The sequence below is a fragment of the Flavobacterium sp. TAB 87 genome, from assembly GCF_001529295.1.
Classification (GTDB): Bacteria; Bacteroidota; Bacteroidia; order Flavobacteriales; family Flavobacteriaceae; genus Flavobacterium.
Map to the genome: position 1 here is coordinate 1 of NZ_LLWK01000026.1, position 57,671 is coordinate 57,671.

At 36.2% G+C, this 57,671-nt stretch carries 60 protein-coding genes (1 of these 60 running past the window's edge); 33 read left to right on the forward strand and 27 right to left on the reverse strand.

Annotation, left to right across the window (positions count from 1 at the left end; all coding sequences use genetic code 11):
- The first annotated feature begins 99 nt into the window (after positions 1-99).
- From AP058_RS16800 to AP058_RS01400, 10 genes are all read left to right on the forward strand, one after another.
- Complete coding sequence (locus AP058_RS16800; protein WP_157492565.1) at positions 100-243, forward strand: hypothetical protein; 144 nt, start codon at positions 100-102, stop codon at positions 241-243.
- Positions 237-569 (forward strand): DUF4406 domain-containing protein, encoded by a 333-nt coding sequence (locus tag AP058_RS01365; RefSeq protein WP_066305964.1) that lies wholly within the window; start codon positions 237-239, stop codon positions 567-569. The genes AP058_RS16800 and AP058_RS01365 overlap by 7 nt, the downstream gene beginning before the upstream one ends.
- Entirely contained in the window at positions 542-970 is a 429-nt protein-coding gene (locus AP058_RS01370) for a hypothetical protein (RefSeq protein ID WP_066305966.1), read from the forward strand. Before AP058_RS01365 ends, AP058_RS01370 begins: the two co-directional genes overlap by 28 nt.
- 168 nt (positions 971-1,138) lie before the next feature.
- Positions 1,139-1,432: a hypothetical protein gene (locus AP058_RS01375; protein ID WP_066305967.1), complete on the forward strand. Its 294-nt coding sequence runs from the start codon at positions 1,139-1,141 to the stop codon at positions 1,430-1,432.
- Between the two features lie 89 nt (positions 1,433-1,521).
- The gene (locus tag AP058_RS16805; RefSeq protein ID WP_157492567.1) at positions 1,522-1,659 is read left to right on the forward strand and encodes a hypothetical protein; all 138 of its coding nucleotides are present in this window, start codon (positions 1,522-1,524) and stop codon (positions 1,657-1,659) included.
- On the forward strand, positions 1,656-2,192 hold the full coding sequence (locus tag AP058_RS01380; protein WP_066305969.1) for a hypothetical protein: 537 nt from the start codon (positions 1,656-1,658) through the stop codon (positions 2,190-2,192). Before AP058_RS16805 ends, AP058_RS01380 begins: the two co-directional genes overlap by 4 nt.
- An 89-nt stretch (positions 2,193-2,281) precedes the next feature.
- Entirely contained in the window at positions 2,282-2,566 is a 285-nt protein-coding gene (locus AP058_RS01385; protein WP_066305971.1) for a hypothetical protein, read from the forward strand.
- A gap of 48 nt (positions 2,567-2,614) precedes the next feature.
- Positions 2,615-2,839 carry a hypothetical protein gene (locus AP058_RS01390; protein ID WP_066305973.1) on the forward strand — a complete coding sequence of 75 codons (225 nt, stop codon included), beginning with the start codon at positions 2,615-2,617 and terminating at the stop codon, positions 2,837-2,839.
- Between the two features lie 36 nt (positions 2,840-2,875).
- A complete protein-coding gene (locus AP058_RS01395) occupies positions 2,876-3,250 on the forward strand; it encodes a hypothetical protein (protein WP_066305975.1) in 375 nt (124 codons plus the stop codon).
- Positions 3,251-3,316: 66 nt separating this feature from the next.
- Positions 3,317-3,535 (forward strand): hypothetical protein, encoded by a 219-nt coding sequence (locus AP058_RS01400; RefSeq protein WP_066305977.1) that lies wholly within the window; start codon positions 3,317-3,319, stop codon positions 3,533-3,535.
- An 18-nt stretch (positions 3,536-3,553) separates the two neighbouring features.
- Here the strand turns inward: AP058_RS01400 and AP058_RS01405 are convergent, their stop codons facing one another.
- Genes AP058_RS01405 through AP058_RS01440 form a run of 8 tightly spaced genes read right to left on the reverse strand, consistent with a single transcriptional unit; the run spans position 3,554 to position 9,338 of the window.
- On the reverse strand, positions 3,554-4,342 hold the full coding sequence (locus AP058_RS01405) for a phage minor head protein (RefSeq protein WP_197413366.1): 789 nt from the start codon (positions 4,340-4,342) through the stop codon (positions 3,554-3,556).
- An 11-nt stretch (positions 4,343-4,353) separates the two neighbouring features.
- A complete protein-coding gene (locus AP058_RS01410; RefSeq protein ID WP_066305981.1) occupies positions 4,354-5,625 on the reverse strand; it encodes a DUF935 family protein in 1,272 nt (423 codons plus the stop codon).
- A 1-nt stretch (position 5,626) separates the two neighbouring features.
- Positions 5,627-6,124, reverse strand: a complete 498-nt coding sequence (locus AP058_RS01415) for a hypothetical protein (protein WP_066305983.1) — start codon at positions 6,122-6,124, stop codon at positions 5,627-5,629.
- Positions 6,114-6,545 carry a phage protein Gp36 family protein gene (locus tag AP058_RS01420; RefSeq protein WP_066305986.1) on the reverse strand — a complete coding sequence of 144 codons (432 nt, stop codon included), beginning with the start codon at positions 6,543-6,545 and terminating at the stop codon, positions 6,114-6,116. The genes AP058_RS01415 and AP058_RS01420 overlap by 11 nt, the downstream gene beginning before the upstream one ends.
- A gap of 2 nt (positions 6,546-6,547) precedes the next feature.
- Positions 6,548-7,033: a hypothetical protein gene (locus AP058_RS01425; RefSeq protein ID WP_066305989.1), complete on the reverse strand. Its 486-nt coding sequence runs from the start codon at positions 7,031-7,033 to the stop codon at positions 6,548-6,550.
- Positions 7,030-8,586: a hypothetical protein gene (locus tag AP058_RS01430; RefSeq protein ID WP_066305996.1), complete on the reverse strand. Its 1,557-nt coding sequence runs from the start codon at positions 8,584-8,586 to the stop codon at positions 7,030-7,032. The genes AP058_RS01425 and AP058_RS01430 overlap by 4 nt, the downstream gene beginning before the upstream one ends.
- Positions 8,579-9,067, reverse strand: coding sequence for a hypothetical protein (locus tag AP058_RS01435; protein ID WP_231739466.1), 489 nt, complete (start codon positions 9,065-9,067; stop codon positions 8,579-8,581). The genes AP058_RS01430 and AP058_RS01435 overlap by 8 nt, the downstream gene beginning before the upstream one ends.
- The gene (locus AP058_RS01440) at positions 9,051-9,338 is read right to left on the reverse strand and encodes an oxidase (protein WP_066305999.1); all 288 of its coding nucleotides are present in this window, start codon (positions 9,336-9,338) and stop codon (positions 9,051-9,053) included. The genes AP058_RS01435 and AP058_RS01440 overlap by 17 nt, the downstream gene beginning before the upstream one ends.
- 175 nt (positions 9,339-9,513) lie before the next feature.
- Between AP058_RS01440 and AP058_RS01445 the strand changes: the two genes are divergently transcribed.
- From AP058_RS01445 to AP058_RS01545, 21 genes are all read left to right on the forward strand, one after another.
- On the forward strand, positions 9,514-10,500 hold the full coding sequence (locus AP058_RS01445) for an HK97 family phage prohead protease (protein WP_066306003.1): 987 nt from the start codon (positions 9,514-9,516) through the stop codon (positions 10,498-10,500).
- Between the two features lie 29 nt (positions 10,501-10,529).
- Positions 10,530-11,372, forward strand: a complete 843-nt coding sequence (locus AP058_RS01450) for a hypothetical protein (RefSeq protein ID WP_066306006.1) — start codon at positions 10,530-10,532, stop codon at positions 11,370-11,372.
- A gap of 1 nt (position 11,373) precedes the next feature.
- On the forward strand, positions 11,374-11,775 hold the full coding sequence (locus tag AP058_RS01455; protein WP_066306008.1) for a hypothetical protein: 402 nt from the start codon (positions 11,374-11,376) through the stop codon (positions 11,773-11,775).
- 3 nt (positions 11,776-11,778) lie between these two features.
- Entirely contained in the window at positions 11,779-12,213 is a 435-nt protein-coding gene (locus AP058_RS01460) for an N-acetylmuramoyl-L-alanine amidase (protein ID WP_066306011.1), read from the forward strand.
- Positions 12,206-12,706: a hypothetical protein gene (locus AP058_RS01465; RefSeq protein ID WP_066306013.1), complete on the forward strand. Its 501-nt coding sequence runs from the start codon at positions 12,206-12,208 to the stop codon at positions 12,704-12,706. The genes AP058_RS01460 and AP058_RS01465 overlap by 8 nt, the downstream gene beginning before the upstream one ends.
- Entirely contained in the window at positions 12,703-13,875 is a 1,173-nt protein-coding gene (locus AP058_RS01470; protein ID WP_066306016.1) for a DUF2586 family protein, read from the forward strand. The genes AP058_RS01465 and AP058_RS01470 overlap by 4 nt, the downstream gene beginning before the upstream one ends.
- Position 13,876: 1 nt before the next feature.
- Positions 13,877-14,290 (forward strand): hypothetical protein, encoded by a 414-nt coding sequence (locus AP058_RS01475; RefSeq protein ID WP_066306017.1) that lies wholly within the window; start codon positions 13,877-13,879, stop codon positions 14,288-14,290.
- Between the two features lie 5 nt (positions 14,291-14,295).
- On the forward strand, positions 14,296-14,679 hold the full coding sequence (locus AP058_RS01480) for a hypothetical protein (RefSeq protein ID WP_157492569.1): 384 nt from the start codon (positions 14,296-14,298) through the stop codon (positions 14,677-14,679).
- A gap of 77 nt (positions 14,680-14,756) precedes the next feature.
- Positions 14,757-15,302, forward strand: coding sequence for a hypothetical protein (locus AP058_RS01485; protein WP_066306019.1), 546 nt, complete (start codon positions 14,757-14,759; stop codon positions 15,300-15,302).
- Between the two features lie 219 nt (positions 15,303-15,521).
- The gene (locus AP058_RS01490) at positions 15,522-17,276 is read left to right on the forward strand and encodes a tape measure protein (RefSeq protein ID WP_082706540.1); all 1,755 of its coding nucleotides are present in this window, start codon (positions 15,522-15,524) and stop codon (positions 17,274-17,276) included.
- A complete protein-coding gene (locus AP058_RS01495; RefSeq protein WP_066306024.1) occupies positions 17,276-17,875 on the forward strand; it encodes a DUF6046 domain-containing protein in 600 nt (199 codons plus the stop codon). The genes AP058_RS01490 and AP058_RS01495 overlap by 1 nt, the downstream gene beginning before the upstream one ends.
- Complete coding sequence (locus AP058_RS01500; RefSeq protein ID WP_066306026.1) at positions 17,875-18,849, forward strand: late control protein; 975 nt, start codon at positions 17,875-17,877, stop codon at positions 18,847-18,849. Before AP058_RS01495 ends, AP058_RS01500 begins: the two co-directional genes overlap by 1 nt.
- A 60-nt stretch (positions 18,850-18,909) precedes the next feature.
- Entirely contained in the window at positions 18,910-19,413 is a 504-nt protein-coding gene (locus tag AP058_RS01505; RefSeq protein WP_066306028.1) for a hypothetical protein, read from the forward strand.
- Between the two features lie 2 nt (positions 19,414-19,415).
- Complete coding sequence (locus AP058_RS01510; RefSeq protein WP_066306030.1) at positions 19,416-19,802, forward strand: hypothetical protein; 387 nt, start codon at positions 19,416-19,418, stop codon at positions 19,800-19,802.
- Positions 19,780-20,079, forward strand: a complete 300-nt coding sequence (locus AP058_RS01515; RefSeq protein WP_066306033.1) for a hypothetical protein — start codon at positions 19,780-19,782, stop codon at positions 20,077-20,079. Before AP058_RS01510 ends, AP058_RS01515 begins: the two co-directional genes overlap by 23 nt.
- 50 nt (positions 20,080-20,129) lie before the next feature.
- Positions 20,130-20,963, forward strand: coding sequence for a nucleotidyltransferase (locus AP058_RS01520; RefSeq protein ID WP_066306035.1), 834 nt, complete (start codon positions 20,130-20,132; stop codon positions 20,961-20,963).
- 38 nt (positions 20,964-21,001) lie between these two features.
- Positions 21,002-21,466, forward strand: coding sequence for a hypothetical protein (locus tag AP058_RS01525; RefSeq protein WP_066306042.1), 465 nt, complete (start codon positions 21,002-21,004; stop codon positions 21,464-21,466).
- Positions 21,463-22,272 (forward strand): hypothetical protein, encoded by an 810-nt coding sequence (locus AP058_RS01530; protein ID WP_066306044.1) that lies wholly within the window; start codon positions 21,463-21,465, stop codon positions 22,270-22,272. The genes AP058_RS01525 and AP058_RS01530 overlap by 4 nt, the downstream gene beginning before the upstream one ends.
- A complete protein-coding gene (locus AP058_RS01535; RefSeq protein WP_066306047.1) occupies positions 22,272-25,082 on the forward strand; it encodes a hypothetical protein in 2,811 nt (936 codons plus the stop codon). The genes AP058_RS01530 and AP058_RS01535 overlap by 1 nt, the downstream gene beginning before the upstream one ends.
- A gap of 319 nt (positions 25,083-25,401) precedes the next feature.
- Positions 25,402-26,685, forward strand: a complete 1,284-nt coding sequence (locus AP058_RS01540) for a sigma-54 dependent transcriptional regulator (protein WP_082706541.1) — start codon at positions 25,402-25,404, stop codon at positions 26,683-26,685.
- A gap of 70 nt (positions 26,686-26,755) precedes the next feature.
- Complete coding sequence (locus AP058_RS01545) at positions 26,756-28,021, forward strand: PAS domain-containing sensor histidine kinase (protein ID WP_369815124.1); 1,266 nt, start codon at positions 26,756-26,758, stop codon at positions 28,019-28,021.
- A 63-nt stretch (positions 28,022-28,084) separates the two neighbouring features.
- Here the strand turns inward: AP058_RS01545 and AP058_RS01550 are convergent, their stop codons facing one another.
- Entirely contained in the window at positions 28,085-28,831 is a 747-nt protein-coding gene (locus tag AP058_RS01550; protein ID WP_157492571.1) for an AsmA-like C-terminal region-containing protein, read from the reverse strand.
- An 11-nt stretch (positions 28,832-28,842) separates the two neighbouring features.
- Positions 28,843-31,098: an AsmA family protein gene (locus tag AP058_RS01555; RefSeq protein ID WP_157492572.1), complete on the reverse strand. Its 2,256-nt coding sequence runs from the start codon at positions 31,096-31,098 to the stop codon at positions 28,843-28,845.
- A 421-nt stretch (positions 31,099-31,519) separates the two neighbouring features.
- Here AP058_RS01555 and AP058_RS01560 point away from each other — a divergent pair, with 421 nt between their 5' ends.
- Entirely contained in the window at positions 31,520-32,929 is a 1,410-nt protein-coding gene (locus tag AP058_RS01560) for a glycosyltransferase family 2 protein (protein ID WP_066306056.1), read from the forward strand.
- Between the two features lie 171 nt (positions 32,930-33,100).
- Here AP058_RS01560 and AP058_RS01565 read toward each other — a convergent pair whose 3' ends face one another.
- From AP058_RS01565 to AP058_RS01600, 8 genes are all read right to left on the reverse strand, one after another.
- Positions 33,101-34,288 (reverse strand): AGE family epimerase/isomerase, encoded by a 1,188-nt coding sequence (locus AP058_RS01565; protein WP_066306059.1) that lies wholly within the window; start codon positions 34,286-34,288, stop codon positions 33,101-33,103.
- Positions 34,289-34,592: 304 nt separating this feature from the next.
- Positions 34,593-35,837: an MFS transporter gene (locus AP058_RS01570; protein WP_066306061.1), complete on the reverse strand. Its 1,245-nt coding sequence runs from the start codon at positions 35,835-35,837 to the stop codon at positions 34,593-34,595.
- Between the two features lie 62 nt (positions 35,838-35,899).
- Positions 35,900-37,075 carry a galactose oxidase gene (locus tag AP058_RS01575; protein WP_066306062.1) on the reverse strand — a complete coding sequence of 392 codons (1,176 nt, stop codon included), beginning with the start codon at positions 37,073-37,075 and terminating at the stop codon, positions 35,900-35,902.
- A 33-nt stretch (positions 37,076-37,108) separates the two neighbouring features.
- Positions 37,109-38,029 (reverse strand): dihydrodipicolinate synthase family protein, encoded by a 921-nt coding sequence (locus AP058_RS01580; RefSeq protein WP_066306067.1) that lies wholly within the window; start codon positions 38,027-38,029, stop codon positions 37,109-37,111.
- 73 nt (positions 38,030-38,102) lie between these two features.
- Entirely contained in the window at positions 38,103-39,554 is a 1,452-nt protein-coding gene (locus tag AP058_RS01585; RefSeq protein ID WP_066306075.1) for a RagB/SusD family nutrient uptake outer membrane protein, read from the reverse strand.
- 18 nt (positions 39,555-39,572) lie between these two features.
- A complete protein-coding gene (locus AP058_RS01590) occupies positions 39,573-43,007 on the reverse strand; it encodes a TonB-dependent receptor (protein ID WP_197413367.1) in 3,435 nt (1,144 codons plus the stop codon).
- Between the two features lie 451 nt (positions 43,008-43,458).
- Entirely contained in the window at positions 43,459-44,691 is a 1,233-nt protein-coding gene (locus tag AP058_RS01595; protein ID WP_066306077.1) for an ROK family protein, read from the reverse strand.
- Between the two features lie 280 nt (positions 44,692-44,971).
- Positions 44,972-45,166 carry a hypothetical protein gene (locus AP058_RS01600; protein WP_066306079.1) on the reverse strand — a complete coding sequence of 65 codons (195 nt, stop codon included), beginning with the start codon at positions 45,164-45,166 and terminating at the stop codon, positions 44,972-44,974.
- Positions 45,167-45,473: 307 nt separating this feature from the next.
- Between AP058_RS01600 and AP058_RS01605 the strand changes: the two genes are divergently transcribed.
- On the forward strand, positions 45,474-46,916 hold the full coding sequence (locus tag AP058_RS01605) for an NAD(P)/FAD-dependent oxidoreductase (protein ID WP_157492574.1): 1,443 nt from the start codon (positions 45,474-45,476) through the stop codon (positions 46,914-46,916).
- 93 nt (positions 46,917-47,009) lie between these two features.
- Here AP058_RS01605 and AP058_RS01610 read toward each other — a convergent pair whose 3' ends face one another.
- The 9 genes from AP058_RS01610 to pnuC form a co-directional block, all read right to left on the reverse strand.
- Positions 47,010-47,930 carry a bestrophin family protein gene (locus AP058_RS01610; protein WP_066306083.1) on the reverse strand — a complete coding sequence of 307 codons (921 nt, stop codon included), beginning with the start codon at positions 47,928-47,930 and terminating at the stop codon, positions 47,010-47,012.
- A gap of 211 nt (positions 47,931-48,141) precedes the next feature.
- Positions 48,142-50,061 carry a bilirubin reductase, long form gene (gene bilR, locus AP058_RS01615; protein ID WP_066306085.1) on the reverse strand — a complete coding sequence of 640 codons (1,920 nt, stop codon included), beginning with the start codon at positions 50,059-50,061 and terminating at the stop codon, positions 48,142-48,144.
- Between the two features lie 209 nt (positions 50,062-50,270).
- Complete coding sequence (locus AP058_RS01620; RefSeq protein WP_197413368.1) at positions 50,271-51,647, reverse strand: AMP-binding protein; 1,377 nt, start codon at positions 51,645-51,647, stop codon at positions 50,271-50,273.
- Complete coding sequence (locus AP058_RS01625; protein WP_066306090.1) at positions 51,616-52,197, reverse strand: hypothetical protein; 582 nt, start codon at positions 52,195-52,197, stop codon at positions 51,616-51,618. Before AP058_RS01625 ends, AP058_RS01620 begins: the two co-directional genes overlap by 32 nt.
- Positions 52,190-53,938 (reverse strand): hypothetical protein, encoded by a 1,749-nt coding sequence (locus AP058_RS01630; RefSeq protein ID WP_066306092.1) that lies wholly within the window; start codon positions 53,936-53,938, stop codon positions 52,190-52,192. The genes AP058_RS01625 and AP058_RS01630 overlap by 8 nt, the downstream gene beginning before the upstream one ends.
- Positions 53,931-54,899, reverse strand: a complete 969-nt coding sequence (locus AP058_RS01635; RefSeq protein ID WP_157492576.1) for a hypothetical protein — start codon at positions 54,897-54,899, stop codon at positions 53,931-53,933. Before AP058_RS01635 ends, AP058_RS01630 begins: the two co-directional genes overlap by 8 nt.
- Complete coding sequence (locus AP058_RS01640; protein ID WP_197413369.1) at positions 54,887-56,479, reverse strand: AAA family ATPase; 1,593 nt, start codon at positions 56,477-56,479, stop codon at positions 54,887-54,889. Before AP058_RS01640 ends, AP058_RS01635 begins: the two co-directional genes overlap by 13 nt.
- Before the next feature lie 90 nt (positions 56,480-56,569).
- Positions 56,570-57,583 carry an AAA family ATPase gene (locus AP058_RS01645; RefSeq protein WP_066306097.1) on the reverse strand — a complete coding sequence of 338 codons (1,014 nt, stop codon included), beginning with the start codon at positions 57,581-57,583 and terminating at the stop codon, positions 56,570-56,572.
- Positions 57,552-57,671, reverse strand: partial view of a nicotinamide riboside transporter PnuC gene (gene pnuC / locus AP058_RS01650; RefSeq protein WP_066306099.1) — the end only. The gene runs 459 nt beyond the window's last position; 120 of the gene's 579 nt are visible here — the last part of the coding sequence; the start codon falls outside the window, past its right edge; the stop codon is at positions 57,552-57,554. Before pnuC ends, AP058_RS01645 begins: the two co-directional genes overlap by 32 nt.

Below are 57,671 nucleotides of genomic sequence, written 5' to 3' on the forward strand. Positions count from 1 at the left end.
GCAGTTTTTAATAGTTGTCAGCCATCACCCACTAAACGAATACGATCGCAATGTGGTACGACACATTCAATCCACTTTAAATCAACAACTTGCTTAATTATGACACTCAATAAAAAAAAGCCAAAGCCACCTGAACTCTCAGAAACTTTAGCCGAAATGAACTACCGCCAAAAACAAGAAGCCAAAGAGCTCGCAGCAAAATTTAAAAACATCAAACCCACTAAATATCTTTTAAAATGCTAAAAATATATATCGCAGGCAAAGTAACAGGATTACCAGAAAATGAAGTTTTCTCAAAATTCCACAACACCGAAATCCTTTTGGCTTTAGCCGACTTTAAAGGAGTCAATCCAATTAAGGTAGTGAACAATGTCAAATGCGAATGGAGCGTCGCAATGCGCCTTTGTATTGTCGCATTAATGCAATGTGATGCCGTTTTGTTGCTGCCGTGTTTTATTGGCAGTAACGGCGCACTAATCGAGTCAGAATTGGCACACCATATTAAAATGCCTGTATTCTATAACCTTAAAGATTTAAAAGAATGGAGAAACACGTTAGCTACAAAGTAACCTTCAAGGAAACAGCCGACGAATGGCTTTTCCAGTACCGCGAATGCGATCGAGTAATTCACGCCTTTTTTAACATCAAAGGAAAACGAGTTTTAAAGCTGTTGCAAGCCGTTCAGTTTCCCGGTACCATCGATGACATGGAAAAATGGTCGCAGTATAAAAAAGTAGTCACTATAGAATTGGTCATAAACGACTATTCGTTCGAAACCTTTTGGACAAAGTACAATTTGAAAGTCAAAAAAGAAGCTTCGCAAAAAGTGTACGACAAATTAAATCTGGTCGAAAAAATTAAGTGTTTCAACGCTCTCAAAAAGTACGATGAATTTTTAGCCAAAACAGGTCAAGCCAAAGCGCACTTAGTAACGTGGCTCAATCAAAAACGATTTAATGATGAGTATTAACCGATTATAACGTTTCGCAGTTACACGAACGGTTGGGATAAAAATTCCCAATCTTTCGATTTGTTACCCAAACATTCGGATAGTCCAAATGTTTAAATTAATCACGAATCCCCAACTGGCGTGTAACTGCTGTTATGTGAGGTTGTGGGTTTCAAAACTAAATTTATTATGAAACAATTATTTAAAAGTGAAGTAAAATTAAGAAATGAAATTTTTGATAGAACTCCTATTGCTGTTATCGAAAAGGAGTTTATAATTTCTTTTTTCAAAGAGTTACCAATTGAAGATTTAAAAAGACTTGTAAATTATGAAATTTTAAATCCGACACAAGAAAATATTAGAACAGAACCAAGAGTAAAAGAAAAATTTAGGCAATTAGCTTATGAAAATTGTATTGAATTACGATGTGAGTTATGGTTAGATAATAGCATTAACGATTTGTCTTTAGGGCAGATTTCGTAACAATCTCACATAACTCAAGGCTTGGCGATCGTTTTAATGTCGCCAAACCAAAGTTATAATCGATTTATGAAATTTAAAAAACAGTACAAATGAAAGATAAAAATTTAGCAGAACTAGAACGTGAAGCGGAATATTTTCAAGAATTAGCCAAGAAAGTAAAATTGAGCTGGCAAAAGAGTCGAAACAAACAAACTCATTTAACACCCAAAAAGAAGAAACGAAAATGATACTAGGATTTAGCACACACATCAATCGAAAGCCAACGCTTTTTACCAATAAAATTGTTAAAGCTATTTGGCAACTTTTTCCAAACCAAATGAATGAATTAGCCCATTCACAAGCCTTTCCAGATTTTTACGTTTACGAAGAGATTTCAATATTTGAACAGGAAAAATTAAACCCCAAACTCCACACCATACGTGAAGACAAAACCAACCGATGGAAAGCAGGAATGAAGATTGATTTCTTTATCAATTGCCGTCAAAAAAATATGTTCCGGTTTGCTCCGGTTCTGCCAGTGGTCGGCATTCAAAAAGTAGAGATAAAGTGGTTCGAGCTTTTCGGAAAGAAGTTGGTAAGAATATTTATTAATGACCACAGTTTTGGATCAGTCAAATTTGACGACTCCAATTTAATAGTTACGGGCGAAGTACTAGCACTCGCCCACAATGATGGCTTCAATACCATAACCGAATTCTTTGATTACTTCAACGAAGATTTTAAAGGAAAACTTATCCACTGGACGGATATGAGTTATTAATAATAAGTTTCAGTAATTATTATATACAAAGTAACCAAATTTTAGAACAGCATTAGAATCTCTAAATTTGTAGATTAAACAACATAAATATGAAATTAGAGATTAGAAAAGAGGATTATTTCAAGAGATTTGAAAATGAATTGCAAAACATTATTGAGGAAAAATTAAAGGAAATTCTTGAAGAAAGGTATTTGAAAAATGCACTTATTATATTAAATATTTTAAAGCCAGAAGACAGCATTGGTTATTTGGATGACACTGTTCTTGTTTATGGTTATGATTTACGGATACACGTTAATTTTACAGAAGACTCAAGCTTAAAATTAATTACACAAAAAATAACCACATTTATGAACAGGGTTAATAAACGATAGTTTCTATAAAAATTATTACATTTGAAATTAACTTAATAAAGAATTGTAATGAAAAATATTTACGAATTAAAATTGATGGAAGAGACGTTCCAAGACAGAGAGCAGTACAGTCAAAGTGCATTGTCCGTGAGAAGAGTTCCTGGTGGTTGGATTTTTACAGACTTTGAAGATAGTCCAGAAGACAATGCGACACAGGCAAGACTTAGCTCTGTTTTCGTTCCGTATAATGAAGAGTTTCATCCGTCAACCGACAAAAGAGATGAAGGATTTTAAAAACTTAAAACTATAAATTTAAAGACATAAAAAAAAATGAAGAAAGCACTATTATTTTTATCACTATTTATTATGCTATCCTGTAGCAAAGAAAGTAAGGTCAAGGAGGTAGCCGCATTCGAGTTTAATAACACATGGTATTGGGTTATTCAATATGAAAATGGCGCATCAAAGCAAGATGTAGAACATTACGTTAGTAAGTGGGCAAACCCAAATCAAACAAGTCATTTCTTTATATATGATAAATCAATTGACCTATCCGTTTTTAAAGACAAGGCATTTAATTTTAATACGTTTGCACAAACGGTTTTGGCTAACAAACCACAATACGGATATTACAAAATGCCTCCTGATACTAAACTTAACAATGACGCTATTTGGCTTTTAGAACAATCCCAAAAACAAAACTAATACCACGAAAAAGCCCACCTAAAAAGTGGGCTTTTTTATTGTTAAAAAGTTTTCTATTTTTGTCTTATGACTCGCAAAGAACGCCTTACTGAAAGAAACAACCAAGTACGTAAAATGTTCTACGAATTGCACGGCAAACATAAAGAATGGCGTGTAGATGCTATCATTGATAAAGTAGGCGAAAAAATGTTTTTAGCCTCCCGCACGGTAGAAGCTATCCTTAATTACGAAGGAATCTATGGCGATGCACCCGCACCAAAATCACAGCTTCAGTTGTCGCTTTAAAATACTTTTAAAACATATTTAAACGGGGAAGTTTTTAGCATTCGTTTCCGCTTCTTTTACCTGCTCAGTAGTCATTGTGCTTTCATAAGGCATTTCTCCAAACACTTTTCCGCTCAAGGCGGCATTATCTTTAAAAACTCCCTTTATAGCAATTTCAGGCACTAAGGCTGCTGGTTCCTCATCCGTTTGCTCAAGGCTGCAACGACAACCCCAATCAAGTGGTACATTGTGCGTTTTCCAAAATGCGTGGTTCATAGGCAATATCAAGCCGTCAAGCTCTTTGTGCTTTTCTCGTGTACGGGCATCGTTAACCGCATTGTATCTTAGGTTTGGGTATAAGTCCGCATCAGCTTCAAAACCTTTCCATTGCTCCACACTATTAGCAGTGGCTACCGTATGGTGGTATTCGGTTTTTAACCAGCGTTGGTTATACTCAACATTCAGTTCCGCTGCCTTTTTATTAAATTCTGACCAGGGCACAACAGCACCATCTAGCGTAAGTGCTTCTTCGAGTTGTGTTCTAAAACTCGTTTCCTTAAATGCCGAAAAAGTAGCGATATCGTCTTTTAATGCTTTCGCTAAGTCAGCGTCGTAAAATTCAGATTCGCCATTGTAGCCTAATTCAAAACCCTCTGAAAAATACGTGTTGTAATAACCCCACAATGCTTTTTTGTTTGCTTCAGAAACGTTCCTATCATCAAATAATTGTCTAAAATAAACTTCTAAAAGCCTGCTTAAAATATCGTCTTGTTTGTCCAGTTGTATCACATTGTGATCAACATCACAACATTGGGAACGATAATACAATTTAAGCAGGCTTAAGGCTTTTTTCCGTTGTCGGGTTTTTTAGTTCCGTCTTCGGTGGTTTGGGCTATTGGCATCGACTCGATTTCTACACCGTACACTTCCTCCACATACTGCTGTTTCAAAACGTAACCATTGCTCATCAATTGGCTATCGATTTTAATTTGCTTTTCAGGGTCTTTGGTTTTTTCAATCGTGATTTTGGCATTGTCAGGAATCGAATAACCCAACTTGCGCATAGCTGGAACCAATCGCTTATTCAAGAATGAAAGCATTTTCTTTTTATCACTTTTAACAACTTCTTCTAGCGTGTTTTCGTGTACGTTTCCTTGCGCTTTGCTTGCTCCATTCTCAGTAGTCATGGTTTGGTGCAAAATCAGTTTAGACAACTCTTTGTCTAGGGCTTGAATTTTCATGTAGAAAACGTTAAACGAATCTGCTTTGCTGTTTTCTTTAATATCAATTTCAGTACCTATAGGGAATACTCCATACGGTGCGCTTCCCATTTCTTCCAGCCAACCCGCCACTTCGTTTTTAACCGTTTCGCTCTGACTCGCTACTTTGGCGATGCGAATAGGCACACCAAACAATTCTTCAAACTCATCCCAAGAGCCCCAAGAGTGGCGTTTTAGAATCGTGTAAACCGCTGCCTTTTCTAATATTCCTATGTTGCTGTAGAATTTAGCATAAAGCAATATATCGTCAACCTCAGACACGTCCAGACCTTTGTTCCCGTTAATGTCATACAATAATATCTTTTGTCCTGGTACTAGCAAACCGCGGTCAATCAATTCGACTTCCTTGATGTTTCCTTTCTCAAAATCCTTAATCCATAAATAGGCTTCGCCTTTAAAGGTGGTTTTATGTGCTTCTTCTAAAACATAGTCAAACCATTCCTGATCTTCAATAAAATTAGTAAGATTGTCATCCTTAATCCCGTCAATAGAAAATATAAAATCTTCGTTAATCGTTCTCAATGTTCTATCTTCAGTAACCGCGGTCAAGTGTCCGTCAAGCAATATATCGTCATAGACTTCTTGCATCGGCCAAAAGCGAGGAATATCACTTTGATAATACGCATAACGTGCCGCCTGCCAGTCGTTAATTTCCTTACGCCATAACCTACGTTGACGGCGAATTACATCGACCATCAAATTAGTTATTTTAGTAATGTCTCCAGCATCGGCACTCGATAGGTTTACCTTTTTTGCTATGGCGTTACCGGATAGGCTTACGGTGCTCACGCGCTTTTGTGCGCTTGCAATGTTTTTATTTCTTGAGCTCATTTTATCGTAATATTAAGTCTAATTCTCTTTTTATTTTGTCGGCAATTTGCCTGTTCAAATACGCTGATTTACCAATAAATTGACGTTTGGGCATATCATCAAGTCCTTCATTATGGCGTTTTGCATAGCCTTTATAAGTTCTAAAAACCACTCTATTACTGCCTTTGCTCACCTGATATTTAAAGGAGTTTTTTAGTTTGTCGCCACCCGTATTAAAGCCTACTAAAACGGCTCTATCTGCGGTTCTGCTCCCAAAACGGTTTAAGCTTCCTGATCTTCCCACGCGGTTGGTTCTGTAGCGGGTCGAGTCTATTCCCATTTTGTCAACGGTTTTACGTTCCTGCCATTTTTCAAGGCCAGTATCAGTAAAGCCCTGGTCTCTAAAGTTTTTTGTAATAAACTTTTTGCCCTCAACACCTATCACTCGCAAAGCTTTATCTGGTATCTCCTTTGAAGCTCGAATAAGCAATTTTTGCAAATCGCTTAAGCTACCAGCCATTAGTATATGTTTTTCGGCTGCCTAGTTTCATAAATGGAACTTCGCTATCCGGTATTCCGTCGCCATCGCTATCCATAAGCTTAGGAGGTAAGTCAGGTTTAATTTTGCCGCTTGACACTTTCTCAAGCCATAGCATTGCTTCGTCATAGCGTAGCTTTGCCATTTCGTTAATTTGCTTCGTTCTGCGGGCGTAAATTTCAAAAAGCACAATTCCCTTCAGGTGCTTTAATACCGTTAAATTGCGGTCGGTTGCAGTGGCGTTAAAAATGGCAAGCGTATCAAAGTATTGAAATAGATAGCCTTTCATTACATCAATACTTTCGGCAATAATATCTGTAACAATAGCGTCATCATTGTTAATGATTTTATTAATTATTTCGTCTAACCCTACGGTTTTTAATTCTGATTTTTCTAAAAACATGTTTATGGTATTTGTGTTTGAAAGCCTATTTTTTGTTTGCTATACTTTGGATTAACGAGTCTGTAAATACTCGTTGAAAATGATATTTTATAACTCATCATTTCGCCTTCCATATCTAAAGCTTCCTCATCTGTTAAATCAAGTGGCTTAAACGAAATTCCTCGGAGCTCCTGCAACTTTTCAACGATAGAATCTATAACGTCAATTTCAATTAGTCCGTCCTGCTCATCTGTTGTGCCGTTAAACTGATTCATCCAGCCGTCCTTACAACAAAAAACAATGTCCACCGTTGCACGTCCTTCTTGCTTTTGTTCCACCATCATTCCCCAGCGTATCGATTTTATTTCAATTAAAGCCGCAGTAAAATAAGAAGGGAAATTTTCTTTAGGATTAGCAAATTGCCTGCGCTGTAAATCGACCAATTCTAAAGTGGGCAAAGTGGATAAAGCTTCTTTAATTGTTATAAATAGTTCTTTGCGTGGTGTCATACTCTACGTGTTTTTTTGCGTTGTCCTATAATAGGCGTCTGGTTGCTTTCCTCTTTTTGGCTGTAGCCAAATAGCACTCTACCTTTACGAACACATTGTTCTAAAACGTCTAGAATGTCATCTGGAGTTCTACAACCTTTTTCAAAAGCTACAATGTGCTCAATGGCCTTGTCCATATCGGGAGTATCTTTTAACCTTTCGTCAAATGTGATTAAACCCCGCATAAACGTACTGGTCAATGTGGCATCAATACGGTCGTGTTTGTCTCCTGAAGCGTGGTCAGGGAATGGAATATCTGCCGCATTGTTTTCCTCACACGCAATAAGCCAATCCGTTTCGTAGACGATTTCTTGCGCTGCCGTTGCATCATAATAAGAGATAATCGACATCCCTTTGATATTGTATTTTTTCTGCCACTCATAGTGCACATTCATTGCCGTAGGCCTGTCAATTTGTTGGTTAAAAATTTCTAAAACGTGAGCTCTTCCTTTCTCGATGGAAACAACTCCACCCGCTTTATAATCCCCACCATCCTTATAGGACAAATCCCAAAATTCAATTAATCCATTAAAGATTTGATTGCCGTGAGTTTTCTTAAATCGGATCCATTCCGCTTTAATACGTTTCCCTTCCTCAACAGGGTTATTAAAATCCTCTCTTTGGCTGGTGTGGTAATCCGTATCGTTTACAATGTCCTTACAATCCTGCACACTATACCGTTCTGGCCAACTTGGTTTGAATTTATCATCGCATAAATTGACGGTGCTAATTTTGAAGTTTGGCGATTTCTTGTTTTTTTCGGCATAGCCGTCAACAATTCCGTTTTTTACGATATAGTTGTTCGCCATGACCTGACGAAACCGTCCTTTTTGTCCTGCCTTACCTAAATCGCCCGTTAATTTCTGAACGTTCTCTTTAGTAATATCAATATTTTTGGCTTGCTTGCGGTCTTCTAAATCGTCCATAGATGCAAAGTCAGGACGGTTAGCATTGTTACGCAGTCCTCTAAAAGGCTGGTTTAGTCCTAAAGCCTTAAACATCTTTTTATCGTTGGTCTCAAACTGACCATCTGCCCAGGACCCGTATTGCATTTGCATACCAAAATCCTTAATATATCTTTCGTTACTCTCTAGATGCAATTGCACATCAGATAGTAATAATTTACCGGCATCAAGTGTTCGGCCAATGATTAAACCAAAATTAACCTCGTTGTTTTCCTTCAGGTGGCACAAGTTCCCCACATTAGTATGTATCGACTTTGCAGCACCACGAAACCAACGGCGTTGTTGCTTGATTAAAGGGTTTTTAAATAGTTCTATATAACTGGTTAAATGAAATTTAGCGCATGGAGCATCGGCAAGGGCTAATCCTGAATTCACGCCATAGTAATACTCAAAGAACTCTAAATAGTTCTCAGGCTTTAATAGTCGTTTAATACGTGCTTCCTGTTCAGCAGTTGTTTCCTTAAATAAGGACGCGCCAGAAAGCAATTGGATTCTTTTGGATTCCAAGTTGTATTTTTCAAGAGCTTGTTTTAGTTCTGTCTTAGTCATTACTCACGAGTTCATTTACATATTTATCAAAATGCACCCTAATGGCTTGTAGTTGTTCTAAGATGTCATCACGCTTTTTACCTGTGTTGTTTCCAGCCTGAACGACCATAAACTGACTAAAAGCGTCAAAGCTTTCCATAGTGTGAACTGCTTTTTTTCGATCGTCATCCATACGATCAAAAGCGGCTGAAATCTTAGCTAAATCATCCGCTTTATGCGTTGGCTTTTTACCGTCACGAATGTCTAGAACATACTGAAGGATTAGCTTTTTAATCTCGGTTGGCCGTATTGCAAAAAGTTCTTTTTCATTTTCCCAAGAATGAAGCTCGCGCCAGTTCCCTAGCGTTTTAACTCCCACACCTAAAATTTCAGATATATTGGTCAAGGAAAATCCTTTTACAAATAGATCCTTTGCCTGACTCTTCTTATAGTCACTTTGCGCAGCGGTCATTCTGCCTTTGCCCTTACTTGTAGTTTCCATCGATGTTCAGGTTTCCGTTTTCCTCAAACTTTATGTTATTAATTTTCATACCATCGTACTCAAGGTTTTTCTTAGCGTCAATTAAAAACGGCATATAATCGTCATCACTTAACATTTTGCTGAGTCCAACGCCTAGCTCTGGAAATTCCTTGAATTCGCCTTTTGTAGCGATCAATATATGTTCCTGGTGCGTGTTGTCAGAATAGCCTAAAACAAAGTCGCCATTAGCCATCTTTAAATCTCCTATTTTGTCTAAAAGTATATCAGTCATAGGGCAAAGTTCAGCATATAATAGGCTTGTAAAAATTGCAATATCAACGCTTGTATCTAATTGATACAATGCTTGTATTGATTAAGTCCAAGCCTTGAAACTGCGTTTTTTTTTACTTTAAAACCGCCCCAATTTTGTCCTCACAATCATCACGAATCCAAATTATAATAAGCCAATGACACACGATTTCATTATTAATACAGAAAACGTAAACGAGTATAAATACCGAATTCTAACAGGCGGTATTGACTTCGAACAATACCTGCGTAATCCTGTAGTGTTGTATTTGCACGAGCGTGACTCATATAAAAACAAGGGCACGGAAGTCATAGGCCGTTGTATTAAACTCTTTGTCCAGGATAAGAAACTAATAGCGACAATTGAGTTTGACGAAAACGAGCCATTTTCTAAAAAAATAGCTGACAAAGTAGCGGGCGGATTTATTCGAATGGCATCAATGTATGCCGATGTTATTGCGGCTTCATCAGAACCCGAACTGGTAATAGAAGGTCAATTATATGAAACGGTTACTAAATGTAAACTGGTCGAGATTTCTATTGTACCAATAGGAGGTAATGATGACGCATTAAAATTGTCTAAAAATGATGGACAAGTGAAATTGAATAAACTAAATGTTAAAAATGAAGATATGGCAGATTTAAAAACAATTGCCCTTGCATTGGGTAAAGCGGCGGATGCGTCAGAAAGTGTGATCCTTGACACCATTACAGGGGTGAAATTAGCGGCTGAAACTGCTGAAAAGAAAGTGATTGAGCTACAAGCGCAAATTCAAGGAATCAACACTACAAGCGCAACAACATTAGTTGAAAAAGCGGTCAAACTAGGACTGATCCCTGAAACGTTGAAAGCTTCTCAAATCAAAGCATTTGATGGCGACTTTGAAGGACAAACAGTGATTCTTACCAAATTGATTGCTGATAAAGAAGCGGCCAATACTCAAGCTGGAAACGTTGACAAAATCAAAGAGGTGGTTTTGAACGGTAAAGCGACAGTTCCAGCCGGAACAACTGACGGCCAAGAAACATTTGATTATTTACAAAAGCACGATGCAGTGAAGCTGTCAAAAATCAGAGAGGATGAACCTGCAAAGTATGCAGAATTAGCCAAAGCCTATCAGGCAGGTGTGAGACACAAAGCGTAATTAATTAATCCCATTTATAAAAAAAAGATATGGCAGGTTTACAAAAAGAAGTATGGATTGCGGGTATTCAAGAAAACCCAATCCCAGATAACAGCTTTGTTTTTGCATCTCAGGACAAGTCCGAGTATGTAGAGAACAACAAACTGCACCTTGCTGAGGCAGGTATCGAACCAGATGTTCACGAGGACTACTTTGCAGGTAGTGAAACTGATTTGCCATTGGCTACAATCAATGACATTCCGAATGAAGTAATCTTAAAAACGTATTCTACAGATAGAACACGTCACAGAGATTTGCAAGAAGTAGAATTGCAGTACAACAAACGTGCTTCAATTACTAATCGTCATAAAACTTCATTGGCGAAAAACCTTGGTAAAAGAGCGGCTTTTGCTTGGGCACCAGCGTTGGATAATACAAATAATAAAATTATTACTGTAGGTGCTGGGAAGTTTATTAGTGCAATCATTAAAATGAAAGCATTTTACAACGGCCTAGACATGTACGATAATTTGAACATTTGTTTGACAGCCGAACACATGGGGATTATTGAAGAAGAAGATACTGTTTTGTACAAGAAAATATTGGACACAAACAAGATGTACGGCTTTAAAGTGTACAACTACAATCAAACGGCATTATACACTGCGGCTGGAGCTAAAAAACCATACGGAACGGTAAAAGCTGCCGATGATAAAAACTGCTCTTTTACTTGGTCTTCTGACGAAACATTTAGATGTTTTGGAGATACTGAGATGTATGAAACTATCCGTTCAGCGGCTTCACAAGCTGACGAAATCTCATTCGCTCAAAGAGCTCTTGTAGGTAACATTCGTGCAACCAATCCTAAATATTTAGGAGCAATCTTAAGCTAGTATGGCAAAAGCACAAGAAAAAGCAACGGCATCTGTAGCAGATGCCATTGCTAAAACAGTATCTGAGTACTTTGGAACAGTTGGTTCAAAGGACGAACTGTTTTCGACGGCTGACGGCAATGTTTTTGAAAACCAAGGTTTTGCAAAAAATCATGCTACCACGCTAGAGGATAAAAATGTAACGCCACATAATAAGGCTAAGGCCATAGAAGTGGTAGCTGAAGAAGAAGTTGGAGGCGCAATTACGCTAAATGAGGATCAATTAGAATTATTAACTAATGGTTTGACCAAAGAGAATTACATCCCTTTGAAACAATTGGCTGATTTTCTAAAATTAGAAACTCCCGACAAAAAATCAGAAACAATCATTGCGGCTTTAACGGCATATAGAGAATCATTGTAAAAAATGAGAAATATAACTCATATAGTTGTTCACTGCACTGGTGCGGCACAAAGCCAAACTATTGACTCTATAAAAAACTTTTGGAAAAATGTTAATAAATGGAGAAACGTAGGGTACCATAAAATTATTGAGGCTAACGGAACTGTCTCTGAATTAGCAAAACCTTCTGAAATAACCAACGGTGTCGCTGGCCATAACAGCAAGTCATACCACATCTGCTATATAGGCGGTAAAGATGGTAAAGACAATAGAACGGAATTTCAGAAGGCCACGCTTTTACTTGAGCTTAAAAAAGCAAAAAAAATGTTTCCAAATGCGATCATATTAGGTCATCGGGATTTGTCTCCTGACTTGAACAATGACGGGATTATTCAATCTAATGAGTGGACTAAGCTTTGCCCAAGTTTTGACGCTAAAAAAGAATACAAAGATGTATAAGAAACTAGTTTTAGTATTTGTTTGTTTATGTTGTTTTTTGACTTCCTGTCGTACATCACGACAGGAAACTCAAAAAAGCAGTTCTACATCAGAGCATTATATTGAGAACAAAGAAACGTATCGCGATACGCTTATTTATGCTCCAAAGGCTGAAACAAGCCTAAAGATTGCAATTGCTGAGTTGGCCTTTAAACCTGGTTTAAACGCTATTTCAAAACCCAAAACATTCACCCAGAAAAACGGGAACGCGACGGCAAAAATAAGGATTGAACATGATACCGTTTTTGTCACTGCAACCTGCGACAGCCTAACGATTGTTGCTAAAATTAAAGAACAATTAAGAACAGAAGTAACCGCTACAGCTCGTAGCGATGTCGAGAATTCTAAATCTAAAACGGGGTTCAACGTCTTTGATGTTTTAGGCTCATTTTTAATAGGTATAATTCTAGGTGTTGGCGTTACGCTCATCTTTAAAACAATTTCAAAAGTATGATACCAAATATTTCATTCAACATCTCTAGTAATGGTCTAGGGTTGCCACAGGCCGAAATTCAAAAGATACCGGGCTTTGTTCTAACAGGTGTAACCGTTGTAGGTGCTAATAAAGTAACTGCGGGCACATCTTACCAAATTTTCTCGCTTGAAGAAGCGGTTAATTTAGGCATTGCTGAAGGCGGAACAAACGATTTTGCGTACAAGCAAATAGCGGCTTTTTATGCTCAAGCTAAAAAAGGCGCTGAACTGTGGTTTATGCTTGTATTAGGAGCCGTAGCCATGGAAGATCAAGCAGATATTACCAAAGATTACGCCCGCAAATTGTTGAGTGATGCCAAAGGTAAGATTCGTGTTTTAGGCTTATTGAAAAAGTCTGGAACAACAGAAACCATCACCGATGGATTAGATGCTGATGTGCATTTGGCAGTAGTCAAAGCTCAGGCTTTGGCACAAGACTTTGCCGATCGTTACTATCCAGTGCGAGTATTGATCTCGGGGAATAAGTTTAGCGGTGTAGTAGCTGATTTAAAAGATTATGCAACGACTAACTACAACAAAGTAGCCATTCTGTTGGCAAATACTGACGGATCAAAAGAGGCGGCCATTGGCTTAACTCTTGGACGTTTAGCCAGTACTCCAACTCAAAGAAAATTGAGCCGTGTTAAAGATGGAGCAATTGAGCCTTTTGCGGCTTACTTCACCAATGGTGCTACAGTAGCGACACTTGATACTGCTTGGGATGCCATCGACAACAAGAACTACACCTTTATGCGAAGCTTTGCGAACATGTCGGGCTTCTACTTTACAGGTGACAAAACCTTGACGGTAGCGACAGACGACTTTAATAGTTTGGCTCGTGGTCTAGTGATGGATGAAGCTGTTTTGACTGCTTATACCACATTGGTTCAAGAACTGTCAGACGAAGTGCCGGTCACTACAAGCGGAACCATTCACCCTGCGATTATTAAGAGCTGGCAAAACTCGGTTGAAAGAGACTTGAAGGCGAACATGGTCGAAGACGGTAAACTATCAGGTGTAAAGTGCTTTATTGACGAAAATCAAAACGTGCTTCAAACCAACAATGTAGATGTAAGCTTGCAACTATTACCAGTGGGCTACTCAGATTTCATAACGGTAAACATTGGCTTTACCACAACATTAGACTAGTATGCTGTATAGTAGTAAACAATATTCTTGGAATGATATCTCGATCGTAATTGGTGGTCGTATCATTGAAGGCGTGGAAGATATAGAGTACACATCCAAACAGGACAAAGCAGTATTAAGAGGTAAAGGTCCTAAAGGTCACGCCATCACGAGAGGAAATAAAGATTTTGAAGGTAAAATTACCCTTTGGCAATCTGAGATCGAATCAATGATTTCTGAAGCGCCAAACAAAGACCTATTGTCTTTGAGTTTTGATGTTATTTGGGCTTTTGTACCAGATGATGGCGGGGCAACCGTTACTGATGTCTTGACGACTTGCGAAATCACCGAATACAAAAAAGGAATGAAACAAGGCGATAAGAATATGCTTATCGAATTGCCATTCATCTTTTTAGATGTTAAGCCTCAACAATAAAAAAAATGCGTTCAACAACTGGACTCTTTATGATGCTGATCGGGATGATCAGTTTCACGATGTCGGCAACTACACCGACTTTGGAGCAAAAACAAGAACCTAGTTTCACACAGGGGATTATCCCTTACGAAATTGGAAACGTAGCTTTAGTAACTGATTTTTCATTTCATACTGAAGTATTTTATTTTGACCAGGGTCAAAGCTATTTGTATCGCTCGCTAGACTTAAAAAACAACACTTTTGCCACCGTTTTAGACGTAGGTTGGTGTCAGGAATGGCGACCAATTTTTAGTACTACATATAAAGAAAAGTTGCAATCTAACTTTAGTATTGGTCACAAGTTGCGAATATCTAAGATAGGAATAAAGCAAAATAGGGACAACTGCTAGGTGCAAATTAATAATATGTAAAAAGCCATTCGCCTTGGCGGGTGGCTTTTTTTATAAACAAAAAAACAACAAACAAAATGAAAATTGAAGACACACAAATCCAAGAATGGAAAGATAAATACGGCAGCGTTTACGCTTTGCCTGTAGAAGACAAAACAGCTTATTTGCGTGAGCCGAAAATGAAAGATTTCAAGCGCGCTTTTACTGCTATGCAGGATAGTGGCGATTTAGCTTTTGGCGAACAAATGATCAACTTACTTTTTATTGGTGGTGATGAAGAAATCAAAACCAATGATGAGTATTTCCTTCCAGCGCGTAAGGAGATCAAAGAGTTTTTCAATTTTGATGAAGCCGAAATTACTAAAGAAAAAAACAACCATATCATTACTATTGGCGATGCTACTTGCAAAGTGCGCATGATCACTAGGGATGATTTGAAACTAGCTGAAAAGAAAAACCCGGGCAATAAACCATTTGTTACTCAAGAAAAATTATTCGAAGCGGTCTGTACTTCAAAAGATGCAGCCTTTGACGATAGAGATAATGCAAATGTGCGTTTCCCGTTGTACCAAGCTATTGAGAAGCTACAAAACATGAAAGTGGCGATTATAAAAAAGCTTTAGAAGAGGCGGTTATTGACAACAATGACCCCTCATCTTTTGATTACGTGACAGAATCAGGAGCAAAACTACATATCAATTTTAGGTTGTTAGATGCCTACTTACGGTATTATATGCACATTAAAAACCCTCAAAAATTGAGCGATCTTGAATGGTGCGAAGAGGTGCAAAACTTGCATTTCATAAGAACAAAAGAAAAAGAATCATCCCAAAGCTAATACTATGAGTGCTTACGAATTTATTATTCAAATGAAAAACTACGCTAGTTCATCCTTGAACCAAATAGCGGCTAGTGTTGGTATGACTAATAATCGTGTAGGCGAATTGAACAACAATTTTAGAACTACTGAAAGAACTTCTAGTTCATTTACCAACACAATGGGAAGCGGCTTTAAAAGTTTGATTGGTTTAGTAGGTGCACTTGGAATAGGACTTGGCGTTATAGGCAGTATAAAAGCTGTTTTCAATATGGGTGTCGAGATGGAACAAACCAACATTAAGTTTGAAGTCCTCCTTGGTTCCGTGGATAAAGCCACCGTGATGCTCAAAAACTTGAATGATTACGCTAACGCGACACCTTATAGTAATGAAGGTATTATAAAAGGTGCTGAAACGATGCTTGGTTTTGGTATTGCTAATGAAAAAATCATGGGTAATATGAAAATGCTGGGTGATGTTGCCATGGGGAATCAGGAAAAGCTAGGCGGTTTATCATTAGTATATTCTCAAATTATGGCTACTGGCCGATTAATGGGTCAGGATTTATTGCAATTAATTAACCAGGGCTTTAACCCGCTGCAAGTGATATCCGAAAACACAGGAATCTCTATGGGTGATTTAAAGAAGAAAATGGAAGATGGTGCAATAAGCGCGAACATGATTGAGGAAGCGTTTAGGTTGGCTACAACCGAAGGTGGAAGATATTACGATATGTCGAATAAAATGGCAGAAACTGCGGGAGGTAAATGGAGTACTATGATGGGAACATTGCAAAATGTTATTTCTAAAGTAGGAATGGCATTTGCCACTTGGGTTTCTCCTTTAATTGATATAGGAATTACTGTTACTAATAACATTATTCCTTTTGGCCATGCAGTTGCAGGTGTCATTAAATGGATAACAGACGCAAAACCGCTGCTGTTTTTCTTTGCCGCTTTGATTACAGGATTAGGAATAAGCTTTGTCGCTACGAATGCAAGTTTTTGGCTTTTCTCAATTCAGTTTGCAATTTTTGAAGCTCAATTGTGGTTAGCAACGGCTGCGCAAACTGCTCTTAACTTTGTTATGAGTATGAATCCAATAGGATTGGTTGTAATTGCTATAGCCGCATTAATAGCTATTGTCTGGACGCTTTGGACTCGATTTGAAGGATTTAGAGGAATTGTAATGGGGACTTGGGAAGTTTTAAAAGGTTTTGGAACTGCGATTAAAGAATATGTAATCAATAGAATTCAAGACTTGCTTTCAGGTATTACTGGAATTGGAAGTGCTCTTAAGGCATTTTTTAGCGGTGATTTTAAAAGTGCATTCGAGATAGGTAAGAAAGCAGTAGGTGATCTTATGGGCGTTGACTCTAAAAAGAAATTGTTTGATGACGGCTTAAAAGCCGCCAAAACATTTTCTAAAGGATATAACGATGGTGTAAACATGAAAGCTAAGGAAGCGGGAGTTGAACCAGCCGCTAAAAAGGCAGTTGTCCCTGATTACTTGAAAAAGGAAAAATCTGAAGCTTTCGCTGATTTGATGAATGATACCGGAAAAGGTGGAAAAGGTAAAAAAGTTAAGGGTGATAAATCGGATAATATAGTTTCGGGTGGTTCTAGAATGACTACAATAAATATCACTATTTCAAAACTTCAAGACGACACTAAAATATTTGTAGAATCGACTGAAAAAGGAATTGAGCAATTAGGCGAAAAAGTACAAGAGTTATTATTGCGCGCTGTAAATAGCGTGAACCAAATGCAAACCAACTAATGGCTGAATTTAATATAAAAGAAATACTAGTACGTGCTACACTCGATTATATAGGTCCTGCTTTCCCAATGTGGTGGAAAAAGAACCAGTCAAGATATAAGCTACCGGACTTGTTAGGCATAAACGCCAAACAGTTAATGGGTGCTAAGTATTTTATGACATTAAAAGTGTCGTATAAAGGTGAACAATTTCTTTTTCCAAATGAGCCTATTATTTCGATAGGGATGTCTAAAACTATTGTAAAAACGGCAACCGTAGGGAAGAAAAAGAAACGTTCCGTAAAGGAGTATATTACTACAGACGATGAAGTGATTACAATAAAAGGTGTGTGTATCAATTTGAATGATCCGGAAGCTTATCCAGCGGACCAGGTTAAATTACTAAATGATCTGTTTGAAGTTAACGATGCTGTTGACATTGAGGACAACGCTTTTTTTGAACTGTTTGGTATTCGAAAAATAGTTCTTGAAAGTTTGGATTGGGATGAAATGATTGGAGAAAGCGGATTGCAAAAATACACGATTAGAGCACTAGGTGACGATGATTTTTTTGCTGATTTAAATGATAAAAACAAAAACAAAACCAACCTATTGAGCTAATGTATATACTGGATGGAAAAGTAGAGATAGGCGAATATGTGTTTAATGCTGTTCACGGTATTGAAATTACAAAGTCGGTCGATGATTTGAGCGATACAGCACTTATTAAACTGCCTAGCCGTTTTAAAATTCGTCAAAATGGAGTGCAAAAATATACTGAAGAAGCTATAAAAGTGGGTGATAAAGTCATCATTACTTTGGCCTATGAGGGTATTTACGAAGGTGTGGAGTTTACGGGTTTTGTTAAAAAAATAAGCCCCAAAACCCCAGTTGAAATTCAATGTGAGGATGCGATGTGGCTGTTAAGGCGAAACAATATCAATATAAGTTGGGCTAAAACGAGTATTAAAGAAATTGTTCAGGAAGTAATAAAGGGAACTCCAATAGAGATGTCACGCTTTATGAAAGGTCAAGATATTCCACTTAATAAATGGACTGTTAGAAACGCAAACGGCGCGCAAGTGCTGGAAAGCTTAAGAAAGGATTTAGCGCAAACGGTATTTATTGACGATGAAGGAAAATTGTATGTAGGCTTACAGCAGTTGACAAATATAGGTGAAACGGTTGTTTATGATTTGAATTACAATCTGGTTGAAAACAACTTAGAGTTTAAAAGTGCAAACGAAAGGCGCATTAAGATCAAGTATAATTATATAGACCCTAAAACAAACAAAAAGGAAAGTGTTGAGTTTGGGGACATGGATGGGGAACAACGAGAGTACACCACTTCAGTAGTTTCAGATAAAAAGCAACTGGAGAAGATGGCAAATGCTGAACTGGCAAAAATGAAGTATGACGGTTTTGACGGTGATGTGGTTAGTTTTTTAGTTCCATTCGCCACCAGGGGAATGAAAGCTAAATTAATTGATGAAGAGCACCCTAACCGTGAGGGAAATTATTTTATAAAAAAGGTTGTCACGAGTTTTGATACTGGAGGCGCAAGGCGAAAAGTAACTTTAGGCAGTAGGTTATAGAACTAATAGGGATGAGATTGCTTTGCTTCGTGCCTCGCAACTCATCGTAATGACAAAAAAATGAGCGAATTAACAGAGGCATTTAGAAGATTAAAAAAAAGAGATGTAGATACGTTTCCCGCCGTTGTTGTTTCAGTAGATAAGGACAAAGGAACTTGTGTTGTTGAGGCAGATGGCTTGAAGCTTTTAGATGTTCAGCTATCAGCAATATTGGATGGGAACAATCAAAAATTTTACTTGTTTCCAAAGGTGGAAAGCTCTGTTTTGATTAGTCCGATAAATGAAGATATAAACAGGTTGTATGTTGAGGCTTACTCAGAAATTGAAAGTTTGGATTTGAATATCGAGCAAGTTCAGTTTCAAGTGGATAAGGAAGGTTTTCTTTTTCAAAAGGAAAATGAAACACTCAAGAGATTAATGATCGATTTGATTGCAGCAATTAAGGGGATGAGTTTTACACTGACCACTCCTGATACTATTAACGGTGCGACGACATTATTAAATAACACGGCACAATTTGAAGCCGTTGAAAATAGATTTAATCAGTTTTTAAAAGGGAATTAAGTATGAATGATTTATTAGTTGCCTTTATAGGTATTGTTTCAACTGGAGCCACAAGTTACTTGACTTTTTTGTTTGCTAGGAGTAAATACAAGCAAGAAGTAGAAAAAATAAAAGTCGAAGTTTTACAGGCTAGGGAATCAGCCGACACTATCGCCATTGATAATGACATTAAATTGTCTGGACATTATAAAGAGATTCTGGATGATTTAAAAAACCGCTATGAAGATCGCTATAAGGAATTTGAGGCGATGATGAATAGAAAATTCAGTCTACTGGAAGAGGAAATAAAATTGAAAGATAGAAAAATAAAGCTTCAGCAGGTAGAGATTATCGAACTAAAGCGAGAAAACCGAACACTTAAAGCTCATGCAAAAGCAAATATTACATAATCAAAGCTTACTTGATATTGCAGTTCAAAGCAATGGTACGGCTTTAAGTGTTTTTGAAATTGCTATTAAAAATGGAATTTCGATAACAACTGAAATGGTGCCAGGACAAAACATTGAACTTTTTGAAAGTCCAATTATTGATAGAGAAATTGTTGACTATTTCGCCGCCAAGGAAATGATAGTAGCTACTGGCTTTAATGGCTTACAAGAAGAAAACATTATACCACAGCTTGGCATAGGCTCAATGGCGATAGGCTCAACATTTATAGTAGGGTAAAAAAGATTGCAGATTTTTGATTAACGATTTTTGATTTCAGATTTAACAACATGGCTAGAACGATACAGGTAATACAACAAGAAATGTTTGACGCTATTGCGGCAGACGAAAACTTAACAGAATTAAATTCTTCCAGCAAAACGGCTATTTATAGACTCTTTGTGTTTGTAGTTGCATTTTCAATTTGGATTTTAGAAACTTTATTTGACACCCATAAAAAAGAAGTCGAAGACATTATCGAACAAAAATTTCCGCACCGTCCGAGTTGGTACCGCAGTAAAGCGTTGGCATTTCAGTATGGATTTAATTTGATTGCGGATTCGGATAAATACAACAACAATGGCTTTACGGTTGAACAAATCGAAAATTCAAAAATTATAAAATACAGCGCTGTTACGCAAAACGGCGGACAGTTATTAGTTAAAATCGCCTCGGAAAATGCGGGAGTTTTAGCGCCAATCACACCCACGCAAAAAGAAGCTTTTGAAGCTTACATTAAAGAAATAGCCGATTGTGGCGTGAAGTATATCGTGGTGAATAATTTGCCTGATATTTTGCTTTTGAATATGCAAATATTTCGTGATCCCTTGGTTTTGGATGATACAGGTATGAGCCGTTCAAACGGAAACAAACCCGTTGAAGATGCCATTTTAGAATACATGAAAGAATTGCCCTTTAATGGCGAACTGGTTCTGGCGCATCTCGTGGATAAGTTACAGCTGGTAGAAGGTGTTAAGATTCCGCATATTGTAATTGCCGAAAGTCGAGTGATTGATTTAAGTATTAGCGATTATGGATCACCGCAACCAATCACGGTTAAAACAGTTCCCGAAAGCGGCTATTTTACCGTGCCTAATTTTGATAACGTTAGCTATGTGGTATAACCCTTCGACTCCGCTCAGGATGATAAAAAAACAGGAATATGTGGTATAAAATAGATTGGGATCGTTTGATATTATTGCTCTTGCCGACCTTCTTGCGAAAGCCTGTTTTGTTTGGGTACATCAAAGCTTTGATTGCGCCCATTGCGAGCTTGCATTATAAGTGGGAACAACTGCGTGTGGCGAATTTAAAAAAGCTGTCGTACAACTCGCAACGGTGTTATTTGCGCGGCGCATTAAATGACATTGCTGATCCCGACCAAAGGCGAATTTACATCGACGAAGTACCCGAGTTGAATGCGAGCTATTTGTACCAACCCGAAGAGAATTTGGATTATTACCTGGACACAATGTTTTTGGACTTGGATTATACGGCAACAGGCGAAACGGTTGACTTTATAGTCTATGTGCCCGAACAAATTTTGACAGACAAAAAAAACGAAATCATTGCAACGCTTGAATTTTACAAGCTGGCTGGAAAAGCATATAAAATACTGACGATATGAATACAATTAATTTTAATTTACTCAACGGCTTACCGATGAACCAAGCCGTTTTGGATCGGCTTCAAAAGGCGTATTCGATGTTTAATGCACTTGGGAATATTGTTGGCGAAAAAACAATTATTTCGGGTTGTACCGTGTCAGGCTCAACCGTGAGCGATGGTGTTGTTTTTGTGAATGGCGAAGTTTTTAATTTTAAAGGCGGTATTGTGTCGCCTACGGTTAGGATTAAAGAAGACGTCACCAATCTTACCTTTAAAGACGATAATGCGTACCCAGTCGTAAAAACCCGCTACCTAGAATTTGGTTCTGGCGTTGGTGCGATTGATTGGGCTGACTTTAAAAGAGGTTTTGCGACCAAAGATATTGTTGCCGGACTTTTGGGTAAAGCCGATCAAAGTTCGTTTGATGCGCTTTCTGCAGCCTTTGTACTGGTTTATGAAAAGATGTTGACAATTGATGTTGGAGCAGAAAAAAACGTGCAGCCAAATTGGACGCAAGCAGACGACACCAAAGATGACTTTATTAAAAATAAACCATCAACAATTAGTGTTTTGAAGAAAGGCGTTTTTGCTGTGGCAGATTTTGCCGCTGATAGTTTGCAAACAGTAACTTTTCCGACCGTAGGAACGAACAATTATATGGTTGTTGGCTCTATGGTTTCAATTGGCACCAACTACGATAATGACAATGATGTTATATGGATGGTCAGAGAAAAAACCAACAGTTCGTTTAAGCTAACACTTAGAGAACTTGGCGGTGCCATCCAAAATTTAAGTTTCGAATACATGCTAATACCACTAACATAATGGCAACTAAAAATACAGTTAAAAATTGGTTTCTTACAGGCTTAAAACCAACACAGGCACAATTTCATGCGTTCTTTGATTCCATTTTTTGGAAAGGCGAAAAAATACCCGTTGCAGACATTGAAGGAATTGAAAATATATTGAACGCTAAAGCCGAAGCGGCGGTGTTGGATGCGCACTTGATTGATTCTGGGGCTCATGCTGATTTGTTTGGTGATTTTGTTACTGTTGATGACTTGGATAATTATACCTTGAAAGGTGGTTCTGACTTAACAGCAAAAGGCCTAAGCGATAAAATCGACGATGTCTACCAACCAAACGTATTAATCTCTTCGGTACAGCCAACACGAGCAGCTAACAAATTCACCTATCCCGCATTGAGCTATGATGTACTGATTAATAAAGTACGCTACAAAAACTCGTTAAAATTTGAAACTACGATTCTTGCAGCAGCAGAAAATTTCAAGCGAACAGATTTAGTCTATATCACGATCGATGGCGTGATGGGAATAAAAGTTGGCGCAGAAAACACGACTGTTTCAGTTCGTCCTGAATTAACAGCCAATGAGGTTGCTGTTTCTTTTATCAATGTATTTGGAAATGATGTGGAAGCGCCAGTAGCCGTTGACAATAAAGTTTCAATTCAGAATTCTATTGGACAGCACCAATTTTACATGGAAGATTTTCTACGTGTAAGAGGTGTTGATTTTGATGATTCAACCAAACAAATAATCATATCTCCATTGTCTCCAAATACAGCATTTGTTGACAATTTGAATGGAAATGACGCTACGGCTGAAATAGAAAATTCAAAAAAACCATTTAAAACGATTGATGGCGTATTTGCTAGATATACAGCAGATCAATCAGTTACAGCATTTGTTAGGTTGTATTTAGTGAATGCCTCAGTCTATCCTTGGAATAACAAAATATACAACATATCATTTGAAATATATTCGGACAAAGCAGCTACGGTGGATATGAGTGGGGCATCTTCAGGTAGCATCTTTATAAATTTTAACGTTTCGTTAAGATATACAATGTATTTAAATATACCATTAGGTACTTTAAGAAATAACAAATTAACAACGGGATGTAGTTTTAGTAATGAAGATTTTTCCACGGTAGTTAATTTAAAATCAATAAATTGGACTTGTGACTCAACTGTTTTTGGAACACTGGAAGGGGTAATTTTTCTAACGTTATCTGAATTGACTTTGGTTGGTAACCTTATGGTTTATTCAGGAATAGTAAAAACTCCTTTAAGTTTAGCTAAATTAAGTATAGTAGGTAAAATAAATAATCCGTTAGGTATAATAGTCAAGGAACTTACAATACCATCAGGGGATGCTCCATTTGCAAACGGTGAAGAGTGGACAATAGGGAATATTTTTGGAAAACTTAATTTCTCGTACACGCATAACAGCACTATCAAAATAAAGTTCAACGACTCAATTATAACCGAGGGAATAAATTTTGCTGGTAATGATCAAGGGAATATCGTTTTTTCAGGAAATATTAAAAGCACGATTATAACAGGTTCAATTCTTGCAAATAGAGCGGATAGAATCGGAACAATGACGTGGACTGACTTAACGATTCAAGACTTGAAAAGTAATGGAATATTTTTCCATGGTGGATATATAACTCTGAAGGTAATAAACTGTTACATAAATCAGACTGTAGGGACCTGGTTGTTTAGAAATACTGGAAAGACATTAGGCAACTGTTCTTATCGAGTTGAGAAAACTACACTGCGTCAGGCTACGCCAGGAGTATTGTTGAGTTTAGATAACAATAACCTAATCACAACCATAGATATTGGCGGATTTGAAAGTAATTGTCTGTCTATTACAGACGTAAAAAATAGCCCTATAACTTTTGATTTACTTTCGTTTAAAGATAAAAAGAGGGAAATTGTAATTAGGTCAAAAATTGATCTAGTTGACAGGGTACTGGATTCAGAAATGAATTATATGATTGATGGTGTGATAAATTTGTTACCAACCGAAAGAATCATCGTTCCAGTTGGGGGACTAAGTATTTCAGGATATGGATTCGATGTATCAGCGATTAGAGCAACGCAACCAAATTCAATTATTTACCAAAGCCCAACTGGTGGTTGTGGTAATTTATTTATTCAAAACTTGAGTCACGAGGCTTCTGGTGGTGGCAGTAAGGTATTTGATTTAACAAATGCGGGAGCGCCAACTGGAGGCGCAGATGCAATTGAATTAGGAGTTGTGAATTTTGATAACTGTGATTCATTAGGAATTCTTAAAAACTTTAGACAAGGTCTTTGGGATAATATCGGAGCTTTTGGATGCAAGGACGGCCTGACTTTGGAAGGTGTTTGGAGCGGAGGTTTTAGGGCTGATTTAGTAATTGTAAGGAATTTTGGAGTTGCGAGTGTCGGTGGTACTTTATTCAAGAAAGGCGCAGGCCTTTTGTTTAAGAGTAGATTTTTAACTGACATAAATGCGGATTTCAAAACCAGTGGAAGTTTATCAGATTTTGATTCATCTACATTCAATACTACTAAACTGTATCAGGTCAAAGCAGCTCAGGTTACAAGGAATAACGTATTGGATGACACCCAAAATTACACTGGAACTCTTAACGCTTTCAGTCCTGAATGTGACTGGAGTGGAAATAATGGAATGAAAAATAGCAACATCCACCCATACGGAATCTCAACTGACAAGATGAATGCGTATTCAAATGACGCTGCAGCAGCGTCAGGAGGAATTGCCGTGGGTCAGGTTTATGTAGAAACTGTTACGGGTTACTTCAAGACTCGACTAGCGTAGTTCCCAAGGAGGCGGGAATAAAAAAAAGTCCTCCAACATTAAAAAAAACTCTCACATCTTAATTAATTAGCACCAAAGCCAGCGTTGGAGGACATAAGTCTTCTAATGCTGGCTTTGCTACCACCGCCACAATGAACGCTACAGTTAACTATAACTCAAGTTATACGGATATCATGTTGTATAAGTGATCTTAGTGTTTAAATAGTGTTTAAACTTAGTTTAAAAGCCTGTACGGATATGTACAGGCTTTTGTTATTTTTGCTCGCAAAATGTACATTTCAATTTAGATTTGTGTACATTTCAATTTTTCGATTATAAAATGTTCTTAAAAAAATATTTTGAAACTATTTTTACACTCAGCAATCCAAAAAATGTAGTCGATTTATTAGCTCAAAATACGATCGATGTGGTTTTATTAGACATGAATTATCGCATAGGTTTTGAAGATGGTAAAGAAGGTTTGTATTTATTAAAAGAGATAAAAACACTTTCGCCACGAACAGTAGTTATTTTAATGACGGCTTTTGGTAAAGTAGAAACCGCTGTCGAAGGCTTAAAATCGGGCGCTTTTGATTATATTTTGAAACCTTGGGAAAATGAAAAATTGCTCGAAGTGGTCAAGCAAGCCGTACAGAAATCCCGCAAAGAGCAAAAGAAATGCGATGCTAATAACCCCGCTCTTGATTTTTTTATAGGAACTTCAGACGTAATAAAAAAAGTTTATGCTGTGGCAGATAAAGTAGCCAAAACCGATGCAAACGTTTTAATTTTAGGCGAAAACGGAACTGGAAAGTTTGTTTTATCTCATTATATTTTTAGTCAATCCGAACGGAAGGAAAGTCCATTCATTCATGTTGATTTAGGTTCTTTAAACAATTCTATTTTTGAAAGTGAACTATTTGGTTATGCCAAAGGCGCTTTTACGGACGCGAAGGTAGATACACCCGGACGTTTTGAAATGGCGCAAAATGGAACGATTTTTTTAGACGAAATAGGAAATGTGCCGCTTCATTTACAATCAAAATTGCTGCAAGTTATTCAAACCAAAACAGTCACTCGATTGGGCGAAGCGAAAACTAGACCTTTGAATGTGCGTATCATTACTGCGACAAATTTGAATTTGAAGGAAGAAGTAGCCAACAAAAATTTTAGAGAAGATTTGTATTACCGCATTAATACGATGGAAATTATATTACCACCTTTGAGAGAAAGAGACGCTGACAAAATACCATTAGCTGACTATCTTCTGCAAAAAATGAGTATTAAATACCAGCGAGAAGCCATTACTTTTGACGAAAAAGTATTCGCAGCAATCGAAAAACACGCCTGGAATGGTAATATTCGGGAAATGGAAAACAGAATAGAACGCGCAGTAATTTTATGTGAAAACAATACAATTACTGTTTCTGACTTAGATTTAGACCAACTAACAGCGTACGAAGAAAATACAAACGATCATCAACTTTGGTCAATAGAAAAAAATACAGTTGAAAAAGCGCTTCTAAAAAACAACAATAATATCAGTAAAACGGCCGAAGACTTAGGATTATCAAGAGGTGCATTGTACCGCCGTTTAGAAAAACATAACATTAGCACTAATTAATATGTTTAAATCTTTTAAAATTTACAATCTGCTTTTTGCACGATTGATTCTGATTCTTTTAATGAGTGCAATGTCTATTTTTCTATTTGAAAAAGAACTTATTTTTACTTCTACTTTTGTAGTTTTCATCGTATTATTGCTTGTTGTAGAACTTTATATCCATGTTAAAAATGTATTTTCTATTTACGACAGAACTATTACTTCCATCTTAAAAAATGATTTTACTGCTGACTATTCAACCTATAGCGGCTATAAAAACTATGTAGAATTGTTTCAATTATATGAACGTTTAAAAAGCAAGGAAAAGGAAGAAACTTCCAAAGACATCGTGTATCGCTCGATTTTAAATAATATAGAAAGTGGTATAATTATTCTGCAAAAAGAAGAAACCGATTGGAAAATATTTTTGATGAATGATTACTTTTCTAAACATTTTCAAGTTCCTAAAGTATCCAAATGGAAATACCTTAAAAATCAATTGCCGTCTTTATGCCAGATCATCGAAGATCATCATTTTCAGGAACTTAAAACTTCATTAGAAATTCGTGTCAATCAGCAAGAGAACCAAACTTTTGCGTTGCAAACGGCAAGAAATGAAATTTACAATCAAGATTATTTCATTGTTTTATTGGACTCCATACAGAATGTAATTGAGAAAAAAGAAAAAGAAGCGTGGATTAATTTGATGAAAGTGATTTCGCATGAACTTTTAAATTCCATTACTCCAATTCGATCGCTTTCGCAAAATTTACAAGATGTAGTACAGCAAGAAACCATTTCTACAGAAGATTTAGACGACATGAAAAATAGCGTCGCGGCGATGCTTAGACGAAGTGATCATTTGCAGCAGTTTGTAGAAAGTTATCGCAAATTAGCGATGTTGCCGTCGCCTAAGAAAGAAAAAATTAAGCTTCAGCAACTGATGGACAATAGTCTGCAGTTGATGGCACCACTTTTTAAACAAGAACAAATTGAAGTAATCAACACCATTTCTTTAAACCACAACTTGAATGTCGATCTCCAGCAGATGGAACAAGTTTTAATTAATTTATTTACCAATTGTAGGTACGCGTTAAAAGAAGTAGCACACAAGCAAATCTATATTTCGGCTGAAGCTAAAGAAAATAGAGTTTTTATATACATTTCAGATAATGGAAACGGTATCGAAAAAGAAATTGAAAATAAAATATTTTTACCCTTTTTTACTACTCGTAAAGAGGGAGCTGGAATTGGTTTGACTTTATCCAAAAACATAATCGAGTCACACGGCGGATATTTGGCTTATAGAAATGAGAACAACAAAACTACTTTTGTAATTTGTTTAGTTGATTTGTAACATTAAAAAAAACAGCAAATAGAATACTCTTGAAGATTTTAAAATTTTAGAATTTATATTTTTCTATTCCTCAAAATGAAGCAATTTCAACACGGCCGCTTTCTTGTTAACAACTGTGCTATCAGCTTTCTTTTGCAAGCGTTCGTTGTCGGTAAAATAAAATTTATACTTCGCTTTTGAAAGTTTGATCTTAAAATCATCAAAATTACTCCCTTTTACATCCACTCCTGTTTTAAACGGAATCGGTGATTTGAGTACAGAAATATGATAATTATAACTCAAATCTAAGTTCTGAATTCCGCCAATTGCAAATTCGTATCGATCTATTGCAATAAGCGAAGGCAATAATTCTAACTTGCTGTCACTAATAATCATTTCGGCATGTAGCGATTCTATTGGATTTTTCTCTTTTGACTTAAACATAAATGTCTTCGCCAATTCTCTAAACGTCTCACTGTCAAAAGCCATTATATTAGTGGCTTGTAATCCAGCGACACCTTTTATAGTCTCGCTTTTCATTTCCATATTCTTGTCTAGTTTTGCGAGTCCTTTAATTCTAAAATCGACCAAACCTTCAAAAGATTTGATCACTGGAAATAGCGAGTCCAACACCGGAAGCATTTCGGCCAAACGTGACATTTCTACTTTATTCAAATTAAAATCAAAGTTTACATTTGCCTCTTTTTCGTTGAGATAAGTGTAGCTCACATTAGTAGACAATTCAGCAGCGAGCGTTTTCATTTTGGCATTAGAGAGTTTTACTTTTCCTTCTTTTACTATTATATTTCCCCGAATATCGTCAATGTCCATTGTTCCAAACTTCAACTTGTTAATGTGGCTGTCAAAAACAAATCAATATTTTTAGGAATTTGAATGATCTTTTTCTCTTCTGAAGTTTGCGGCACTGGCGCATTTAAAATTTCAGCTGGCGAAGATGCTTTTGGTTCTTTTTCGTCTTTTACTACTTTTTGTGATGCTTGATTGAAAGCGGTCATCAATTGATTGGTATCAATAAATTTCGAATAGAGAGACAAACGAGCCGTTACTTTTTCGTCTTTATATTTGTCTGACAGTAGCCCTTTTACATTGTCAATAGACCCTGTAAGAGTTACATCTGATTTGCCAAAAGTTAACTTGGCATTTGTTAATTCCAGCAATTTTTCTTTCAGCGTAAGCGTGGTGTTTTCTATTTTTATGGGCATTCCCAAACCTGGTGCGTAAGCCATCATTTGTTCAAACTGAACAATTCCGTATGGAATCCATTTTTTCTGACTGTTGCGTTGTAATTTTACGGTGTACTTTCCGCCTTTGATACCTGCAAAATGTTTATCGACGTAAATACCCAAACTGTCTAATTTAAAATTAGAACTTATAAAGGCTTTGGATTTATCGTTACGATTCCCTTGTACGTTTACTGCTATTTTTCCGCCTTTTAGTTCTGCTTTTTTATTCAAACCTGCCTGAAATGTAATTGTTCCTGTTTGTACATCTGCTATAAGTACTGATTTGTCAGCTAGCGTACGATCTATACTAAAATTCATTTTAAGTTGATCGGCCTTTACATAGTGATTTGCTAATTTTTTCAACTCCATTGCTCTGATACCAATAAAGCCAGAAAGTAGTTGCTCGCTTTTTAATGCACTGTTAAAATCGAGTTGTTTTACTTTCAGCGAAAGCGAATCTTTGGGAATGGTTATAGTAAGATTATTTACTAAAGCTTTCCCTTTTATTTGCAGTGAACTGATGTCTTGTTCCTTAATATCATTGATATTAAAAGAGGTTTGCATATCAATATTTATGTTTCCTTGAGCGGTCACATCAGGACTAAACGGTACTACTTTATTGAGTTTTGTAATGTCTACGTTTCCTTTTAAGATAGTTTTTAGAAACGGATGTACCATTAAATTTTCGACTGCTAAATTTCCTTGCAAATTAATCCCAAAACCTTTTAAGTCTAGGTTGCTAATAGTAAGATGAGAACTTTTTTTGTCTTTAAAGTCAAGCCTCAACTTTAAATCGGTGGCAATATGATTGATGGATCCTGGATAATCGACATACTGAAATTCTCCGTTTTTAATACTCGCATGAAGTTGGGTAAGCGGATAAACATTTTTGCCATAAAACCCCTTTATTGTAGCAAGAAAAGTTACTTCGCCTTTCACGTTTATTTTTTCTTTCTGAACAATTTTTTCAGGAATCAAATCTAATACCGATTTCAAATCGGGAACTTTTAGTCGCAAAGTTAAATCTGTGGCGAATTTTTTACCCACCATGTCCCTCTTAATAAAGCCATTTACCAATAAATCGACACCATTAATATTGATTCCTCCCTTGGTAAATAAAAGCTTGTGTTCTTTTCGCAAAAACGTCAATTCGGTATTAATTCCGCCTTTAGAATTTTGTAAGAGCTTGAAACCTTCTTTTACAAATTTAATTTTCTTTATATCTGCATTTAACGTGCAAGCTATCTTTTCTTTCTCATAACTCATTTTAAAATTGGTAGAAAGGCTATCAATACTAAGTAAATCGTTGGTTACTTGATTGGCATATTTAACTTGTATTCGATTGAGATTTAATTTTTTAATATAGAGCTCGTTAATTTTAAAATCTGACTCCGGGTTCTCTACTTTTTTGTCCTCTATATTTTTTGTTTTCAGTATATCCCAGTTGAGTTTGCCGTTTTTATCAATTAACACGTTGACAGATGCTTGGCGAAGTGCTATGTTTTTGATGTCTATAATTTTATTTAGCAACAGCTTTCTAACGTTAAACTCGGCATTACAAGAATTTAAAAGCAGTAAAGTATCCTGCTTATTAGTTAGTTTTCCCTTTTTTATTTCGACTCCAAAATTAGGAAAAGAAGAGAAAAAAGTAAATTCGGCACTTTCACAGTAAAACTTCCCTTCGATATTTTCGTTGACAATTTTAACTAACTCTGGAGTCAATTTTTCTGGAGTAAAAACAAAGTTAACAAGAGCTCCAATAGCCAAAATTACTATTAGAAATATACTAAAAACGGTACATACAGCTATTTTTAGCCACTTCTTCCAACTCCTTAATTTTCCCGCTTCCTTCATTGTTTTTTATTCTATTATGATAAAAATATAATTCTTTGTCGAAATACATTTAAAAATTTGTCTAAATGTTTTTGATAAAACAAATGCTGGTCAACACTATTTTCAGCAAAAGCGTAACAAATCCTTTTATTTCGTTGACGCAGATCGACTTGAAGCGGTCGCATAGAAAATAATTTTTAAAATTCAAATAATAATTAATTTGGCAGAACTTAAAACTCAGAAAATTCTACGGCCAAAATTTACAATTTTTAGGGCAATAAAAATGCGCTAAAAGTGGGTAATTGGTACAAAGTGGGTAATTTTTACACACTTTAAAAATCTGGCACCAAACACAAAGACCTGATTTACAACTAGAACTAACTTCGGAACAAAACTTGCTTAGTTGTTTGAAAACAATTACACATCATTTTTAGTTCTTTATATGAAAACACAAACCCTCACTCCTACAGACATTTTATTGGATACTGAACAAACAGGTCCTATAAACGCAACAGATCATTCTAAAAGCGTTATTGCTAACCGAATCGTTTTAACAGCAACGATGTTATTGTTATTTGGTGGTGCTGCACTAGTATATTTTTTGCAACCTCATTTTTATAATTTTAACGAAAGCAGGATCAATTCGCCAATTGGCTTAACTTTTCTTGCAGTAACATCAGCGTTGCTACTATTTAAAGTTTCGTTTTTATTGTACAATGTTTATTTATACTTTCAATACAAACCAATTGCATCTGTAACCGATGAATTGTTGCCAACTTGTACGATAATCGTTCCCGCGTATAACGAAGGAAATTTAGTATATGACACCTTATTGAGTATTGCCAATAGTGATTTTCCAAAACATAAATTACAAATTTTAGCAATTGATGATGGAAGTAAAGATGACACTTGGTATTGGATGAATAAAGCCAAACAAGAATTAGGTGACCAAATAGTGGTTTTTCAACAACCTGAAAACAAAGGAAAAAGACATGCACTTTACCGTGGTTTTAATTTAGGAACTGGCGAAGTTTTTGTAACCATCGACAGTGATTCTATTATTAAACCAGATACATTAAGAAACTTAGTAAGTCCGTTTGTGACTGATAAAAATTGTGGTGCTGTCGCAGGAAATGTTCGTGTATTAAACAACAAGACTGCTATTTTACCTAAAATGTTAAACGTAAGTTTTGTAATGAGTTTTGAATTTGTAAGATCAGTTGAAAGCCAATTAGGAAGTGTATTGTGCACGCCTGGTGCTTTGGCAGCATACAGAAGTTCTTCTGTATTTAAATGTCTTCCAGATTGGATCAATCAAACCTTTATGGGAGAAGCTTCAGACATTGGTGAAGATCGAGCAATGACCAATATGATTTTAAAACAAGGTAAAAAAGTGCTTTTTCAAAGAAATGCTTTAGTGTTAACTGACGTTCCAGAAAAATATAAGGGATTGTACAAAATGTTCATCCGTTGGGGAAGAAGTAACGTTCGTGAAAATTTGGTTATGGCCAAATATGTATTTACAGATTTCAAGAAAGAGTCTAAAGTTGGCACGAGACTATTGTTTACAAATCAGTTTTTAAGCATTTTAATGACGTATCCTTTCTTACTTTTTATGTTGTACTTTATTGTCGTGCATCCGTTGCTATTTTTAAGTTCTACCCTATTAGGAATTTTAATTGTATCTAGTTTTCCAGTATTGTTTTATGCCAAAAGATACAGTGCTAGCGAATCTTTATGGGCGTATGCTTATAGCGTCCTATACACTTTTGGATTGTTCTGGATTCCGCCTTATGCGATTGCAACTGCAGGACGTAGTGGTTGGTTAACCCGCGAACTACCTCAGAAATAAAACTACAAACTAACTATATTTCCCTCAAGAGCCACTTTTTTAAGTGGCTCTTGAATTTTGCAATAAGCTATAAAAAAAACGTCTCAAAAATTAATTGGAGACGCTTGTTGTTTGATTTATTTTCTTGTATTATGCTTAGTACTGTAGCTTTATAATCTCATTCTTTACCGGCTATATTTTTGCTAAGTGATCCTTTAATATTTGCATGCAATACCATTCTTGTCTTGGTAAATGAAAGGGACCTTTAAACATATTTCCTTTGGCAGTTTGTGCAATCGTACCATCTTTATGCAAATAGCCGAACCATTCTCCGTTTGCTGCATCGTGAAATTTACTATACGCGTACTCGTGGACCATTTTGTGCCATTTAGCATATTTTTCGTCACCGGTCATGGTATAAGCCAAAAGAGTGGCTATGATTACCTCATTATGAGGCCACCAAAACTTCATGTCTTGCCAATATTCTTGTACAGGTTTATCATAAACATCACGGTAATATAAAATTCCGCCATGTTCTTTGTCCCAGCCGCGTTCCCACATGTAATCTAGCATTTTGCAGCCTAGAGCAATTAACCTCGCATCATTATTTCTATACTTTGCCTCGTGCAAAATAAACCAAGCGCCTTCAATCGCATGGCCAGGATTTAAAGTACGTCCGTCAATATGATCGATAATTGATCCGTCTGGCGCGACTTGTTCCATGACACATTTAATGTCGTCTTTTACAAAATCAATCTCTATTTCATTGATCCATTTATCAATGTATGCGTCACACCGAGGATCTCCAATAGTTTCTCTCAGTTGCTGTGCGGTATTCATCATAATCATCGGCACTCCGATACCTTTACTGGGACGAGTGGATGTGAATTTAGGTTCTAATAAACCGGGTGTGCTTGAATATTCAATACATTTCCCAAATAAATGACGTGCTTTTTCGGCCACAGCTTCATCTCCGCTTGCTTTTGCGTACGAAGCCATTGCAATAACTGCAAAAGTTTCTGAAAAATAATAACGTCGCTTGCGAATGGGTTGCCCTTCACGAGTTACGTGAAAAAACATTTGTCCATCCGTGTCGAAACAATGCTTGTTTAAAAAATCAATTCCAGACTTAGCTCCATCAAGCCATTCTTGCTTGGGCTCAATTGTATTATACAAGGTAGCCAAAAGCCAAGCAGCGCGACCTTGAATCCATACTGCTTTATCATCATCTATTAAACTGCCGTCTTGATCTCGCATTAGCAAATAGCCACCAAATTCAGTGTCTAAAGAGCGTGGAAACCAAAATGGAACGGTGTCATTTAGTAACTGATTCTGATAAAAATCTTTTAAATCTCGTAGATCTGTCGTTGAGTAATTCATCTTTTAAAAGTATTTTTAGTTGGATTTTTGAAACCCATCTGCTTGATTTAATTTTTTTATGTTTTCGAAATCATCCACTAATCTATTGTTAGAATGCATTGATTATCAAAAATTGCTTTACAGCTGCGTTTTATTTTTTAAAAGGCGTACAAAATTTATAATTAAAACATTTTTCTTAAACCATCATAAATAAATGCTGAGGTGAAAGTTAAATTCACCTCAACAAATAAATAAAAACAAAAAAAAAATTAATGAAAAATCAATTATTGAATCTGTAGCGAACATTTGATTGCACATTCAAATATTAATCGTCTACAAAATCATTTACTTTTGGACGTAGAAAAGTAATTTGAACTATTAAAGCAATCAAGACAATGCCTGCCATAAAAGCAAATCCATTACCTAGAGTTCCGCTGTCTGAATATTTACCTAATAAAGAAGTTACTAATGCGCCACAACCCACTCCAGTCATATTTAACACGCCATAAGCAGTTGCTCTGTATTTTGAAGATACAAATTGGCACAGTATAGGCATATTATTTGCATCAAACATACCGTAACCAACACCAAAACAAAGCGCCGCTCCTACTACATTGAATAAAGAATGTCCAAAACCAATAAGTAATAAGGCAGGAATAGTTAAGGCAATACCAATGGCACTAGTGTAGACGCGACCTTTTATATTTTTTTGAACCCATTTATCTGATAAAATTCCGCCAAAAATAACACCTATAAAAGCAGATACCGAAATGGTAATTGTGGCTAACGGTCCCGCTTGTTCCATAGGGATATTTAGATTTTGAGAAAACAAAGTTGGCAGCCAGTTTTTGGTGGCCCAACCCGGTAAGCTAGGAATCGCAAAATAAAATAAAATAATCCAAAATGACATATTTGTAAACAATATACTCAGTCCCTTTAGTACACTTTCTTTTTCCTTTTTTGGAGCAGCAGCTGTAATTTGCGGTTCTACGTTTTGATGTTTAAATTCTTTTAACAGAAAAACTAAAACTATAGAATATACAATTCCGATTAAACCAAAATAATGAAAAGTAGTATGCCATGAAAATGAAGCAGCTATTGTAGCTCCAAAACCCCCGATGGCCGAACCCATATACAATCCAGTCATGTGAATACCAATGGCCAATGATCGTGTCTTTTTTTGATGGTAATCAGCAATTAGTGACAATCCTGCCGGAATGTATAATGCCTCACTAACTCCCATAAGTGCTCTTAACCAATACAATTGATTGTATGTTGTAGCTAATCCCATGGCATAAGTCACTGCAGACCAAACAAAAAGGCTACCAACAATTAACCATTTTCTATTCATTTTGTCGGCAATAATGCCCGACACCGGACTCATTAAAGCATAAATCCACAGGAATATAGCCATTAATCGACCAAAATTTTCTCCCGATAATAATTCTGGAATATCGGTTTCCATCGATGGACGCATTGTCGCCAACATTTGTCTATCCATGTAGTTCAACAAAGCGACAATCCATAGCAATGCTACTACTATCCACGGATAATATTTTGATTCTTTCATATTATGGTCTATTTTTTTTAGTTTTAAATCTGCTATTTAAGTGCGGCCTCGATTAAAACTATTTATTTTTTGATTGTTCCCAACATTACATTAGGCGTGCGAATACCTGGTTTAATTTCTCCGTTGGATAGTATTATTTTTTTATTCCATACTACGGCTGGCGTAGTAACATGAGGTAAAAAGGGCAACTCTCCTATTTTTGACCACTGATCTGTTAGCGTATTATACAGTAAAATTCCATTATAAAATCCGGGATGATTGGTTACCAATTTATTTTTTTGGGTGATGAGATCAGTTTTCTTTTCTGGAGATTCTGCTTGAGCAATTTGGGACAAAAAGGTTTCAATTTGATGAAAAATAACACCATTATCTCCTCCAAGAATTAAAATAGAATGTGATCCGAAAGCAACTCCTGTACCTGCTGAAAAATTTGTGGTATTTTTTCCATCAGATATGGTAGCGGCAGTTTCCCACTTCTGCTTTTGCAGGTTAAAGACCAAAGTGGTGTTGTGTAAATCGCTTATACCAGAAGCTGTTTTGGTTCTTCCACCAACGACATATATATTAGTGCCATCTTTTCCTTTTTGAGCGATTACTACCGAGTTCGCTAAGGCAATTGGTAATTTTGGTAAAAGTATCCACTTTGCATTCGCGTCGTTTAAATCAAGACTTGCAAAAAAGTCAGAAGATTGTCCTGCTTCATCGCCACCAACTGCATAAACGACAGTATCAATGTGAGTTAAAGCAATGTTTGCAATAGCTATAGGAAAATCGGGTAAGGATTTTGTCTCTACTTCTTTTGTATCAGCATTCCATTTTAATAGGTACGATTTATTAGAAAGTCCATTTTCATTTTCTCCGCCAACGTATACCACACCTAAATCAGTAGATGTTGATCCGCAATACGCAATTGCTTCGGGCAATTCACTTTTTACATTCTTAATCCAAGTTAATTGATCGTTGCATTTTTGCAACACATAAATAGTTTTTGAATACTCTTTTTTCCCTCCTTCCCATGGCATTTTATCCGGAAAATTGGCTCCACCAGTTACAATTAGAACGTCATTGCTGATGCCATTAATGACTCCTGCAAAGCCTAACGAAAGACTACCGTCGTTATTTTGTACTTGTGCAGCTGTCGACCAATTTACTTGACTTACCTCATTTTTTTGAGAAAATGTTTCAGTTGTTGCCATAATTAGAGATATAAAAAGAAAAGGAAAAATAGATTTGTTCATCGTTATTATTTTATAATAAAACGGCCGATTGCATTATTTTGATTTAAATTCGTCAAAATTTAAACTCGCTACATCTTTTTTGAATAATTCAAATTGTTCGTCACTCATGTTTTTGACAGGCAATCTAAATTGTCCTAAATCATGACCAACTACTTTCATATAGGCTTTACCTACAGAAATCCCGCCATATTTACCTAAAAGGCGAATCATGTTTATTGATTTTTGTTGTAAAACTCGTGCTTTTACTAAATCATTGTTGTTGAATGCATCAATCAAATCATAATATAAAGGAGCGGCATAATTAAATGTACTTCCTACAGCACCTTTAGCACCTAAAACTAAAGCAGACAACATATTCTCGTCACGTCCCCAAAGCATATCGTATTTTCCATTTTCATAACTCATGCAACTTTGAAAGTCCATAAAATCTTCATGCGTATATTTTACTCCAGCAAAATTGGATAATTTTCCGTCCAGTGCTCTCACTAAATCCAACATCGGTAAGTTTACACCGGTCAATACGGGAATATGGTAATAATAAAAAGGCATGGTCGGCACTTCTTTTCCTACCTCAATACATATTTGAGCTAAAACCTCAACATTCGCTGGTTTAAAATAAAAAGGTCCGGTTAAAGAAACCGCATACAATCCTATTTCCTGTGCATGTTTTGCTAATTCAATGCAATCAGCCAAACAAGTTCCTGCCAAAAATGCCATCACTTTAAAATCGGCATCATGATTACTACAATCAGCCCAAGCTTGAGCAACTGCTTTTTTTTCTGCTACGGTTGTCGAAACACCTTCACCTGTAGATCCATTAATAAAAGCACCCGTTACTCCATTTTGTTTTAGAAAAGAATAATAAGCGGGAATCAAACTCACATCTAATTTGCCATTGCTATCAAATGGTGTAAATGGAGCTGCAATAAGTCCTTGTAAATGTTCAATTTTCATACGATCTTTTTTATAATATTAAATAAGCCGGAAATTTGTAGTGATTCCGGCTTAGTACTTTTAAACCATTAATTTATGGATTCTGAGTAATTTTAGGATTGAAGTTAATGGTGTTTTGAGATATTGGAAACAAAATCTTTTTACCAGCCATTGACGGTACATTTGCCGTTTTTCCAAAACGAACTAAATCCCACCATGCTTTTCCTTCAAATGCCAACTCATGCAAACGCTCTCTTAAAATTGCGTCATCGTTTGCGGCTTGAGAACCATTTATAAACGAAGCCGTTGCATCTGCTCTTTGCATCACCAAGTTCATTTCTGTAGTTGGATCTTGCATTAATGCATTTTTAATTTCAGCTTTCATTAATAAAATATCTGCCCAACGGTAAATAATTATGTCGCTTACAAAACGTCTCGTCGTTCCGTCTACTGTTCCGTTATATTTTACTAATCCTGTAACTACAGGCGTAGAACCATTCATTAATGTTAAATAGGTTGCCTCTTTTCTAGTATCTGTAGCAGCGTAATTAAATCGTGTAATGTCTGGTTGCGCTCTAGAAATTCCCGCATTTCCTGTACCAACTCCAATAGTACCAAATGTCGCCGTAGCGGTAGCAGCAGTTAAGGGTGCAAAATCACTTGGTCCTACAAACATAAACGAGTTCCAGTTGTCTGACAAAGAAGAAGGAACATCTGCTAGAGAATATCGAACTGCAAAAAGAACTTCGTTATTTCCTTTATTTGCATAGCTAAAGGCATCTTTAAAATTAGCCAATAAAGCTGGTCCAGCAGGAATGGCGTTAATCGCAGCCAAAGCCGCATTTAAGTCTGTTGCTCCTCCACCCAATTGTTTTGCAGTCCACAGATTTACATCTGCTTTTAATGCATTTACAGAGGCCACTGATAGTTGCGTTTTATTATTATTTGCATCAGGAAAATTAGCCAGAGCTAACTCAATATCTGATTTGATAAACGTAAAAACTTCTTCGATTGTATTTCTAGGAACAATGTATTCTGATTGATTCGTGTTTTCTGTAGGTGTAGTAACAATTGGTACGCCGCCCCAAGAACGCGCCATAATAAAATACGATAAAGCACGCATCGAATAGGCTTGAGCCAAATATCTCTTTTGCTCATTTACAGTTGTTGGACTGAACTGAATAGTAGGAACATATTTTAAAATTAAATTAGCTTGATGTACTACTGTAAATAAACCAGCCCAATCTACGTCTATATTTTGTGCCGTTAAGTTATTGTTGTAATAGTTGGCTAAATTAAGTGGTGACTGAACGCCACTTCTAATTTCTGCACTTCTTGCTCCGCCCAACAAATAATAATTTTGTTGGGTTTGGGTTCTAAAATTAAAGTACATACCGTTTACACCTGCTTTCGCGTCATCTTCCGTTTTCCAAAAGCTGGCCGATGTGATTACACTGTCTGATGTTAAATTTAGTTCATCCTGACACGAGTTCAGTACTGAGAAACTTGCAAAAAGTATTGTATATAAGAGAATTTTCTTTTTCATGATGTTTTTTATTAAAATTTACAAACCAATATTTAAACCAAGGGTAATGTTTCTAGGCACAGGATACGTTCCTTTTGCACCAGCATCATTTAATCCTAGACTTGAACCACCATCTATACCTTGTACTTCTGGACTTAAACCTTTGTAATTAGTAAAATAATATAAATTGCTTCCAGTAACGTACACACGTACATTAGTCAATCGTACTCTTTCGATCATTGATTTTGGAATAGTATAACTAACTGTAATTTCTCTTAAACACAAGTAATCTCCACTTTCGTAATAACGGCTATTTCCTTGAAACATATTTGTATTATACGCTGCACCACCTGCTTCAGATCTAAATAAATTATTTTGATTGGTTTGATCTGCCCAACGGTAGCGAGGTACGTCAGTAATGTCTCCTTCTTTTTGCCAAGATTGTAAACTTTCAGCCAATAAGCCATAGTTTCCTTGAAATTGACCTACAAAACGAGCTCTTGCTTCGTTGTAAACTGTTGCACCAAGAGAATAATCAGTTCTAACAGCCAATGCAAATCCTTTGTAATCAGCATTTAAACTAAAACCTCCTGTAAATTTAGGAAACATATTTCCCATAAAAGTTCTATCTCTACTGTCAATTACACCATTGTTATCGGTATCTTCAAATACTGCATCTCCAGCAAATTTCTTTCCTGTTGGGTTTCCACCATTTGCAGCTGTTTTTGAAACATAATTATCTTTTGTAGTCAAATTATACGCATCTGCTTCTGCTTGAGTAGAAAGAATGTATAATTGTTTGTGTGCATAAAAATCACCAATTTTTTGACCTTCTTGCAATCCTCCAACAAATTTGTACGCACCAGATGCAGCATCCCAAATTTCAGTTCCACCAATTCTGTTGTTTACATTTCCGTTAAATGGAAGTTTTTCGATCACATTACTGTTATGAGAAACATTGGCACCAAGATTAAGTTTAAAATCATTTTGATTGTACACATTGGCATTCAGTTCTAATTCGAAACCTTTGCTTCTCAATCCTCCTAAGTTGGTCAATACAGTAGAGAAACCACTATTGGAAGGAAGTGTCAAGTTTGTTAATAAATCTGAAGTTAATTTATTGTAGAAATCTCCGATTAATCTAATTCTATCCCCATTAAATCCTAAGTCGAAACCAGCATTATACGTTTGTGATTGCTCCCATTTTAAACCTGGATTAGCAATTTGCGAATTGATAATGGCAGACTGTCCGTTGTAGCTATTAGCAAATCCGTTTGAAGAACCTGCATATAAACCTCCAGCTTGAAAATCTCCCAAAGTACCTAAGTTCCCGTTAACACCAAAGCTTCCACGAAGTTTTAATGAAGAAACCATTTCTGGCATTACCGTCCAAAAGTTTTCTTCTTGGATATTCCACCCTACAGATACACCTGGAAAAAAACCATATTTATTATCTGGTCCTAAGCTAGAAGCTCCATCATATCTAAAAGATGCTGTTGCAAAATACTTGCTTTTGTAATCGTAATTTACACGTCCAAAAACACTATTTAAAACTAATTTGGTGTTATTACTAAATACTGAAACTGGTATTGGAGATGAATCTAACGTTTGTGCAAGATCGGACGGACTTCCTTTTCCAGATGCATTGAATGTATTGATTGTTTTATCAAATTTTGAAGCTCCTAATTTTGCTTCAAAATCACCAATGCTTTCTAAGTTTTTCACATACGTGAAAACTCCTTCATATTGGTACTGCGTAATTTGATTGCTTAAACGAGTAGCAGTTCTGGTATTATCTACCAAACCATTACTTCCGCTTAAAAAAGCTTGTTGAAAAGTGTTGCCATTTTCATTTTCATTATAAAGAGAAAGCGAAGGTGTAAATGTAAATGCATCAGTAAGTTTTAAATCACCGTTAACACTCATTTGCAATTTATTATTTTCATTAATTCCTTTCACTTTACCCATTTGGTATAAAGGATTTCCATTAATGTTGTTTTGTCCTGGAGCTAGTGTACCATCTTCTAAGTACAATTTTGTAGTAGGTGAATTTCCTAAATAACGGTTAAAAACCACGCTATTGGCCACAACCTGATTGTTGCTAGCTTTACTGTATAACACGCGACCGTTTAAGGTAAAATTATCAGCCACTTTTAATGAAGCATTAAATTTACTTGTAAAACGCTCGTAACCAGTAAATATAGTAATACCATCTCCTTTTAAGTATCCAAGACTTAAATCGAAAACACCTTTATCACTACCACCACTAAATCCTAAAGTATGGTTTTGAGTAATTGCCGATTGAAACAAAACGTCATTCCAGTCTGTACTTTTGTACATAATAGTATTAGCAGCATTTAACGGATCTGCCATTTCTTGCCATCCTTTTGCTTGCAACTCTCCAATCGTTGTTGGCGATAAGTTTGATTTTAATAAAGTAGCAAAAGGGGTGTTTGATAGTAAGTTATTTCCTGTTCCTGCTGGACTCGCGCCGGTTAATTGTCCTAGTCTAGCGATACCTGTAGTAGTAGAAAGACCTGCAATTTCTGCAGCATTATAAAGACCTAAACGCTGTAGTCTAATGTAATCTCCACCTTCTAAGAAATCGTATTTTTTACCTACTTGACTGTTTTGCGTAGAAACATTGTACGTAATTTTTGTTTTTCCTGCTTTTCCAGTAGAAGTTGTAATGATAATAACTCCGTTAGAAGCACGCGCTCCGTATATAGAGGTAGCTGCAGCATCTTTTAAAACCTGAAGCGATGCAATATCCGCCGAGTTAATATCGTCAATTTGAGTACGAATTACGCCATCAACAATATACATAGGAGTTGCTCCCGAAGGATTGTCGATAGATGTTCCTCCACGAACTAAGATATTAGATGCTTTACCTGGTTGTCCTGATGCAGTGCGTACCACTAAACCAGTTACGTTTCCTTGCAATGCCTGTGTTACGTTAGAATACGGTACATTTTCTAAAACTTTTTTATCTAGTTTAGATACTGATGTACTTAAAGTTCTTCTGTTTTGTTGTCCGTAACCCACAACAATAACTTCGTTCATTTGTTGACCTACCTCTTTTAAAACAATAGTAAGCGGTGATTTACCTATAAGCACTTCTTGCTCCTCAAGACCGATATAAGATACAACCAATGTTGTAACATTGTCGGGAACGTCAATACTAAAATTACCATCAAAATCGGTTTGTGCTGTAATTTTAGATCCTTTTGCAAGAATATTTACTCCTGGTAAAACTTCGCCTTGCTCATTTTTTACTACTCCTGTAATAGTTCTTTGAAAATAGTTTTTTGAAGTAACATTTTTCTCTGACCTTTTTGAGGGATTTTCAGTTGTCGCAGCAGAAGCTTCGTGCGTTGCCAATGCCAATAAACATACCGATGTTAATTTCATAACATCTAATACCTTCGCTGTTAACCAAAGATTTGTTGGTTTGGATTTTGTTAATAAATTCATACTTTTGTAATGGTTAGTTATTAATACTTCATTCATGGTATTTATTTGCTAACTAAATTTTTCTTCTAAGAAGAAAATTAAACCAGCTACTTCTTCAAAAACTGCTGGTTTTTTTTATTTAACAAATCAATCTTTTTATTTAAGCTGCGTACTATATAGTAGGCATATAAAATTTTATTATTAAAAGCTCTAGTGATCTGGTTATTATTCTTACCTAAAGATCTGTACTCTAAACAACAGTAATATATATTTTAATTGGACTGCTCTACAGACGGATTTTTAATTTCTCTGGAATTCAATCTATTTTTTATAAATTTTTTAGCAGTATTATTACTGATAAAAAACGCATTTTAGCCCAATTGTTTTACTATTACGTTGTAAATATATAAATTAATTTAATATACAATATCTATTTATTAAAATATTTTATTAATTAAGCAAAAAAAAGAAGCTAGACGTTCATTAAAGGGGACAACATTTTTTCTTTAATCACGCAGCAAGCCCCGATGACTCCGGCACGACGACCTAAAACAGATTTTTTAAGTTTCATATCTCTGTTTACCAGTCCTAAAGAATATTTTTTTAAGGCGGCTTGAATTGGTAATAATGCGTAATCGCCTAGTTGAGCAAAATCACCACCAATTACCAAAAGATCTGGATTAAAGATGTTGAGTATAATCGACAAGTATCGACCCATTTGCTCACTTTGTTTTGTAATAAGATCGATGCAAAGTGTATCTTCTAAATTTACTGCTCCATTTATTATCGCGTTGTGTTGTGTATCGACACCTTTTTCATCCAATGTTACTTTAGACTGTTTTCCGTCTTTTATCGCACTTTTAAATTGATCAATTAACGCCCAGCCTGATATTTCAGTTTCTAAACAACCTAATTTACCGCATTGACACATAATTTCATTATTAAAAATTGTACTGTGTCCAAATTCTCCAGCGTACCCCGACTTACCGTAATACAACTTCCCATCGGTAATCATACCAATAGCGACACCCCAACTGTAGTTTAAAAAGATAATGTTTTGTTCTCCATCGACCACACCTTCTCTATACTCACCAAAAGTCATTGCTCTAGTATCATTTTCTAGATGTACTGGTAGCCCCAATTGTTCTGAAATAATTTCGGCTAATGGTCTGTTCTCCGTGAAGAAATAATTATAACTAAATCCTTCCATCGAATTGATACGACCAGACAAGTTGATGCAAACACCCACGATCATCTTTTTTTCTACTGAAGTATCTTCTATAAAAGAATTAATTAAATTGCATAATTCTTGAAGTGATTCTGGCGTATTCTCAAGTTTAAAAGACGAGTCAAGTTCTATACTTACAAATTCATTTTTAATATTTTGCAATCCGATAGACATACTTGATCGATTGACATTGACTCCTAGGAAATAAGCAGACGTTGGATTTATACTATATAAGGAAGGGCGTCTTCCGCTACTGTTGGTAATTTTTCCCATATCTACCACATACGCCTCCGAAAGTAATTCGTTTACCGCTTTGGTAACAGTAGGAACGCTAGATTGTAGCTCTGCACTTAACTCTGCAATGGTTGCATTGCCACTAGATAATAAATGTTTTACAATAGATTGTCTTAATATATGCCATTTTTGTCCAGAAAGGCTACTGTCTGTACTGGTGTCTAATAAATTTTTTAAACTCATAGTAATGCTATATTAAGTGGAAAAAGTCTGCACAAACTTACTGTATTTTTTAAATATCGAAAGACATTTAATTTGGAAGGTTAAAAAGTTTTGAAATTATAGGATGCAAAGTTGCAGTTTTATTTCGAAATTTTCAGAAAGTAAGATCGCTATTTATTTATTTGACTTCTTCTTTTATGTGTAGATATAGTTTTCAGAAAAAGTAGCGACCAACTTTTATTGGAAAATAATGGTACAAAAAAAACGCCTCAAAGTTTAATTTGAGACGTTTAGCTAATTATTATTTTTTTTCTTCGTTATTCAGTTTATCATCGAAATCAGGTTTCTCTCCTTTAAACTTCTGCGTATCGACATCATAATTTTCATCATTCGTTAAAACTTGATCATGATCTTTATATTGATGTTTTCTCATGTCACTTCTATTGTCTGATCCACTGTTTTTATTGTTTTGCGGAGTTTGATTATTTGTGCTCATAATTATAAATTTTAAAGTTTTAATAAAAGTACAGACAGCAGCCGTAAATTTCGTTATAGAATTTTTTTCAAAAGTTATAAGATTCTAAATCGAAGTAAAAAGTTTATTCTATCAGTATTCCATTTATTAATGTTATTGCTTCAGGAAAATCCAACAGTGGTTTTGTACTGAAATTCTTTTGATTTAAATTTGCACCAATACTATAAGCTACAACACTAGAAAAATTTATTCTATTAATTGTCTACTATCAGTTTCTTATTTTATTAACTAATCAAATTGCTGCTTAATCAACAAGAATTCAAAAAAAGTGAAAAACGGAAAATCAAGCTGGGTTGTTTGTCCCGAATGTAAAGGTCGAGGAAAAAAGAGCAAAGGTTTGAGCAAGAAAGTACGACTTCAGTATCAAATGGCGTTGGCCGTATTTGAACAGACAAGCGATAAAATCATTGTTCCTACACCTCCGAAAGCTCACTTACACTCTTGTTTAAAGTGTTCGGGATCTGGGTTAGTTCATTCGAATATTCCACCACTTCCAGATCAAGAAAAATATCCACATGTTGCTATTATTGGCGGTGGCATTGGCGGAGTGGCTTTAGCAGTAGCTTGTTTACATCGAGCAATTCCTTTTACTCTTTATGAACGCGATCTCAATTTCGATGCTCGCTCTCAAGGGTACGGCCTAACTTTACAGCAGGCCAATAAAGCAATGAAAGCACTTGGTATTTTATCATTAGATGCAGGTATTGTATCAACAAGACATGTAGTGCATACTACAGATGGAAAAATGATCGGCGAATGGGGAATGAGAAAATGGATTCCATCCGATTTAAAAAATACCAATAAAAATTCTAACATACATATCGCAAGACAATCGTTGCGCTTTGCTTTATTGGAGCAACTTGGTGGAACTACAAACGTGCAATGGGACCATCAATTGGTGAATTTAAAGGAAGATGAAAATAAAAAATTTACGCTAAGCTTTATAGTTGAAGGCAAAGTTAAAAGTACCAAAGCAGATCTTGTGGTAGGAGCTGATGGCATCCGTAGTTCAGTACGAAGATTGCTAGTTGGCGAAAATGTTACTCCACTAAAGTATCTAGGTTGCATTGTAATATTAGGCATTTGTTCCTTGAAAGCTTTAAAGGAATTAAATAGTACATTACTAGATTCTGCTACTGTTTTTCAAACCGCAAATGGCACTGAGCGCATTTATATTATGCCGTACGATTCTGAATCGGTGATGTGGCAGCTTAGCTTTCCTATGACGGAGCAAGAAGCCAAAGAATTAAGCGTAAAAGGAACGAAGGCCCTAAAGCAAGAAGCGTGTCTTAGAACCCAATGGCACAATCCGATTCCGCAAATTTTAGCAGCTACATTAGAAAATCAAATTTCGGGTTATCCTGTTTATGACCGAGAGCTACTCGATTTTGAATTGCTTAAAAAAAGTGGGCAAGTCACATTGCTTGGAGACGCGGCTCACCCCATGAGTCCATTTAAAGGCCAAGGAGCAAATCAAGCCTTGTTGGATGCAATTGCATTAGCACGAACTATCTACAGTGAATGTAACTCTGAATCAAATTTTAATTCTTTTGATATTAGAGAACGTATATTGAATGTTTTTGAGTTAGAAATGCTCGAACGAAGTGCTACAAAAGTAAAAGATTCTGCCGCAGCTGCGCAATTCTTACATTCTAAAATTGTGCTTGATGAACGAGATTCGCCGAGAGGAAGTTCTCTACATAAAGAATAAACAAATCTACTTTACTTTTAGTTTTTTACAATTATACCTAATTACTATTTACGTTCTATTTTATTGTTTAGCTCGTGCCGTTTCGCCAAAAAACTAAGTAATATAATAATATCCTTTATCAATTTTGGCAGTTTCAATGTATTGATTGTCAAGTTCAGCTAGCGTGTTCTCAATCATTTCTGACATAGCATTTAGTGCCAAATCGTTTGGTTCAATTCCAAATGGATCCTCGAGTTCGTCTGCAATGGCCTCGAGCGCTACAAAAGTATACGCAATAAAAACGATGATAAAAGGTAATGTCCACAACATACTTTCGCCAAAACCAAACGGAAGTAGAAAGCAATAGAGGTAAACCGTTCTATGTAATAAAACACTATACGTGTACGGAATAGGTGTACTAGCGATTCGTTCGCAACCTCCTATAATATCTGATAATTTATTAAGATTTTCATCAAAAGCAACTTGAGTGATGCTGTCTAATTTACCATCTTGTTTTGCTCTATTAATCCATAAACCCAATTCTTTTAAAATAATAATAGGTTTAAAAACAGCCGTTTGTAATTGCTGATTATACGAATTCGCTAACAATCGTTGCATGTCGTAATCTGGATTAGTTTCTCTCAATTGATGTTTTAAGGCATGAACAACAGCCTTTAGCATTTGTATAAAATGAGTGCGTTGTTCGGCGTAATCCGTTCCATCTATAAACGTATGCGACTGGCGCGCGAGGGAGCGCGTATCGTTTAAAAGCGCGCCCCATAGTTTTCTGCCTTCCCAAAAACGATCGTAACTCACTGTATTTCTAAATCCTAGAAAAATGGCTAACGCTATTCCAAATAAAGTAAAAATGGACGGATTAACGTAAAGCTGATAGTCGCTCAAATAATTTCTAAAGTAAACAATAGCAATTGTGTATAGAAAAAGTATAGTTAATCGTGGTATTAATTTAGGAAGAACCGAACCATCCCATTCAAACAGCATGCTGAACCAGTTTGTTTTTTGCTTTATAATCATAAAGTAAAATTAATATTTTTATTTACACAACCACTGTATCTTGCTTTGATTTAAATGAGAAAAAACATTTTACTTACCTGAATTCTGTAGTCTTTTCGTGAGAATATCGTAGCCAAATTGAAACCATTTTTACAAACCATTTTTACAAACCATTTTTCGCTTAAATTACTTAGTAGTGATCTTAAAGTCAATTAACGCAAACAATTTTGTTTTAAATACTATTCGCAGCATCGTATCCTGTTTTAATAGCATGCGAAATATCAGAAACTTCAATGCAATCTCCCACTCTAACTACGTTAATTTCATTATCGGTAAGTGCTACAGTTTCGAATGTTGCAGACCGAGAACCAATTGCCATAACAACATGGTCACATGGAATTTTTACGCTAATCCCTTGTTTATCTTCACAATCTAATCCACTAATAGAAATGCTTTTTACTTCATGCTCTGTGAATTGTTCAACACCATAGGTTCTAAAATTTTCTAGCAATGTAGGTAAAACAGTATTGCTAATTCCTTCTGCAATCTTATCTCTTTTTTCTATAATAGCAACATTACAACCTTGCTCAGCAAGATATTCGGCTGTCTCACAACCTACCAATCCTCCACCAATAACCGCTATACTACCATATACTTTTTGTTCTCCAGAAAGTATTTTCCAAGCGTCGCAAACGTTCGGTCCATCTACACCTTTAATTGTCGGAGTGAAACTTAAAGCACCAACTGCCACGATTACAGTGTGGGGATTTAGTGCTACGATTTTCTCGTTAGTTGCTGTTTCTCCCATTCGAACTACCACTCCTTCCACTGTTATAGCATGAACAAGATCTTGTACTGCGCGGTACATTTCTCTCTTTCGCGGAGGTACGTCGGCTATATTCAACTGACCTCCAAGACGACCTTCTTTTTCAAACAAAGTAACTCGGTGTCCTTTTTTTGCAGCTACGCGTGCGGCTTCCAGACCTGCTGGACCACCACCAATAACCACAACATTTTTTTTGACCTCAGCTAAAGTAATATCTCGAGTTTCTTCAAATCCGTTCTCAGCGTTAAGTACACAAGCAACAAAGGCACGATTTTGAATGTTATCCGTACAGCCTCTATTGCAAGATATGCAGCGACGAATGTCACAAGCCCGACCTGCAATTGTTTTATTTATCCAATCGGGATCTGCAAGTAAGGGTCTTCCTAAACCAATCATATCTGCTTTTCCTCTTTCTAAAACCTGTTCCGCCATATCTGGATCGATGATGCGGCCTACAGTACTCACAGGAATAGAAACTGCTTGTTTGACAGCGGCAGCAATATCTACAAAAAAGCAATAGGGCTGGACACCCATTGGTGGAATAGTATCTGCTAAATTCCCCGTATGGTTTGCCTGTGCGACATGCAACATATCCACGCCAGCGTCCTCTAACCATTTAGCAAATTTTGGAGCGTCAACCTCATCAATACCTCCCTTTCCACGAATTGCAGTAACCACCGGAAATTTATATTCTAAGATCATTTCAGGCACTTTCTCTTTAAGTGCGCTAACTAGCATGAGTGCAAATCGCGTTCGATTTTCAAGTGAACCGCCAAATTTATCGGTTCGAGTATTCATTTTCGTGCTGCACAATGCTCCTACTAATCGGTCACCGTGTATTTGAATTACGTCTACTCCTGCTTTTTGCCCGCGTACCGCACAAGCACACATTTTTTCTATAATTTCAACTAAGCTTTCTTCCTTTACTTCATTGACAAAAAACTGCATGTCATGATGAAGTCTACTGCGTACTTTATCCATCTCTCCATTGTCGAATAACGTATTAATTGCATCGCAGTCGTATTCTGGATGAAATATCTGAATTCCTAATTTTGCCCCGTACGCATGCACACTATCCGCAAGCTCACGAAAACTTTCAATTTGACTGTCATCAAATAACTTAGGCGTTGGCGCAAAACTGCGAATTGGTGCTACATCACCAAGAACAATATAGCCAACACCTCCTTTAGCCAAACGGGTGTAAAATGCTCGACTTTGACTGCTGATACTACCGTCCTTTGCTTCGTACCCTGTAGTTAAGGGTGGAAACATAATTCGGTTTTTGAAAGTCATTGTACGAATGGTGATTGGTTCCAATATTTTCAAGACAACTAATTTAGAATTAACAGTAAAAATACCTTTAATTTTTAGATCGATAAATGATATTAATCATCTTAAATGCTCTTTAAATACTTTGATCGAAAACTAAGTTTAACAAGAACTTTTTAGTTCCTGATTTAATCTTAAAAACAAAAATTGAAATTTATAAAATCACTTGGAAAAGGATCTGATTTAAATCGAAAGTATTGTAGCAACTACTGAAATGATTGCAATTCTGAAGAGTATTGCGTTTTTTCTACGGTATTGTTTTGAGATATTTTCTGAATATCAACTTGTAAATCAATGTCATTTTTAAAAATAATTTGTAATAGTTCGGTAATTATTTTAGTATCAATTTCATTACAATAACCAACAAACTCAATTCGTTTAGCTTTTGTTTGATGGATTTTAAAACCTGCCAAAGGCAAATGAGACAACCGATTAGAGATATCTATAGTATTGATTTTCTCGCCTGATTTTGTAAAAAAAAGAACTGGCTTTCTTGCTTCCAATCCAACTAAAAACGGAATACCATTTTCTATTTTTAAACTGCAAAAATCGCCTGTTCGATACCGAATTAACGGCAGAAAAGGATTGCTACCGCCTGTGACTACTAATTCACCTCTTTCTCCATAAGGTAGCGCCATATCTTTGTATGGGTCAAAAATCTCTAAATACAAATCGGGTCGAATTACTTGGTGACCGATTGCAGTAGCGTAGGCTATATTTCGACATTCCGTCATCGAATAAAGATCGATTACTGGACATTTAAAATAATTTTCTAAATTTTTTTTCGTACCATCTGTGAGCTTCATGGCAGAAGAAATTAATGCTTTGGGCGTTAATTCAACTTTTAAATCTAATAATGCCATAAACGCGATTGGATCACCAGTAAGAATTTCTGGATTGTACTTTGCTAAGTATTTTTGAGCATCACCGCTTTTATTCCAATCTGTCGGATTTAAATTAATTTTTAATATGCCAGCTCCTTCCAAATAGGTTGATAAAGAGGCATAGGTTACTGTTTTTTCTTGTGCACATATCAACGCAATTGCTGTCGAAGTCGCGCCTCTTGTTATAGAAATATTAAAATCTTCAAGTACAGATTCTATTTGTGGCAACCAGTTGGCCTGAGAAACAGCATCAAACAGTACATCTAATTTTGCTCCTGTAGAGCCAGAAGTATAATAGACCAAAAGCTCGTCTAAATTGGCAGAATCAGAAACAAATAAATGAGGGTATTTTCTAATATCGTCTCGGCAGATAGTTGAAAAATCAGCTATAGTAGTTCCCTGCTTTTGATAAAATGGCACTGTCTTAACACACCATTTTAGATAATCATGTAGCCAAATTGGAGGTTGCATTTCTGTCCAGAATAACTTTTTACCGTACTGTTTCTTTTGGTATGACTTCACTTTTAAGAGTTGAGCCGCGTTGAGCCGATCGCCGCTTTTAAAATTAAATTTTGGGGCAAACTCATCCTGTCGAAGTTCATTTAAAAAACTTAAATCTTCAAGCAACGGAAAACGTTCTGCATCTGTTAAAGCTATTTGTGGGTCACTACTCGCGTCCATAGGTATTTGCCGCTTCACGGGCTTTTTTTTCTGCCATTTCTCTTTTAATTTTCATTATTCTTTCATGTGCATGGTACGATTCCTGCAGAACTTTATGCCGATCTGCGCTACTTAACGATGATAATTTATCAGCGGCTTCATCACGGTTTTCGCCATTTGGTGTAATTTGACACCACTTCAATAACAATCGTACCATTTCTTCAGCACGTTCATCTTCACTAATCCACTCTTTGAATTTTACGTATAGTGAAGCTTCACTCAATTCCTCAAACCAAAAATTATAGAGTTTGTCTTCTATAGCAGAATTATTTATAAAATTAGGGTGACTCAGTAACCAAATTGAAATATGAATTGCTCTCCAATGATCATCTTCGAGATGTGCTAGCGTATAATCACTGGGTATCTTAAATTCCGTCTTTAAAAAATCATTGCACACAATTCTATAGGTGTCACAAATCAACGCAACCGAATTTAATCCTTCAAGCTTCAAAAAAAAAGAAGGTTCTAAATATATTTCTGGACATTTTCTTAAATGCGCAACCAGCTCAAAAACATCATATTTAGACATAAGCATAATTTTGTTGTGAAAATTCTAAGGCAAATTTTAAAAGTTCATCTTCATTTGTTACATAGTACACGTTCCATCCCATTTTTTGCAATCGAATAACTAAGTCTTTATTGTAATCTGGCTGCGAATGTAGCACCATTGTCCCGTGACCGCCTGCATTTTTTAATGCTATTTCGGCTAGCTCCCAATAGGTTTGAGATGTTTGTGTGTCCGCATCTAGCATACTAAAAATATCATTGTCGGTAACAATAATGATGTGTGACTTTACACTTGGCTTTTCTTCAAATGGTTTTCGCAATCGCTCAATTCCATACGCATATCCCGTACCTAAATACGAAGTTAAAGTAGTCAATAGATCTACTTCGTCAGTAATAAAGCCCTTCGTTTCTAAATACTCTCCGGGCTCACCAGAAAGACATCCCATAACAGAAGCTCCAGCTCGCAGAGCAGACAAACTAATGATTGTCGCTGCTAATACAGGCCATGAAAAATTTTGTATTGGATTCACCATCGAACCCGAACAGTCGATACCAATGTATACATTTAACGGATTTTCTTTTACCTCGTTATCAGAATCGGATCCGTACGTTCTCTTTTGAGTGGTCAATCCCGGAATAACTGTGGGTGATAAAATGGCCGATTGCAACCAGTCTACCTCTTCTATAGCGTCGCCAATATCCCAAGTTTCTAATCCTTCAGGTAAATCTAAAGTTATGTTTTCAGAAATTTCTACCGGAAAATCAATTAAATAAGGCAAAGCAATTTCTTTGTAATACGTATTTACTAAAAGTTGCTCGTTTGCTTTGGAATTGACTTGCTTCATCAAATCAATGTAATTTCCAGGTCCCATATATCCATTTCTTGGTCCTTGTCCTCCTAATTTATTTCTGTCTGTCTGTAAACCATCTTTCTCCTGCTCTTTTAAACCGAGAGCTTCTTTTCGCATGTCAATTACTTGATCATAGCCCTCTAAATCGATTTCGGTCATACCTGAGATGGCAATAGCCCCCAAACCTGCATCTTCTGCATCTAACAGTATGAGGATCTTTTTTCGGGCATCTTCAAAAGTGTTGTCCTCCATTAAATACGGATAGAGCAATACGGCAAAGCGACCACCACCATGGATCCAGTTTTTTGAATAACTTCTTACGAGAGAGGCTAATAATGATGCATCGGCATCTATTTTTTTACTGTGAAAAGATAAATTAGTAGCTAAGTCACCCCGATTTAAACGCCACAAATATTCATAAGTACGCATCATTAAAGTCCAAAACTCAGAAAAATTATCTTCTGAATTAATAGCTTGGTACACTTCTGACATTCTTAATTTAGTAATGCGTTGCAATTTATCATTAATCAAGAAATCGGCATATAAATTAGAAACCATGGGTGCTCTATCCTCAATACCTGGCAGCGCAAACCGAATTCTATTTAATAAAATGGCATTGTCGTATAAATTGGCTGGTGTGAAAATATGGTGTCCAATTTCATGCGCTAATATTTCGACCGCATATTTCGTAAGTCCACTATCTACAATTTCTTGTAAATTAATCACAATGCGATGATCGTTTAGTCGAATCATTGCAAAACTGCCTGTAAGTCCTTCCTTTTGCGCGGCTTGATGCGACAAACAATAAATAGGTTCTTGCAATCGTAAAAATGGATTCCATTCTAACTTTGCCTGTTGCCAATGTGATTTCCATAAAGCTAACGTTTTTTCTATTTCGAATTGATTACTCATTTGCAATACTGAATAAATATATGAAATAGGAGTTTTGAAGCGTAAAAGCAAGCGTGTCTTTCGTTGTCACTATAGATGTTATCTTATGAGCATCAATTTGTTCCTGACCTTCTGCCAGCCATTTTTCTACAGAATCGAATGGCTTCGAATTGGATAAAATATAGTTGGAATCTACCGTATTAGCTGGAAGTAGCACTTTACCAAATTGATCTGCAAAAAGAGCGTAATTGTTTATGGAATCGGTTGCAAATAGATATTCATCGATTTGCGCCAGCTTTGGTGGATGTTCAAAAAAACCTTCAGATCCCTTAAAACCACCATGCACGCCTTCAAATTTGATCGTATGGGTAGACCATCGAAATTCAAATACTTGACCAGTAGCCTCTTCACTCAGATTCTTTAAAATCGTATGTTTAAGTTCTTCAGAAAGCGTTTGAAAATCCTCTTTTAAACGGCCTCTTAAATGTGCCAAACCGCACTTCCAAGCATATATCCTTCCTGCAATTTTAAAATCTTCAATGGTTTTAATGTCAAAACTACTGTTTTTCATGAGTTGACACCATACTACTGTTTTTGCTGGTGCGTACGTATGAAGATTACTGAGAACATCGTGCAATAGTGAAATTATTTTTACTGGAAATTTTAATACTAAATGGGGCAACTGCATTAGTAACAGCCAAGCACTTTTGTACTCCTCTTTATAGCGCATGGCTAGACCACTTCCAATTAATTTTAATGATTCGAGATAAAGTGCCTTTACGACTTCATGCACTTTTTCGGGAGCCGAATTTAATGCAGAAGTCTCTAGGACAATAGGCTGTACCACTTCCACCATCCAGCTCATGAGAATTGGAGTCGATAAAGTACCGTACTTCAATTCGGCATCATTGTACCATTGATTGTACAAAGCGCTATTAGCAGTTAATTCGGCGATAAGTGGAGGAAAGTTTATTTTTTCCATTGCAGCCATCTTTTGTAATTAGTATAGCGTTGGTGCAAATATTTCAATTTTAAAATATCATCGGCTCGATAGCCATAAAGTTTTTTCTCCTCAGACCACTTCTTTAACTGTTTTTCAATATTCAAAAGACGGTTGTCAATTTCTTTAGAGGATATGTTTTCAAGTCCTTTTTTAAACTCGACTTCAAACTGATCGACTGGATCATTTCGATCTAAATCTTGACTTACATATTCATCACAAGATAAATCGAAGAGGTTTCGCAACCATACAATTCGATCGACTCGATAAATTTCATTACCTACTTGATCAAAAAATGGTGATTCTAAATGTGGTGTTAAACTGTCATGCAAAACAAAGGGTAAAACTTGTCTTATATCTTCTAATTCTACTTTTTTATTTCCTCTAAAATAGGCCAATGACTTAGAAAACATCAATAAGGTCATGATTTTCCGAACCGATAAGCCATTTTTTGCTTGAGAACCTAAATCTTTAATCGGATCCTTTCCTGTTTCTTTTCTAAAAAGAGAACGCATGTCCATTCCCGATAATTTTGCCGTGTCTTTGGTCATGTACTCCAACCGATTGGAAGCAGGTTCGAAAAACTCAAATTGTCGGCAAAAAAACTCAATACGCTTGCGCAATTCGGGTTCTATTGTAATACCTCTAATCTGTTTATTAACCGTATCCAGTTCTTCTTCTGTAAAGATAATTTCTTCAGGGATAATGGCTTCCGGTTTAAAATTGAGTTCAATACGCTGTAATAAATCGTCAATAAATCGCGTATTAAAATGCATCGCTCTAATCACAATATCAATCCTGTCTTTTAAAGCTTCAATTACTTGATAGGTTCCTCCGCCCGCATCATCATTAGCAGTTAAGTACCAAGCCCCTTCTGGACACTCATAAATTTGATCGAAAATTTCAGCATAATTATCAGCCAAAACGGTTAATAAAGCCGACTGTGTTCGAGTCGGAATTCGATTGTATTCATCTATAATTTTTACACGCATGGCCAACCACTTCCGCCAAGCAATTCGAATATCTGATGTTTTTTCTGCCTTCACCATATCTGAAGGCAATGGATGACCTAATAAATCAGAAATTGTCATTTGCGGTTGTCCGTGTTGAATGGCGCGCATTACATCTTTTTTATCATATCCCGCCAACAAACCCATCAATACGGACGTTGCTGTTTTTCCGCGACCTGGTCCGCCAACTATGAGGCATTTACCTCTTGCGGCTAAGTTCAATAGCGGCATTAATACGAAACTAGAATAACTTTGATCGGTGGGTAAAGTAACAGGTACCTTACTGTCTCCAAACAAAAACTTTTTAGGATCACCATCATTGAATTCGATATCATAATACGGACTAATGATAGCCGTGTTGGTGATCCAAAAATACGCCTGACGCAATTTTTCGTCTAATGCAATTGCAGTGTTCGAGTCATTTTGCACAGTTTCACTTGAGTACAGATCTTCTATTTTGAATTTACTATTGTTTGAGGCATCTTGCGGATTGGTAGGCGATTCTGGAACTTTCTTAAAAAATCCCATCGTTTTATTTATTAAGTCAGACATGGTTGTATTTTGTTTCTAAGATACTTAAAAATTAATTTATTGCTTAGTGCATTCGGGTGTTTTTCTATTGTTAAAATAGCCCTAATTCGCTTAAAACTTACTGTTCTCGCTCTCTCCTAAAATATTTGAAACTTGTTCAACTCGCTCATTTACGGTGCCTTTAAGCATGTAGTACGTAAGATTTCTAGCTCGTAAGTCATCAATTATTTTTTGTTGAAATTCTTTTCTTTTTACATCGCCAGATCGATCCCAAGTATCATCGTAAGGAATGTCGGTATCACAAACAAAAATAATATTGTGTCTACTTTCAGCCAATTTTGCCAGTTTCTCTAATTCGGCAAGAGCTTCTCCGTGATAATCCAATGAAAATAAATACGTAGTGATCGCATTGGTATCGGAAAACAAAAATTGATTGGACTGCAATACCAAAGCGTCTTCTCTTTCTATATGAATTTCGGCTATTTTTAAAAGATCTTCTAGTGTTAGTCTTTTGTTTATGTGATGCTTCTCCCAGTATTCTCTACCATATTCTGGCATCCATTGTGTATCAAAGTGGATTGCCAATTGTTCCGCTAAAGTAGTTTTTCCTGTAGAAGGCGCACCAAGTAAAACTACTTTGGTAATTAGGTCTGTATACACCGTTGGATGAACAAAATCTTTGTATTTAAAGGGTTCGTTTCTTATTTTCGTTGCAGAAATAGGGATGGTATTTCGACGCTCATCCACTTGTCTATTAATAGCATTTAAGGACGAACTCATGTGTACTCCATAAGGCTCACTCGAATAAAAATGTGAAATTCTTCTGTCACCTAAAACACTAGATACATAATCTTCCTGAATTTTCATAATTTCAGCTGTATAACCCGAATCGTTAGGAGAATTCACTCCTTCAATAACCGTAATGCTCGGATATAATTCTCGTATCCAATTAGCCCTAATTTTCAAAGGAATAGTACTAATAGGATCATCATAAATGAGCACTATTAATTCGTCAACCTCCTTCATTGCAGTTTCAATAAGTAGTTGATGTCCTTTATGAAAAGGAGCAAATTTGCCCAAGGTCAGGCCAGCCTTATATTTGTATTCTATATGCAAATTCTTCATTGTATGCTTTTTTCCATTCCAAGTAACCAATTATTGCCATAATCAAAAAAAGCACATACAAGCCCGTTGTAAAATATAAGCCTTTATA

Bases quoted from the DNA above. Each gene is read 5' to 3' on its own strand.
- AP058_RS01515 (WP_066306033.1), top strand. From the start codon at position 19,780: ATGCAAAAGCAAATATTACATAATCAAAGCTTACTTGATATTGCAGTT.
- AP058_RS01635 (WP_157492576.1), bottom strand. From the start codon at position 54,899: ATGGAAAAAATAAACTTTCCTCCACTTATCGCCGAATTAACTGCTAAT.
- AP058_RS01575 (WP_066306062.1), bottom strand. From the start codon at position 37,075: ATGAACAAATCTATTTTTCCTTTTCTTTTTATATCTCTAATTATGGCA.
- AP058_RS01630 (WP_066306092.1), bottom strand. From the start codon at position 53,938: ATGAGTAATCAATTCGAAATAGAAAAAACGTTAGCTTTATGGAAATCA.
- AP058_RS01540 (WP_082706541.1), top strand. From the start codon at position 25,402: ATGTTCTTAAAAAAATATTTTGAAACTATTTTTACACTCAGCAATCCA.
- AP058_RS01600 (WP_066306079.1), bottom strand. From the start codon at position 45,166: ATGAGCACAAATAATCAAACTCCGCAAAACAATAAAAACAGTGGATCA.
- AP058_RS01550 (WP_157492571.1), bottom strand. From the start codon at position 28,831: ATGGACATTGACGATATTCGGGGAAATATAATAGTAAAAGAAGGAAAA.
- AP058_RS01420 (WP_066305986.1), bottom strand. From the start codon at position 6,545: ATGTTTTTAGAAAAATCAGAATTAAAAACCGTAGGGTTAGACGAAATA.
- AP058_RS01500 (WP_066306026.1), top strand. From the start codon at position 17,875: ATGTATATACTGGATGGAAAAGTAGAGATAGGCGAATATGTGTTTAAT.
- AP058_RS01585 (WP_066306075.1), bottom strand. From the start codon at position 39,554: ATGAAAAAGAAAATTCTCTTATATACAATACTTTTTGCAAGTTTCTCA.
- AP058_RS01390 (WP_066305973.1), top strand. From the start codon at position 2,615: ATGAAAAATATTTACGAATTAAAATTGATGGAAGAGACGTTCCAAGAC.
- AP058_RS01410 (WP_066305981.1), bottom strand. From the start codon at position 5,625: ATGAGCTCAAGAAATAAAAACATTGCAAGCGCACAAAAGCGCGTGAGC.
- AP058_RS01495 (WP_066306024.1), top strand. From the start codon at position 17,276: ATGGCTGAATTTAATATAAAAGAAATACTAGTACGTGCTACACTCGAT.
- AP058_RS01425 (WP_066305989.1), bottom strand. From the start codon at position 7,033: ATGACACCACGCAAAGAACTATTTATAACAATTAAAGAAGCTTTATCC.
- AP058_RS01450 (WP_066306006.1), top strand. From the start codon at position 10,530: ATGGCAGGTTTACAAAAAGAAGTATGGATTGCGGGTATTCAAGAAAAC.
- AP058_RS01580 (WP_066306067.1), bottom strand. From the start codon at position 38,029: ATGAAAATTGAACATTTACAAGGACTTATTGCAGCTCCATTTACACCA.
- AP058_RS01375 (WP_066305967.1), top strand. From the start codon at position 1,139: ATGAAACAATTATTTAAAAGTGAAGTAAAATTAAGAAATGAAATTTTT.
- AP058_RS01645 (WP_066306097.1), bottom strand. From the start codon at position 57,583: ATGAAGAATTTGCATATAGAATACAAATATAAGGCTGGCCTGACCTTG.
- AP058_RS01625 (WP_066306090.1), bottom strand. From the start codon at position 52,197: ATGTCTAAATATGATGTTTTTGAGCTGGTTGCGCATTTAAGAAAATGT.
- AP058_RS01610 (WP_066306083.1), bottom strand. From the start codon at position 47,930: ATGATTATAAAGCAAAAAACAAACTGGTTCAGCATGCTGTTTGAATGG.
- AP058_RS01505 (WP_066306028.1), top strand. From the start codon at position 18,910: ATGAGCGAATTAACAGAGGCATTTAGAAGATTAAAAAAAAGAGATGTA.
- AP058_RS01370 (WP_066305966.1), top strand. From the start codon at position 542: ATGGAGAAACACGTTAGCTACAAAGTAACCTTCAAGGAAACAGCCGAC.
- AP058_RS01520 (WP_066306035.1), top strand. From the start codon at position 20,130: ATGGCTAGAACGATACAGGTAATACAACAAGAAATGTTTGACGCTATT.
- AP058_RS01510 (WP_066306030.1), top strand. From the start codon at position 19,416: ATGAATGATTTATTAGTTGCCTTTATAGGTATTGTTTCAACTGGAGCC.
- AP058_RS01535 (WP_066306047.1), top strand. From the start codon at position 22,272: ATGGCAACTAAAAATACAGTTAAAAATTGGTTTCTTACAGGCTTAAAA.
- AP058_RS01565 (WP_066306059.1), bottom strand. From the start codon at position 34,288: ATGAATTACTCAACGACAGATCTACGAGATTTAAAAGATTTTTATCAG.
- AP058_RS01455 (WP_066306008.1), top strand. From the start codon at position 11,374: ATGGCAAAAGCACAAGAAAAAGCAACGGCATCTGTAGCAGATGCCATT.
- AP058_RS01475 (WP_066306017.1), top strand. From the start codon at position 13,877: ATGCTGTATAGTAGTAAACAATATTCTTGGAATGATATCTCGATCGTA.
- AP058_RS01525 (WP_066306042.1), top strand. From the start codon at position 21,002: ATGTGGTATAAAATAGATTGGGATCGTTTGATATTATTGCTCTTGCCG.
- AP058_RS01545 (WP_369815124.1), top strand. From the start codon at position 26,756: ATGTCTATTTTTCTATTTGAAAAAGAACTTATTTTTACTTCTACTTTT.
- AP058_RS01400 (WP_066305977.1), top strand. From the start codon at position 3,317: ATGACTCGCAAAGAACGCCTTACTGAAAGAAACAACCAAGTACGTAAA.
- AP058_RS01365 (WP_066305964.1), top strand. From the start codon at position 237: ATGCTAAAAATATATATCGCAGGCAAAGTAACAGGATTACCAGAAAAT.
- AP058_RS01435 (WP_231739466.1), bottom strand. From the start codon at position 9,067: ATGGAAACTACAAGTAAGGGCAAAGGCAGAATGACCGCTGCGCAAAGT.
- AP058_RS01485 (WP_066306019.1), top strand. From the start codon at position 14,757: ATGAAAATTGAAGACACACAAATCCAAGAATGGAAAGATAAATACGGC.
- AP058_RS01590 (WP_197413367.1), bottom strand. From the start codon at position 43,007: ATGAATTTATTAACAAAATCCAAACCAACAAATCTTTGGTTAACAGCG.
- AP058_RS01415 (WP_066305983.1), bottom strand. From the start codon at position 6,124: ATGGCTGGTAGCTTAAGCGATTTGCAAAAATTGCTTATTCGAGCTTCA.
- AP058_RS16800 (WP_157492565.1), top strand. From the start codon at position 100: ATGACACTCAATAAAAAAAAGCCAAAGCCACCTGAACTCTCAGAAACT.
- AP058_RS01385 (WP_066305971.1), top strand. From the start codon at position 2,282: ATGAAATTAGAGATTAGAAAAGAGGATTATTTCAAGAGATTTGAAAAT.
- AP058_RS01560 (WP_066306056.1), top strand. From the start codon at position 31,520: ATGAAAACACAAACCCTCACTCCTACAGACATTTTATTGGATACTGAA.
- AP058_RS01440 (WP_066305999.1), bottom strand. From the start codon at position 9,338: ATGACTGATATACTTTTAGACAAAATAGGAGATTTAAAGATGGCTAAT.
- AP058_RS01480 (WP_157492569.1), top strand. From the start codon at position 14,296: ATGCGTTCAACAACTGGACTCTTTATGATGCTGATCGGGATGATCAGT.
- AP058_RS01530 (WP_066306044.1), top strand. From the start codon at position 21,463: ATGAATACAATTAATTTTAATTTACTCAACGGCTTACCGATGAACCAA.
- AP058_RS01395 (WP_066305975.1), top strand. From the start codon at position 2,876: ATGAAGAAAGCACTATTATTTTTATCACTATTTATTATGCTATCCTGT.
- AP058_RS01595 (WP_066306077.1), bottom strand. From the start codon at position 44,691: ATGAGTTTAAAAAATTTATTAGACACCAGTACAGACAGTAGCCTTTCT.
- AP058_RS01430 (WP_066305996.1), bottom strand. From the start codon at position 8,586: ATGACTAAGACAGAACTAAAACAAGCTCTTGAAAAATACAACTTGGAA.
- AP058_RS01555 (WP_157492572.1), bottom strand. From the start codon at position 31,098: ATGAAGGAAGCGGGAAAATTAAGGAGTTGGAAGAAGTGGCTAAAAATA.
- AP058_RS01470 (WP_066306016.1), top strand. From the start codon at position 12,703: ATGATACCAAATATTTCATTCAACATCTCTAGTAATGGTCTAGGGTTG.
- AP058_RS01490 (WP_082706540.1), top strand. From the start codon at position 15,522: ATGAGTGCTTACGAATTTATTATTCAAATGAAAAACTACGCTAGTTCA.
- AP058_RS01570 (WP_066306061.1), bottom strand. From the start codon at position 35,837: ATGAAAGAATCAAAATATTATCCGTGGATAGTAGTAGCATTGCTATGG.
- AP058_RS01460 (WP_066306011.1), top strand. From the start codon at position 11,779: ATGAGAAATATAACTCATATAGTTGTTCACTGCACTGGTGCGGCACAA.
- AP058_RS16805 (WP_157492567.1), top strand. From the start codon at position 1,522: ATGAAAGATAAAAATTTAGCAGAACTAGAACGTGAAGCGGAATATTTT.
- AP058_RS01465 (WP_066306013.1), top strand. From the start codon at position 12,206: ATGTATAAGAAACTAGTTTTAGTATTTGTTTGTTTATGTTGTTTTTTG.
- AP058_RS01380 (WP_066305969.1), top strand. From the start codon at position 1,656: ATGATACTAGGATTTAGCACACACATCAATCGAAAGCCAACGCTTTTT.
- AP058_RS01445 (WP_066306003.1), top strand. From the start codon at position 9,514: ATGACACACGATTTCATTATTAATACAGAAAACGTAAACGAGTATAAA.
- AP058_RS01640 (WP_197413369.1), bottom strand. From the start codon at position 56,479: ATGTCTGACTTAATAAATAAAACGATGGGATTTTTTAAGAAAGTTCCA.